The sequence below is a fragment of the Neorhizobium huautlense genome, from assembly GCF_002968575.1.
GTDB lineage: Bacteria > Pseudomonadota > Alphaproteobacteria > Rhizobiales > Rhizobiaceae > Neorhizobium > Neorhizobium huautlense.
The window spans coordinates 1-53,794 of the sequence record NZ_PVBM01000025.1 but is presented as its reverse complement, the minus strand read 5'-3'; the positions used below and the strand labels follow the sequence as shown (position 1 = coordinate 53,794).

The following is a 53,794-nucleotide window of genomic DNA, read 5'->3' as shown; positions in this document are numbered from 1 at the left end:
GCCTTCGAGCTTCAGCCATTCATGTTCGGCGGTAAATTTCAGCATGGTTCTCTCCGGAGGGTTTTTTAGCGTTTGTAGGTGGGGGCGATGAAAGGGAGTTTGGCGACGGTAACGGGCAGGAACCTGCCACGGACCTCGGCAAAGATCTGGGTGCCAGGCTCGGCATATTGGGTCGGGACATAACCCATAGCGACCGGGCCTTCGACCGAAGGGCCGAAGGTGCCGGAGGTGACCTCGCCGAGTTCGATCTTGCCTTCGGCGTCCGCAAAAAGCTTGGCGTGCGAGCGGACGGGGGCTTTGCCTTCCGGCTTCAGGCCGACGCGGCGGCGCGAGGTGCCGTTCGTCAGTTCATCCAGGATGCGACCGGCGCCAGGGAAGCCCCCGGCGCGTTCGCCGCCCGGACGGCGGGCCTTCTGGATCGCCCATTCGAGCGAGGCCTCGATCGGAGAGGTCGTCGTGTCGATGTCGTTGCCATAGAGGCAGAGCCCGGCTTCGAGCCGCAGCGAATCGCGGGCGCCGAGGCCGATCGGCATGCAATGCAGATCCTCGAGCAGCGCCTTGGCGAGTTGTTCGGCGTCTTTAGCGGGGACGGAGATCTCGAACCCGTCCTCGCCGGAATAACCGGAGCGGGAGACGATGCAGGCGGCATCGTGAAGGCTGGCGTCGCAGACATCCATGAACTTCATGTCAACGACATCCGGCCAGAGTTCGGCGAGCACTGCCTCGGCCCTGGGGCCTTGTAGCGCGAGAAGCGCCCGGTCCTCAACGAGCGTCACGTCGCAATCCGAAAGATGCGCCTTCATATGGGCGACATCGGCCTCCTTGCAGGCGGCGTTGACGACGACCAAGAGGTGATCGCCGCGATTGGTGATCATCAGGTCGTCGAGGATACATCCGTTCTCGTCGGTGAAGAACCCGTAGCGCTGGCGGCCTCCCTTCAGGCCGAGGATATCCACCGGAACCAGGCTTTCCAGCGCCCTTGCCGCATCCTCATAGACACCGGATCTTGCTCTCACGAGAACCTGTCCCATGTGGGAGACGTCGAAAAGCCCGGCGGCCGTGCGGGTGTGCAGGTGCTCCTTGAGAACGCCCGCGGGATATTGCACCGGCATGTCATACCCGGCGAACGGCACCATCTTCGCTCCGAGCGACAGATGAAGGGCGTGAAGGGGTGTTTTCTTCAGTACGGTCTGATCGTCCAAGGACGCCTCCAGGTCTTGGCGCTTGACGCACCGGCTCACGGTCAGGCGCGTTGCCGCGCCGGTTTTTGAGCCCCCTCTGTCCCTTTCGCCTGAGATTGTTATCCCTTCGGCGAGTCTCTCCCTAAGGAAAAACCTCTCTCCAGAGTCCTGTCGACGCTCGCTGGTCCTTTTGCCTGAGAGTTTCCGGGGCGGTTGCTCCTTCGGCACCGCATTGAAGCGGATTCTCCCAGCGAGTTCGGCGTCATTATCCGCCTCGACCGGGGTTTGACAAGAGGCCAATGTCGCTCCGGACATAATTTCTGTCGCAGCGCAATGAACGCTGCTTGACCTGGTGCAAACAGCCGTCGTGGCTGCGTGGTATAGAGAGGACCATGTTTTGCGCTTCCCGACGAATTGGGTTATGCCGAGTGCTATTCGAGCAGGTTATGCAATGACGACAGGTCCCCGCACAGTGACAAGCGTGCTGCGCATCTTTTGCGCCGTACTCCTGCTTTCGCTGGGGCTTGGCCATCAGCCTGGAAGCGCCGCTCCGCTCGAATCGTTCGGCGAAGAATATCGGCTTCCGGACGGCACTTTCGCCGACATCTGCGCCGAGGGCGAGCACAGGCGGGAGCCGGCGGCAAAGCCGCTTTGCGAAGTCTGCCTGCTTGCCGCCTCGGTCATCCTGCCGCCGCCCAATGATGAAACATGGCTGGCGGGCGGGCAGCGATCCCATGCGAAGGCGCTGCCGAGGCCCGTCGAGACTTTCGGTGCGAGCGCGGTCGAGCGGCCGAGATCCCGCGCTCCACCTGCCTCGATCTGATCTTTGCATTCATACAGATCAATCGTTCCCGGTCGGACAGCCAAAGCGTGCTGTCACCGGAAGAGGACATATCATGAAGACCATCGCAAAAATCATCCTTTCAGGCATGCTCGCAACCGCCGGTGCTGCTCACACCTTCGCGCAACCTGTTTTCCTCAATGCATCGAGGCCAACGAACGACGTGATCATGGCGGCCGGCACGGATCACATGCAGGGCATGATGGCGGGCGGCGCAACCGCGACCGGCGAGGCAATCAAAGTCGGCGATCTGGTGATCACCGGGGCGTTCTCCAAGGCCATGCTGCCGGGTCAGCCTGTCGGCGGCGGATACCTGACCATCACGAACAACGGCGAAGTTGACGATATGCTGGTGTCCGCCTCCTCGCCGGTGGCAGGCGCGGTGGAACTGCATGAAATGGCGATGCAGGGGCAGGTGATGAAAATGCGCAAGCTCGATGCCGGAATCGCGATCCCAGCCGGACAGACGATCGAGCTGAAACCGGGCGGGCTGCACATGATGTTCATGAAGGTGAAAGAGCCCTTCAAGGCCGGTGGCGAAGTGCCCGTGACGCTGACATTCGAAAAAGCCGGACCGATCGAAGTCAAACTGGCCGTGGGCGCGGCTGGTCCGGGCGGCCACAAGACCAACTGACACCCCTCGGGAGGCCGCCAAAGGCGCGGCCTCATCTCCCTCAGCGGAGAAGCCTGAGGCTGCCGGTCAGCGATCTGACCCATTTCGACGGGCCGGCGAGCCCCAGGCCGTCGATTATCTCCTGCGACAGATCGCAGTTCGGGAAAGCGGCCTCATAGTCTCTGTAGTCATGCAGCGACCGGGCGAAAGCCGGGAAGGGTACGACGGCGCGGTCCTCGGACCGGCCGAGCGCCCGCAGGAGAAGCGCGCCGATCGTTTCCGCGTCTGCTGCGAGAATCGGCACCGGTTCATTGGAACTGGTGTCGATCGCGCGACCATCTCGGTCGGCGAGGGTTTGCCCGGCAAGCTGCGGCAGGCGCGCGCCGAGACCTACGGAAATGGCACTGACCGTATTGGCGACGAGGCCGATCGGCAGGGCGGGATTGACGACGATGGCAAGGCGGATGTCTTCGCTCATGATTTTCCGGCGTGGTTGGAAGCCGCCGGATGATAGTGCAGCTCGCCGGGATGATCTTACCTTTCGCTTCTGGTTCCTCGCCGTTTTTGGTAAGACTTACCGGCAATCAGCGAAGGATGGGCAGAAATTTATGGATGGTGAGATCGAACCGGCAGATGTGCGAATCTTGAAAGCTTTACAGGAAGACGGCCGGCTGACGAATCAGGCATTGGCGGAGAAGGTCGGGCTTTCGACGTCGCCGAGCTGGCGGCGGGTCAGGCATCTGGAAGAGAGCGGCGTTATCCAGGGGTATCGGGCAATCCTGGACCGGCGGGCGATCGGCCTCGGCGTGCTTGCCTTCATCCGCGTCAAGATCGACAGCCATAGCGAAGCGGAAGCGGAGGCTTTCGCGGACGAGGTAAGCCGGCTGGAAGAGGTGGTGGCATGCTACAGTATTGCCGGTGACGCTGACTTCCTGCTGCAGGTCGTCTCGCCCGATCTCGACGCCTATGCCGATTTCGCCATGTCGACTCTCAGGCGGTTGCCGCGCATCAAGGAAATGCAGACAACGTTCGTGCTGAAGGAGATCAAAGGCTTTGAAGGATTTCCGCTGAAGTTCGCGGGCAAATCCCGCAGGCAGGCGCCGTGAGGCGGACGGTAGGCAACTAATCTTCCAGATCCCGATACGCAGACTGGACCTGATGATAGGAAACCTGCTGATGCGGTTGATGACCCGCGCTCAAAAGGTCGACGGAAACGGCGGTGGCGGGAATCATCAGTTCGATGTCGCCGGGCTCGCCGGCATTCTGGGCACGTCTCGCATTACGCTCGGCGTCGGCCTTGATGTCTGCTGCCTGATCCTTTGGCGACAGGCGCCGGCCGGGTTTTAGCGCCTCTATGGCCATGGCGGCGGTGTTTGCCGAGATGCTAAGCACTTGAGTCATATGATCTGCCACTTCTTCTCCAATCATAAAGAAGTAAGCGGAACCCGATTCGTTCCGGTTTAAGCAAAAGGCCGGCATTTTATCGATTTGACGATTTTTTGTTCCAGGTTACAGAGTATGCCCATGAATCATATGCTTCTTGTTGCCATCGGGGGAGCTCTCGGCTCCGTCTGCCGCTATCTCGTCGGACTCTGGGCCCTGCGCCAATTCGGCCCGAACTTCCCTTGGGGCACACTCACGGTGAACGTGGCGGGTTCCTTCGCGATCGGCTTGCTCGCCGAGCTCATCGTACGGCGGTATGATGCTTCGCCCGAGATGCGGCTCTTGCTGATCACCGGGGTGCTCGGCGGCTTCACGACCTTTTCGGCGTTTTCACTGGACGTCATCACGCTTTTCGAGCGGGGCGCAGCGCTGGCTGGCGCAACTTATGTCCTCGCCAGCGTGGCGATCTCGCTCGGCGCCGTCTTTGCCGGGCTGGCGCTCGGGCGGGCAATGCTCTAAAGACCGGGCTCAATCAGACGAGACACGAAAGAGCGTTGATGGCAGGCATCGAGCATATCCGCGTCGAGGCGGACGAGGCGGGGATGCGTCTCGACCGCTGGTTCAAGATCCATTACCCAGGGCTCGGCTTCGGGCCGCTGCAGAAGCTCTTGCGTTCCGGCCAGGTGCGCGTCGATGGTGGGCGCGTCAAATCCGACACCCGGGTTCAACCGGGCCAGACGGTGCGCATTCCGCCCATGGATATAGACGCCAAGAAGACCGGCCCGATCGCCTCGAAGGACCTGAAGCATTCCAGCGATTTCGAGCTGCTGTCGCGCATGGTGCTGCACGAGGACGAGAAGGTCATTGTCCTTAACAAACCTGCAGGGCTTGCCGTACAGGGCGGTTCCGGCGTCACGCGGCATATCGACCAGATGCTCGACGCCTGGGTCAGCCCGAAGGGCGAAAAGCCGCGGCTCGTCCACCGCCTCGACCGTGACACATCAGGCGTGCTGGTGATCGCCCGCACCCGCGGTGCGGCACAGAAGCTGACAGCAGCCTTTCGCGAGCGGGACACGACGAAGACCTATTGGTCGCTCGTCAAAGGCGTGCCGCGCAAACACGAGGACAAGATCTCCACCTGGCTGGTGAAAGAGCAGACGCCCGACGGAGACCGCATGCGGATCGCCAAACATGGCGAGGAGGGGGCCGACCACGCGGTGTCTTATTACCGCGTTCTGGAAACGGCGGCGCAGACGCTCGCCTGGCTGGAGATGGAGCCCTATACAGGCCGCACCCATCAGCTTCGCGTTCACGCGCTGCATATCGGCCATCCGATCATCGGCGATCCCAAATATTTCGACGACGACCCGAACTGGGCCTTTCCGGGCGGCGTGCAGAAGAAGCTGCACCTGCATGCGCGGCATATCGATATTCCGCACCCGAACGGCGGGCGGCTGAGAGTGACGGCGCCCTTGCCGCCGCATATGCTCCAGACCTGGAACTTGCTGGGCTTCGATATGGAAAATGGCGCAAGGGAAGACGAGTAGCAGAGGTCAGGCAGAATGTTTCAAATGAATCCGGGTATTCCCGTTATCGCCTTCGCGGTGATTTTCGGTGCGTTGTTTATCTTTTTATGCCGTAAGCCAAACCGGTACATTAAGGATGCGACCAAACAGTCCATCGATGCAGCCAGCGAAAATACCAAAGCAATCGTGGCGAACACGGCGGCGCTTCGCGAACACACCGAGATCTTGCGCCAGTATCTCTCTGCGAAATCAGCGGAAAGCAAATGAAACTCGTTCTCTTCGATTGCGACGGTACGCTGGTCGACAGCGCCGGTCTCATCCACGAAACCATGCGCCGAACCTTCGCGCAATTCGGCAAGCCCGAACCGCAGGTCGAGGATACGAAGGCGATCATTGGACTGACGCTCGACATCGCGATTTCCCGAATGCAGGGAAAGGAGCATGTGGACGACGAGGCGGTCGCGATGACGGCCTATTACAAATCGCTGTTTTCGGTCGTCCGGCAGGACCTCGACTTCAAGGAGCCGCTGTTCCCGGGAATCCGGGCGCTGATCGATGAAATCGGCCCGCGCGAGGATCTGCTGATCGGCGCCGTTACCGGCAAGTCGCGGCGCGGGCTCAATCTCATCATGGAAACGCATGGCTTCCACACATACTTCGTCGTGGGGCGGACGGCGGACGATTGTCCCTCCAAGCCGCATCCGGCGATGGTGACGGAATGCTGCGACGAAACCGGCATGAGAGCGGCCGATACTCTTGTCATAGGCGACGCCATTTACGATATGCAGATGGCAAAGGCTGCCGGCGCCATGGCGATCGGCGTTTCCTGGGGTTATGCCTCGGTGGAAGAGCTGACGAAAGCCGGAGCCGACGCGATCGTCCATCATCCAAGCGAGATTCTCGCCCATATCGGCTGAGGTTGTTTTTATGCGCGACATCTTTCCCGACCCTTCGGACGTGCTGAGCCATGCGGATCCGACCAAGCGGGCGCAGATCCAGATGCAGAAGCCGCTGCCGAAACGTTTCTACAAGGAGGTAGGTGTCGCCGAAGGCGAGGGCGGTCACGCTATCCATCTCGACGGCAAGCCGGTGAAAACCCCTGCCAGGAACAGCCTTGTCGTTCCGACCGCAAGGCTGGCGGAACTTGTACGTGACGAATGGGCGTCGCAGGTGGAGGTCATCGACCCCCGCACCATGCCGGTCACAAGGCTCGTCAACACCGCAATCGACGGGGTTGCCGCCGATCCCCAGGCCGTATTCGAGGATATTCTCAGATTTTCGTCGAGCGACATGCTCTGCTACCGGGCCGAGGGACCTGAAAATCTTGTTGTCAGGCAGAACGACAACTGGGATCCGATCATGGACTGGGCGGCGAACGAACTCGGTGCCCGCTTCATCCTGATCGAGGGCGTCATGCCTCGGGACCAACCCAAGGAGGCGATCGCCGCCTTTGCCGTGACGCTTCGCAAATACGATACCCCGATCGAACTGGCGGCATTGCATACGGTGACGTCGCTGACCGGATCGGCGATCCTGGCACTTGCCTTCGCGGAAGACCGCATCACGGATCAGGAAGCGTGGACGCTTGCCCATCTCGACGAGGACTGGACCAACGAGCTTTGGGGGGCCGACGCGGAAGCGGAGCATCGCCGCGCCAAGCGGTTCGAAGAAATGCAGGCGGCGGCGGCAGTTTTTCTCTCTCTGCGCCCCATCGCTTAAGCCTTCTCTAACCCTGTTTGGTGGAACATCCGGAAGTCTCGTCTTCCGGGTTTTTCATGTTCCGCCGCCTGTCCCGTTTTGCTCTTATCGTGCTCACGGCATTGCCGTTGACCGCATTTCGCATGCCCGCAGGGCACGAAAAGCGGGAGCAACTTCTTTATGACGTGCGCGGTGCGTTCGTGACGGCGCGCGGCAATGTTCCGCAGGGATTGGTGATCGCCACCGACATGCTTGTGGACGAGGCGATCCGCGGAACCACCCGTGCGTCCATGCTGCCGCGGACGATCATCGCCATCCGGATAGAGAAGGCCTCGCGCATCCCGCAATTGATCGGCAGCCGGCATGAGGCGAAAGTAACCGTCCAGGTGATTTCCGTCAGCAGCGGCGAGGCAATTGCCGAGGGAAGTTTCGAGACATCCGTCTTCCTACTGGAAGCAGGCGAGGCGGATAAGACGCTCGCCGAAAAGATCGCCGATCGGATCGCCTCAGAATTTCGCCTCAAGGGCGACGGGCGTCCGGCGATCGCGAGCGCGCTGTTTCCGTAAGGCTCATGCCAGCCGGTCCGCATGCCAGCGCAGATGGTCGTCCATGAAGGTGGAGATGAAGTAGTAGGAGTGGTCGTAGCGTTCGTGCATGCGCAGCGTCAGGCCGATATCGGTTCCCTCGGTCGCCTCCTCGAACAGCCACGGCCTGAGCCCGTTTTCCAGAAAGCCGTCCGCCTTGCCCTGGTCGATCAGGAACTCAGGAAAACGCGCGCCGTCTTCGACCAACGCGCAGGCATCGTATTGACGCCAGCTGGATTTGTCGGAGCCGAGATACTTTTCGAAAGCCGGCGCCGACCAGTCGGCCGTCGACGGCTGGACGATCGGCGCGAAGGCCGAGCAGCTTTTGAAGCGGCCCGGGTTTTTGAGCGCAATCGTCATGGCGCCGTGACCTCCCATGGAGTGACCGAAAATGCCCTGGCGGCTCATGTCCATGCGGAAGTGCTGGCTGACGAAGTTAGGCAGTTCCTCGGTGATGTAGGTGTACATCCGGTAGTGTTCCGACCAGGGCTTCTCGGTGGCGTCCAGGTAGAAACCGGCGCCCTTGCCCATCTGCCAATTGGTGAGTTCGTCCGGCACGTCGTTGCCGCGCGGGCTCGTATCCGGGCAGACGATGATGAGGCCCAGCTCCGAAGCCAACCGCCGGTATTCGCCCTTCTCCATGACGTTGGCATGGGTGCAGGTGAGGCCGGAGAGATACCAGAGGACGGGGCAGGGCTCTCGAATCGCTTTCGGCGGCACGAAGACCGCGAAGGTCATTTCGCAGCGGCAGGCTTCTGAATCATGGGCGAAGACGCCCTGCATGCCGCCGAAGGCGGTGTTCTGCGACAGAACTTTCATTATCGGTTTCCGGATTGCATTTCATTTTTGGAGCGGCGGCAGAGCCTGTCCAGCGTTTCGAGGAATTTGGATCGGTCACGCGGAGAGAAGGCGGCGTTGTAGCCCTTGCTTTCGCCGGTCTCGCGCAGATGCGCGCCGAGGTCGCGCATCGCGCTTGCCATTCCGATGTTCGCCTCGTCGAAAAGGCGGCCGGTCGGGCCTGTCACCAACGCGCCTCTGGAAACGCATCGAACGGCAAGCGGCACATCGGCGGTCACCACGATGTCGCCGGCATCTGCGTGCTCGGCGATCCAGTCGTCAGCCGCGTCGAATGCGCCCGAGACGATGACATTTCGAATCATGGGGTCCCTGGAAGGACGAAGGCCGGAATTGGCGACAAAGGTTACCTCAAGGCCGTGACGTTCCGCGACCTTGAGGATTTCCGGCTTTACCGGGCAGGCGTCGGCGTCGACATAGATCATGCTGCGTCATTCTCTGCAGGGGAACAATGCCGGCCGAGCCCGAACCGCGAGGACGAGGCCTCAGGCCATCGCCGTGGTCTGGTCGTCCGTGGTCGCCCCCGGCGCATTCTTCTTGATGGATTCAATGGCGGCAACGGCCGAAGCCTTTGCCGAATAGCCTTCGGACGAGAACAAGGTCTGGCCGTTCGATGCCTTGAAGCGGAAACGGAATTCGTCAGATTTGTCCTTGTAGATTTCGAACTTGTACATTCGGGAGTCCCCTCATTTGCAACACACAAGATGATAGAAGCGTTGTTCCCAAAGACAAGCCGGGCGTCTCAATAAACCACGACGCTTCGGATGCTTTCGCCGCCATGCATCAGTTCGAAGCCCTTGTTGATGTCTTCCAGCGGCATCGTGTGGGTGATCATCGGGTCGATCTCGATCTTACCCTGCATGTACCAGTCGACGATCTTCGGCACGTCGGTGCGGCCGCGGGCGCCGCCGAAGGCAGTGCCCATCCAGGTACGGCCGGTGACGAGCTGGAGGGGCCGGGTCGAAATTTCCTGACCGGCGCCTGCGACGCCGATGATGACTGACTTGCCCCAGCCGCGATGCGAACTTTCCAGCGCCTGGCGCATCACCTTCGTATTGCCGGTGCAGTCGAAGGTGTAGTCGGCGCCGCCGATCTGGTCGGCCCCGCGCTTGGTCATGTTGACGAGATAAGGGACGATGTCGTCGCCGACCTCCTTGGGGTTAACGAAATGGGTCATGCCGAAACGTTCGCCCCAGGCCTTCTTGTCGTTGTTCAAATCGACGCCGATGATCATGTCAGCGCCGGCAAGCCTGAGCCCTTGGATGACGTTCAGACCGATGCCGCCGAGGCCGAAGACGACCGCCGTCGATCCGACCTCCACCTTGGCCGTGTTGATGACCGCGCCGATGCCGGTCGTCACGCCGCAGCCGATATAACAGACCTTATCGAAGGGAGCGTCCGGATTGATTTTAGCAAGCGCGATCTCCGGCAGTACGGTGTAATTGGCAAAGGTCGAGCAGCCCATGTAGTGGTGGATCTTGTCCTTGCCGATCGAGAAGCGCGACGTCCCGTCCGGCATCAGACCCTGGCCCTGGGTGGAGCGGATCGCCGTGCAAAGATTGGTCTTGCGCGACAGACAGGACGGGCATTCGCGGCATTCCGGGGTATAAAGCGGGATGACATGATCGCCCTTCTTCACCGAGGTGACGCCGGGGCCGACATCAACGACGATGCCGGCGCCTTCATGGCCGAGGATTGCCGGGAAGAGGCCTTCGGGATCGGCACCCGACAGGGTGAAATCATCGGTATGGCAGATGCCGGTCGCCTTGATCTCCACCAGAACCTCGCCGGCCCGCGGGCCTTCGAGCTGCACGGTCATCACTTCCAGCGGTTTTCCAGCCTCTACGGCAACGGCGGCGCGGACATCCATGTCTCTCTCCCTTGGTGCATTCAAGAATCTTCGGCGGACCTTCGCACGGCCCGGCACATCGGCTCAAGCCGGAAGGAGCCATTTGCCGTCGCAATTGCTATGCTCTGCTACGATCCAAAAGCGGCACATGCGGCGAGGCGTTTTTCGGCGCCTGGCCGCAAAGGCGGGGGTCATCGAAAACTTCGACCATCAAGGCATAGGGGATGAAACCCGAGCGTCGGTAGAAGGGTAATGCGGCGGGCGAGTCGAAGTGGCAGGTATGGAGCCAGAAACGGCTTATCGGGCGAGCCCAGGCCTTTTCGATCGCGTGGTTCATAAGAAAGCGACCGGCGCCCTTGCCGATAGCGTCGCGGACGATCCCGAAGAAGACGAGCTCACATTCCCCATCCTGGCGAAAGTCGAGCTCGAGCAGGCCGATCTGACGTCCGCCGTCCTTAAGGACGTAGATCTCGACAAGCGGGTCGTGGAGAATTGCAGCAAGCGCTTGATCCTCCATGACAAGGCGTGAGACCCACATCCAATCTTCTCCGACCGCCCGGAAAAGAGAACGGTAGCCTTCAAGGTCCGGAGATTGCCACGCTTCCACAACAAGCGAACAATCGTTGCCGCGGGAGGGTGTTTCCGGCGGTGCCAGCATCTCCAGGCAAGTGACGACGGTCGCAAGTTTGCCCGGCGGAACGGCGGAATAGCCAGACGGCAGTGGAGGGTTCTCGGTCTTCATGCGCCCTTTGGAGCCATTCCGCCCATTATTGTCAAGGATCGCCGCTTCACCCGAACAGATGATCGCAGGCAAAGACCACGGCATAAGCATGGATAAAAAGCGCTGCATAGAGGCCAAGTCCCGCCATCAGCCGTTCGCCGGGATGCATCGGGTCAAGGCTCCTTCGCGGCTTGACGGCGCTGAAGCCCATGAGGCTGACGAGTGTGAAGACCGCCAGTGCGGCGATAAGTGCTGTTGCCGACATGCCGATGCTATAGCCGACCCACAACTGCAGCAGGGTCACTCCGAAACTGCCGGCGACAAGCAGGCGGCGGCTCGTGAAAATCTGGCGCAGAACCTGACCGCCGTCGAAGCGATACATAGGCAGCAGATTGAGGAGATTGAAGGCTCCGAGGATGAGGAGGAAAAGGAGTGCGAAGTCCCGGACGAGAGCTGGCAGGAAATTTGAGGCGGCGAGTTCGTAAGCGGAGACCAAAACCGGCACCAGGAAGGCAGACATGCCCGGCCCCATGAGCGCGCAAGTGGCGACCTCGAAGCGGCTGTTATAGGGGCGGCCGCCGATCGCAAGGCCGCCGAGCAGCGGCACGAAGATTATCCGCGCGCCCTGGTGGCCGAAGGCGCGATAGGCAAGCAAATGACCCATTTCGTGGAGCACGATAACCACGGTGAGCATGGTCGAGATCGTCAGGCCCGCCGCGCTGAGGCCGAAGAACGGCCAGAGCAGCAGCGTGGACAGGACGGCGAGACACACCTGAACGAGTGGGTGCTCGATTGCCAGGCCGCTCTTTTTATGACCGCCCTCCAGCCATCCGGTCAGAGACTGCAGGGTACGTCGAATCATGAAATAGCGAAACAGGTAGAGAGCCAAGCCACGATAAGTGTCTGTTTCGGCGAAGGTGACCGTTGCACCGCCGGGGGTGGCCGAAACGGATCTGTATTCCTCGAAATTCCGCCAGAAGGACACGTCTAGAGCACTGTCCTCGAGCACCCGGGCGCGGCTTTCGTAGCAGCCATGATCGGGGTCGAGGCGATCGTCGATCCGGAATATCCTGCGGATCGGATCGCCGTGGCGATCGGGGTGGGTGTAGGCGACCTCGATGCAGCCGGTCTGCGTTTTGTCCGCCTCGACCCAGAGGATCGCGGGATTCCAGCCTGTCGCTTCTCCGCCGGGTTTAACCGCCTGCCAGAGGCGTTCGGGAGCGATGGCGATGGAACGGCGCAACTCGATCCGGCGGCGGCCGAGCGGCGCCGCCATCAATAGCCAGATAAGGCCGAGATTGAGCGAAAGCAGCAGCGTGGCGGATAAAAGGGGCGGCATAGGCACCTCCGGCGCCGGCTCGGGTTTGGCCGGTCGTCCGAGGCAGCTTAACGGGATCCGTTTTCCGCGGGATTTAGCCAAATGCTAAAATCCGAGCGAGGCCGTGGGAATTGCGACGCAGGGCATGCGCTCAGGCGGCGAGTTCCTCGGAAGACGGATGTACGTCGTTGGTGACCAGCCAAGGAGCGGAACGGAGGGCGTGGCGCGGTCTGTCGAGGGTTACGATCGCGTCGATCATCTCGCGCCATGCAGGGTGATGGGCGGACGCACTTGCCAGCCCGTCGATCTCGCGCAGCACCACCACCTCGAGCGGCGAGAGCACCAGCCGGCCGCGCTCCACTGCGCTGCGCAGCACCCGCCAGATATAGGCAAGGTCGTGAGCCGCAATTCCCGGCGAGGCGGGGCGGATGGCATGATAGGCGCCGCGGGCATCTGCCTGCAGGGCGAGACGGATTTGGTCCAATGTGAAGGCCGACAGGCTTTCGGGAGCTTCGGGCGCGACCTCTATGACGTGAAGGAGAAGCTCCAGCTCGGCGGGTGAACGCACCACACAATCGTCAGCGATCGTGCGCATCAGCCAGCCGGCCTTGGCTTCGTCAACGACACCGCGCGGCACGCAGCCGTGAACGAGAAACATCGTCAGGCTCTCGACAAAATAGGCCACCCATTCGGGGCTGTGCTCGGGACAATGGTCGTTCAGCGCAAGAAGAGTGAGCGCATCATCAAACGAACCGATTCCTTCCGGGAACGTGTATCTGCGCAGCCTCAGAACGTCGTCGGCATCGATCCGACATTTCCCGGCGATCAGACATGCCGGAAAAGAAAAGCGGTACCCGCTCATCCCCCATCTCCGTTTCCTCATGAAACCAATCTGGGTCTTAGAGCGCGGAAGTTGAAGGTTCGAAAAGGAGTGGAGTTAATCGCTTCTCAAAGAGGCCTTCAAAGAGCTTCGGCCTGTTTCGATTTCGAACGCTCGCGCCAGATGATGAAAAGGCCGGAGGCGACGATGATCAGTATGCCAAGCCATTTGGACGCGGTCGGAAAATCGCCGAATAGGGCATAACCGAGCACGGTCGCCGAGATGATCTCGAAATACTGGAACGGCGCGAGCAGCGACAGCGGCGCCAGCCGGAAGGCCCGCACCACCAGCAGGTGCATGTAGCCGGAAATGGAGCCGAGCAGAATCAGCAGAAAAAGGCCCAGCCAGGAGGAGGGAAGTGAAGGGGTGAAATCGGCCGCGCCCATGCCGCTCCCCATCACCAGCGCCGCGCTCATGAACAAGGTGCCGCCGATGCCCGCCATGGTCTGCATGACGAGCGGCGAATCGGCATCGCCGATCGCACGGTTGAGGAACAGGTAGAGCGTAAAGAGAAAGGCGCAGGCTATCGGCAGCAGCGCCGTCCAGCCGAAGATCGCGTAACTCGGCTGGATGACGATCATGGCTCCACCGAAACCGACGAGGATCGCCAGCCACCGCCGCCAACCGACCTTCTCCCCCAAAAAGATCGCCGACATCATGGTGAGCATGAAGGGTTCGACGAAATAGATGGCGAACACGTCGGCGAGGGGCATGTATTTGACCGCGACGAAGAACATCAGGCTGGCACCAGCGTGCAGCACGCCGCGCAGCAGGTTCATCCATGGCCTTTGCGCCCTGAACACTGCGGCTCCTGTAAAGAAGACGAGCGGCAATACACAGAGGAGCTGGAACAAGAACCGATAGAAGGTCACCTGTCCCGGAGACATCGATTCGAACGTCGCCATGTATTTGGCGATCGCATCCATCAACGGCAGGATGAACATGCAGACGGCCATGATGGCCATGCCCTTCACGGGATTTTCAGATGCGGAGGAGGGCATGCCGGACGCTTTCGAAGAGGGAAAGTTCTTCAATCACAGCCATTCGGAGGGTTCAAGCCGGGGATGAGCCAGGCATGGGCCAGACAACAAAAAACCCGGCCGGAGCCGGGTTGATTTGGTGCGGTCGAGAAGACTCGAACTTCCACGTCTTGCGACACAGCGACCTCAACGCTGCGCGTCTACCAATTCCGCCACGACCGCATCGTGGTAGGTGCCGATTTGCGCCGGCGGGGCTGCATGTAGCAAAAGCATCTGGGGTGCACAAGTGCGCCGTGACAGATTTTTGAAGGATAAAAATCGCCTGTGGAAATGCCTATATGAAAACGGCCGAAAAGCCCCGCTTGCCGCATCCCTTCGATATTGTAAGAAGACTTTCATGTTGACCCGCACCGATCTCGATCTTTCCATGATGCCCCAGCCCGGTTCACCGCCGGTGCGCTGGCGCATCTCCGATGGCCTCGTGCCCTATGAAGAGGCGATCAGGCAGATGGAGGACGAGGTGGCGGCGATCGCCGACGGACGTGCCGACGAGCTTGTCTGGCTGCTCGAACACCCGCCGCTCTATACAGCCGGTACAAGCGCCGATTCCGCCGACCTGATCGAGCCTGATCGCTTTCCCGTCTTCGCGACGGGCCGGGGCGGCGAATATACCTATCACGGGCCCGGGCAGCGGGTCGCGTATGTGATGCTCGACCTCAAGCGGCGCCGACAGGATGTGCGCGCTTATGTGGGAGCGCTCGAAGAGGTGGTGATCCGCACGCTGGACCTGATGAACGTGCGCGGAGAGCGGCGCGAGGACAGGGTGGGGGTCTGGGTGCGGCGACCGGAAAAGCCGCCGTTGCCGGATGGAAGCATGGCCGAAGACAAGATCGCGGCTCTCGGCATCCGCCTGCGGCGCTGGGTCAGTTTCCACGGCCTGTCGCTCAACGTTGACCCCGATCTCTCCCACTTTACGGGAATCGTGCCCTGCGGAATCAGCACCTACGGCGTCACGAGCCTTGTCGATCTCGGTTTGCCGGTGATGATGGCGGATGTGGATATGCGCCTGCGAGAAGCTTTCGAAAGCATCTTTGGCCCGACGGTATCCGAAAACTGAAAGGGCAAGCATGGTAGACATCAAGGTCAAGGCCCGGCCGATCGGCGCCAAAGCAGTTCTCGGACGTATCGGTCACCCGCAGGTGACAAGCGAGACGGCGGGCGGGCTGGAGGTTGTCACCGGCGCCTCCGAACCCGGCTTCAATCCGCTGGACCTGATGTTTGCTTCGCTCGCCTCCTGCCTCGTCCTGAGCGGGCGGATCGCTGCAAGCAAGCTCGGCATCCTCGATAGGCTCGCCGAGGTCAGGGCGCATGTGACCGGCGAGAAAGCCCATGAAGGGCCTTCCCGTATCATCCGCTTCGCCGTGAGCCTGGAAGTTGACGGGGACCTGACGGACAGTCAGAAAGCCGAGATCGCCCATATGGCGGAGGAGATCTGCACGGTCAGCAATACGCTGAAAGGATCGCCCGAGTTCTCGATCGAAACCGCCTAATCGTCATCCGGAATCCGGCTGTCGACACCCGCGAGCCTGAGATTGTTCACAACCTGCCGAACGCCTGCGATTGTCTGGATGTGACGGCCGATCTTGCGGGACGTGGCCGCATCGTCCACCACGCCTTCAAGGGTCACCACACCGCCGTCCACATGAACGTCGACCGCCTCCATAGGCACGATGTCAAGGCTTTCGATTGAATCGGTAACCCGTTCTTCGAGATCATCCGACTCTTCCAGCCCTTCCGTACCTGGGGAGGTACTATCGACGACACGTTCCTCCAATCCGTCAAAATCAGCCTCGTCCACCCGATATCCGCGATTGCGGCCGCTATCGAAGTTGGCCTTCGGATCACCATAAGCGGCGTTGTCGACAGGACGTGCACCGGCACCGGCCGCATCGTCGTAGGGCCAGCCCTCATCGATATTGCGGTCGTCATAATCGCGAAAATCCTCTTCGCGGGAAATGTCATCGGCCTTCCTCTTGGATGGCATGGGGCTCTCCTGTCCGTTCAACATGGAACCCGGCGCACCAGCCGATGCGCCGGGTAGATTAGCCTCAATGGCTCGTGGATGTGCCATTCTTGTTACCCGTCAGGGTCAGATGGCTTTCGACATCATGCACGCCATCCACGGTTTCCGCGCTCAGCACCGCTTTGCGGGCTGAAAACACGGTATCGACAGAACCTTCGAGGACTATCTTCGTTCCCTCGGCATGCGGTTCTATCGCCGAGGCGTCGACATCCGGTAGACCAGCCAGACGTTCGGCGACCTTCCGCTCGAGTTCAACCCCACTTTTTACTTGAGATCCGTTCATCGTTGTCGCTCCTCATGGCTTGCGAGCGAAAAACGACCGAAGGGAGTTTTTGTTCGGCTTATCGGCTAAGTTCCTTTTTCCCACTTGCGGGTGAGGCGGTCGCGTTTTAGCCGGGAAAGGCGCTTCAGCCAGAAAATACCGTCGAGCTGATCAATTTCGTGCTGCATACAGATGGCGTAAAAATCTTCAGCGTCCTCCTCGTGGCGGGTGCCGTCGAGATCCTGATAGCGGAAACGGATTTTTCTCGGCCTCTCGACCTCATCAGTAGCGCCAGGCATGGAGACACTGCCTTCCATGTGGCGCATGGTTTCTGCGGAGAAGGAAAGAACCTCTGGGTTGACGTAGAAGCGTGGACCAAGCTCCCGGGATAGCTCCAACACCACGAGACGCGTCAACACCCCGACATGTGCGGCGGTTATGCCGACGCCGGGGGCCGCGCGCATGGTGTCGAGAAGATCGCGGGCGAGGGTTCGGAGCTGATCGTCAAAGACGGTGACCGGTGCACAGGGTTTCGAAAGGCCCGGATCCGGATATCTGAGAATGGGACGAAGGGTCATGATAATTCCTCTCGCCGGTAGAGCGACATTGCATGCGCCTTTGCGGTATCCTTTTGCCATGCAGACTGGACCCGGGCGACCATTTGTTCTAGCAGGAAAACGAGTGGCTGGGGCAGTGGCTCCGGATCGAGCTATCCGGTTGTTGACAATATGCTTTTAGCCGCCATTCTCCTTACGTCGATTACAGCAGCGAGGGCGGCAGATGAGCGATATCGGCGAAGATGACCGCCTGCGCACCAAGACCGACGAAGCAGGTGGCGACATCTATTCCGAGGACGGCTCCATCCGCGCCGATTTTCTGGCCATGGTCGGTGCCGCGATCGCCGATCGTGACGTACTTTTCCTGCGCCAGCACGTCGCACGGCTGCACGAATCGGAACTCGGCGACCTCCTTGAGGCCATACTGCCGGACCAGCGCCTTGCACTCGTCAAATTGCTCGGCGATCACTTCGACCTGACCGCACTGACCGAGGTTGACGAAGCGATCCGCATGGAGATCGTCGACCAGATGCCGAATGCGCAGATTGCCGCGGCGATCGGCGATCTCGATTCGGACGACGCGGTCTACATCCTTGAAGACCTCAACCAGGAGGACCGGGAAGAGATTCTCGCGCAGCTGCCGTTTACCGAACGGGTGAGGCTGCGCAGGGCACTGGACTATCCCGAACAATCGGCCGGCCGGCGCATGCAGACGGAATTCGTCGCCGTGCCGCCGTTCTGGACCGTGGGTCAGACGATCGACTACATGCGCGACGAGGAGGACCTGCCGGAGAGCTTCACGCAGATCTTCGTCATCGATCCGACGTTCAAACTGCTCGGCGTCGTCGACCTCGACAAGATCCTGCGCACCAAACGGCAGGTGAAGGTCGAGACGATCATGCGGGAGACGAATTATCCGATTCCCGCCGACATGGACCAGGAGGAGGCCGCCCAGCTCTTCGAACAGTACGACCTCCTGTCGGCAGCGGTGGTTGACGAGAACGGCCGGCTTGTCGGCGTGCTCACCATCGACGACGTGGTCGACGTGATCCAGGAGGAGGCGGAAGAAGACATCATGCGCCTCTCGGGCGTCGGCGATGAAGAACTCTCCGACTCGGTGACGCAAACTTCCCGGTCCCGCGTGCCGTGGCTGCTCATCAATCTCTTCACTGCCTTTATTTCGGCCTCCGTCATCTCGCTTTTCGAGGCAACCATCGAGGAAGTGGTGGCACTGGCGATCCTGATGCCGATCGTGGCCGGCATGGGGGGAAATGCGGGATCCCAGACGATGACCGTGACGGTGCGGGCTCTCGCCACCCGCAATCTCGACATCCACAACGCCTGGCGCGTTGCCCGCCGCGAGGCCGGCGTGGGGCTCATCAACGGCGTCGTAATCGGCTGCCTCGTCGGCATTGTAGCCGGCCTGTGGTTCCACGACGTCAATATCGGCGGGCTGATAGCCACCGCCATGTTGATCAACATGTTTGCGGCTGCCATGGCCGGCATCATGATTCCGCTGGTTCTCGACCGGGCAGGCGCCGACCCCGCGGTATCCTCGGCGGTCTTCGTCACGGCGATTACCGATACTACGGGCTTTTTCTCGTTTCTCGGCCTGGCAACGCTGTGGCTGCTCGGCTGAGCGCGGCAAAAATTGACTGTTACGTAAAAGTCAATTATTTTCGCCCGACGAGTAGCAGGATGGGATCGTGAACAAATATTATAGCATAACGGAGCTGACGCGCGAATTCGGGGTTTCTACCCGCACGCTTCGTTTCTACGAGGACGAGGGTCTTCTCCAGCCCGAACGGCGGGGCCGCACGCGGCTTTTCCGCGCGGCAGACCGAAGGCTGCTCCAAGAAATCCTGCGCGGGCGCCGGATCGGCTTCACGATCGCCGAGATCCGAGAGATCATCAAGGTCTACAAGGAGCCGCCGGGCGAACTTGGTCAGCTCAAGCTGATGATGAAGCGCATTGACGAGAAGCGCGAAGAGCTTCGCCAGAAACGCAAGGACATCGACGAGACCCTCGACGAGCTCAACAATGCGGAAGAAGCCTGCCTGACGCGGCTCGCCGAAATCGGTGTCGGGACCTGACCGATCATTGACCCTTTCGACCGCTATTGCGCCTCGATCGAGCATTGCTGCGCGAGCGACTGGACGCGGTCATCCTGGGGCGACACCTGGCCAGACTGCAGCGGGACGAGCAGCGATTGTGAGATCAGCCGGTGCGCGGTGCAACCGCAGAAGCGCTGGCAGAGACCGGGATCGTTGTTTTCGCCGCGGCATGCCGTCTCGCAGCTGAGCATATAACCGACGCGGGGATCCGGTGGCGGCGCGGGCTGCACCAGCGAGAACAGATAGACCGCGGAGATCAGCAGCGGCTGGTGTACCAGATAGACGACCAGGCTGTGCCGGCCGGCTTTCGAAAGAAGGTTCGGCGCGGCCTGTAGTGCGGCAAGGCGCGGTAGCCAATTTCTTGAAACGGCAAGCCGTGCCGTGGCAATGCCGGCCAGCAAGGCGGCGATCCAGGGAAACAGCGGCACGTAGTCATTCGAGCGCGGCGGTATTTCCGCAAAACCCAGCCAGGCGAGCAACCGGATGTTGAAAGCGCTGGAATCGAGTATTCCGGGCATCAGGCCGTAGTTGACGATCATTGCGGCGACGATCGCCACCACCGCACCGGCGGTGAAAAGGACGGGCAAGCGTAGGAAGGCAAGACCGATCAGGCTCGATAGAGCAATATTGTGCAGGATGCCGAAATAGATCCATCCATTCGCGAAGGCGATCCGTGTGGCAAGGCTGATGGCCAATGCCGCCCCGGCAACGACAGCAAAACGGTACCAGAACGAGCGCCAGCGGATCTGAGGGAAATGCGCAAGAACGAGACTGACGCCGGCCAGGAACAGGAAGGAGCTCGCGATCACGCGGGCATAGATGCGGAAGAACCCTTGCGTTGCGGTGCCGGGCTCCAGATAGCCGAAAAATTCTAGGTCCCAGCTGAAATGATAGGTCGCCATGGCGACGAGAGCGACGCCGCGCAGCGTATCGATAAGCGTAATGCGGGGTGCGCGCAGCCCGGGGCCGGGATTTTCTGCAACGGTCACTGACGGCCTTTCTCAGTTACTGCGGATCTCGTCCATGATCGCCAGCCGCGCTTCGGAGAAATATTGGCGACGAGCGAGCACGAAGATGACGAACAGGGTCATCGCCATGAACATATAGGGCCCGGCAAACCAACCGAGATAACCCACCGACAAAAACAGCGCCCTGAGCCCGGCATTGAAATGTTTCGCGGCGATGGTGTTCATGCGCACCACCTGATCGGCGGCACGTTCGGCAGCCGCCCGATCGATGTTGGTGTCGTGCATCATCGGCAGCGCGCCGAACAGGATGGTGCAGTAGTTGAAGAGCCGATACGACCAGCCGAACTTGAAAAAGGCGTAGCCGAACAGGAATGTCAGCCCTGCCACCTTAACCTCGAAAGCGGTGCGTCCGCCGTAAGCGACCAGCGGCAGGCTGCCGAATACGGCTTCGACCTGATCCGTCGCTCCCAGCAGCGCGAAACAGCCGCCGATCGCGAAGATCGAGGTCGAGGCGAAAAAGGCGGTGCCATTCTGCAGGCCGGCCATGATCTGAGTGTCGATCATCTTCAGGTCGCGGCGCAAGGAATTGTAGATCCAGCGTTTGCGTCGTTCGGCCATGGCGCGATTGAGGCTGGAGCGCGGGAAGAAGCGGGCGCCGGCACCGGCGGTGATCCAGGAATATAGGGCCCAGAGAAGAGCAAAGAGGGCAAGCGCGATGTAGTCAGCTGTCGTCATGGTGCTCACCGGATGGGGAATCAGTCCATGTTTCCGTCATGCGTTGTTTCCGGCCTATCGGCAAGAGCGGCGGAACCTGGGAAGGTTCTGTGGGTTAATTCCGATAAAGCTGTGACCGGCGCCATTTTTCCGCCATCTTCCTTATTGCGAAAGCGGGCGGAGTTTAATAAACGATTAGCCATGACGGTCCGCTGAGGACTTTAAAATGCGGCAATCCAACGGAGACCAAATGGAAGAAACTGTAGAGAAATCCTGCTGGGGCGTGACCATCAAGGCGCTGGCGGGGTTTGCGGGCGCTTTGGCTCTTGCCTACCTGTTCGGCGCTATCTGATCTTTCGCCCATAAATCCGATTTTCCATTCACTCGGCGTGGTATTCAAACCACGCCGTTTCTATTTGTGCTATGTCGCGGCCGTCAAAAGGGATGTCGGGCAGTCGCCGAAGAAGCCGCCACGCCTGACATAGACTCGGGCCATAACCGTATCAGTGCCGGGATCGCCATGTTTCTTTCTGTATTCGACGTCTTCAAGATCGGTATCGGCCCATCCAGCTCGCATACGATGGGGCCGATGTCGGCCGCAAACCGTTTCCTCGCTCTTATCCTTTCCAACGATTGGCCGAGGCCGATGGGAGCGCATGTCGGAGCGCTGAAAGTCAGTCTGCATGGTTCGCTGGCTTTTACCGGAATTGGTCACGGAACGGGCAGGGCGGTGATCCTCGGGCTGATGGGCGAAGAGCCGGCGAGCGTGGATCCGGACCGCATGGACGAGATCATCGCCGAGGTCGAACGGACCGGTCGCGTGACGCCGCCAGATCATCCGGCCTACGAGTTCCAGCCAAAGACTGACCTGATCTTCGACAAGAAGCAGCCGTTGCCCGGCCACGCCAACGGCATGAGCTTTTCGGCTTTCGATCGGGACGGGCGCCTGCTCCTCAAGCGCATCTATTATTCGATCGGCGGTGGCTTCGTGGTGACCGACACCGAACTGGAAGCGATGCGGACCTCTAAGAAGGCGTCCAGTGATGCCCGTGTCCCCTATCCCTTCTCCACGGCAAAACAGATGCTCGACATGGCGCGCGGCTCGGGCCTGACGATCGCTCAGATGAAGCGAGCCAATGAAGAGACCAAGATGAGCGCGGCTGAGCTCGACGCCGGCCTCGATGGCATATGGAATGCGATGAGCAGTTGCATCGACCGCGGCCTCAAGGTCGACGGCATCATGCCCGGCGGATTGAAGGTGAAGCGGCGGGCACGCGCCATCCACGACAAGCTGAACGAAGAATGGCGCAGCAACCGGCTGAATCCGGTGCTCGCGAACGATTGGCTGAGCGTCTATGCCATGGCCGTCAACGAGGAGAATGCCGGCGGTGGCCGCGTCGTCACGGCACCCACGAACGGCGCCGCGGGCGTCATCCCGGCGGCGGTTAGATATTATCTGCATTTCCACGAGGATGCGACGCAGGAGGATATCCGCAATTTCCTGCTGACGGCGGCGGCCGTCGGCGGCATCATCAAGCACAATGCCTCGATCTCGGGCGCCGAGGTCGGCTGTCAGGGCGAGGTGGGATCTGCCGCAGCCATGGCCGCGGCAGGGCTTGCCGCCGTCATGGGCGGATCGCCGGAGCAGATCGAAAACGCCGCGGAAATCGCCCTCGAACATCATCTCGGCATGACATGCGATCCCGTTGCGGGCCTCGTCCAGGTTCCCTGCATCGAGCGCAACGCTCTGGGAGCGGTAAAGGCCGTTACCGCCGCATCGCTGGCAATCAAGGGCGACGGCACCCATTTCGTGCCGCTCGATGCCTGTATCGAGACGATGCGCCAGACCGGAAACGACATGAGCGAAAAATATAAAGAGACGTCGACAGGCGGCCTCGCCGTCAACGTGGTGGAGTGCTGAGCCGTTTCGCCGCTGTGGAGTGATCGAGCAAACGCTTGACCCGGTGCCCGGATGGGTTTTCAACGAAACCATGGCTCTTCATCTCATCAAACTCTGCGTCGGCGCGGATTCGATCCAGGACCTTCGGGACTGGGTAGCGGAGCGTTCACTCAATGCGATTGCGGCCGGGCTCGAACCGCACAGCGTCCACACCACGCGAATGGTACCGAAGCGCGTCGAGGAGCTTCTGGAGGACGGTTCGCTCTATTGGGTGATCAAGGGGCAGGTGGCGGCCCGGCAGAAGCTTCTGGGGATAGAGACGTTTACCGGCGGCGATGGCATCCAGCGCTGTCACCTGGTTCTCGGCCCGGAAGTGATCGAAACCGTGCCGCAGCCGAAACGCCCATTCCAGGGCTGGCGGTACCTAAAAGCAGAAGAAGCGCCGCGTGACCTCGGCGGACTGGGCGAGGGCGTCGCGGCGCTTCCTGAAGACCTTCGGCGGGAACTCGCCGAACTCGGACTGCTCTAAATCAACGGATCTTGAGGCGGATCGGCGCCCGGCCGGACCGCATGCCAATATGAAGATGGATATTGGCTTCCGGTTGAGAGTGACGCCAGGCGCGGGCGCCGTGGCTCAATAGCATGGCAACCAGATCGCGGGTCTTTTCCTTGGAGCGGCTCAGGCCGACGCCTGCCAACCGCATGGCGGCTTCGTGGAGAGGGTTGAGGGCGACGCCCCTTGCTCTCGTCTTGGATGCGGGCTTGAAGACAAACTCCGCGCTGTTTTCATTCATTCCCATCGGAAACCCCGTTTACGCATTACTTTTCGAGATTCCACCGCGCCGATATCTCGGCGCGGCCACTTTCCTTTTTCGGTAGCCGCCGCTCACTGGAGCGACGCCCAGCAGCTGATGCCCTTCTTCTTCAGTACGTTGCAGGCATCGACGGCCTTCTTCTGGTCATCGAAGCCGCCGAAGCGGGCTCGGTAGATCTGTTCGCCGTTGTTGCTGTGGGCGACAGTGAAAGGTTTGGCGGAACGCAATACCTTGCCGCCTTTATCCTGCGCATTCTGCAGGAGATCCTGAGCCATCTTCTGATTGGGCGAAGCGCCAATCTGGATAACCCAACCGCTCGGCCCGGAGGACTGGCTTTCCTTCACGGAAGCCTTGGTCGACGAGGTCGTAACTTCATCGACGTTCGGCTTTGGCGACCGGAGCAGGGCGACCTCTTCCTTGCGCTCCGGAATGAATTCCGGGGCCGGAGTGGGTACGGCTGCGGCGCTCGCCATTGCGGTATTCATGGCCTGGGTGATGACTTTCTTCTCGGCCGGTTCCGCCGCATAGGCAACGGCAGACGGCGAAGCGGCTGTGGGCTGTTCGTTATAACGAGCGCCCGGCTTCGGACCGCTGTTCGGCAGGTCGAGGGCAGCCATCTGACGCGCATCGGACGGAGCTGCAGCCGGCGTCGACTTGACAGGAGCCGCCGGCGTCGGCGCAATGGGAGCGGCCTGGGCGATCAGCTTCGAATTGCCGCCGCGGGAAGCCTTCGGCAGGTATTCGGCAACCAGTTGGCGCATGGTTGCGTCACGGGCAGCGCTCGAGCGGCCACCGAGAACCACCGCGACGATCGAACGTCCGTCAAGCTGGGCGGATGTCGCGAGATTGCTGCCGGCGGCGCGAGTGTAGCCGGTCTTGATGCCGTCGACACCTCTCACATTACCAACGAGGCGGTTGTGATTGCCGATCACCTGCTTGCCGAAATTAAACGTGCGGATCGAGAAGTAGCCGTAATATTGCGGAAAGTGCTGACGGAGGGCCATGCCGAGGCGGGCCTGGTCGCGCGCGGTCGTCATCTGGGCCGTATTGGGCAGGCCATGAGCATTGCGGTAGGTCGTCCGCGTCATGCCGAGTGCGCGCGCCTTGCTGGTCATCATCTGAGCAAACCGGTCTTCGGATCCGCCAAGGAATTCGCCGAGCGCTGTTGCTATGTCGTTTGCCGAGCGTGTCACAAGAGCCCGGATAGCCTGGTCGACCGTCACGGAGCCACCGGCGCGGACGCCAAGCTTGGAGGGAGGCTCTGCGGCTGCGTTGGTCGAGACCGGCACGCTCGAGTCGAGGCTGATACGGCCGGCTTCGAGCGCTTCAAAGGTCAGATAAAGCGTCATCATCTTGGTCAGCGAGGCGGGATAGCGAAGACCATCGGGATCCTCGCCATAGAGAACCTTGCCGGTCTTTGCGTCGACGACGATGCCGGCATATTTCGGGGCCGCCTCTGCAGGCGCCGCAAAGATCGAAACCGCCAGGACCAAGGTGAATAAATATCCGAGAACCCGTCCCGGAACCGTAACGCCATCCTTGGGGAAGGATGCTGAAAACATTGCTTTCGACACTGCCGCACTCATCGCTTGCATCAACTTTGCCACGTCCGGACGCTCCCCCGTCGCAGCCGTTGCCGACACTCTAGGAGAACAGCGTTACCAAGAGGTTTATGATGAACAGCAGCTTGCCTCGATGTGCTGCATTTTAGACATCAACCCGTCCGTCCGTGGCGGCTATTTCGCCAGCCGGTTTTCGACAAAAAGCCGAACTGCGGCATCAATATGTTGCCAATCCTTCAAAAGCACGCTGGAGAAGCGATAAAGGACCGTCAGATCCTGGCCGATGTGGATATCCCGCTGACAGTCTCCGCTGGTTGGCTGCTCGCCGGCGCCGGGCAGGAGGCAGCGGACCACGTAGTCAGGCGAATCGGGGCGCTGCGCCGACAGGATGATTTCCTTTCCATAGCCGGAATCAGACCGCAGCCGGTGGAGCGTCAACCCGAACTTCGCAGGCTGCGGATCTCCGTCGAAGAGTTTCGAATAGATTGGCTCGAAGCGGCCGGACATGTCGCGCGACATGGTGCTTTGTGAAATCTGCAGGAAAATCAAATTTGAAGACTGGGCAATGTCATCGAAGCGGGCGCGCAGCGCGGAACTGTAACCTTGCTGTTCCGGCCAGGTGAAGTAGATGTCGACACGCTCGGTCACGCCGTTGCGGCGCTGGTCGCGGAAGCGGATCATATTGGCAGGAAGACGGAGTTTGTCCTGACCGATCTGGATCAGGAACTCCTCGGTACTATCGGTGTGACCAGCAAGCGCGATCCTTTCGCCGAACCAGCGGCCGCCAATGCTGACCGCCAATGTCAAAGCAGCGAGGAGCGCGACGATTGCCGTCAAGCGGTAGAGAAACCGGTTCGAGATCAGCGGCATTTCTTCAGTCGTAGCATCGGGGGCTGAACCTGCCATGACGTGCGCTCCATGTTCACGAAAGAAATTCGCCATGCACCGGAATGAGACGGAGACCAGGGATACGGAACGCGGTCCGGCGATTGCGCGTCAGTCTGGAATTTCATCCTTAATGTGGCGTTAACGGCTGGTCGGCGCCGGCAGGGAGGAACAGGTGCAGCTGTTTTTGCGGAATCAATGTCGTCTCGATTTCCGTTACCGATCTCGGCAGGGCGCGGCTCTTCTGCGGGAGCCCCGGCGGCAAATCTTGCCGTGACGCTGGCCGGGCCGGATTGGGAGCCGTCGACGGGGACGACGGTGGTTCTCAACGTGAGGGATTGCTACGCCGCAGTTGACGATTTGCGATGCCGCGGCATCGCCTGCGGGGAACCGGTCGTCTTCGACGGTCATGTGGTGTTTGCGAGCTTCCACGACCGTTCGGCGACCGCCTTCAGATGTGCAGCAATCTTCCCTAAGGCGCTTTTCACCCGATATTACTGGCCGACAGAGCCCACCGCGGTGGTGCGTCCATCCTGGAGCTTAACCCAACGGGACGGATCATCGGAGGCCTGACGCTTCAGAAAGGTATATTCCGTGTCGGACCAGAGCATGACCTTGTTGCGCATGTTGTCGAGCACGAAATCGCCGTGGTCGGTACGGACCGTAAGGACTGCATGTCCTTCGCCGTTCGGCTGAAGCACCACGGTGATCAGCAGGTCGGAGGGATCAACGCCCTTTTTGATCAGCATCTTGCGCTTCAGCAGAACGAAATCTTCGCAGTCGCCGACGGTACGGGGATAGGCCCAGCGTTCCTCGACCCCGTAGATGTCCTGGTCAGTCATCGGCGTAATCGAGGAGTTGACGGTGTAATTGACGTCCAGGATGGTCTTCCACTTGTCCTCAGTGAGCGTGAGAGGACCGGCATCCTGGTAAGTGGCCTCGCATTCGCTCGCATAGGTCTTGCAAAATTCATAGTGGCCAACCGGCGGGTTGGCCTGGCTGATGACGCGCATGGAGCCGGCGGAAATTGCGTGGCTGCTGCCGGCGGTAAAGATTGCTGCGAATGCGGTGATGGCGGCGAGGCCCAGTCCCTTGCTGAATTTCATTTTTATGTCTCCCCGTTGTGGGAAGAACACTGACACAGAGGGTTTGATCGACGGCAAAATACCGCAGTAAAATCAAACGCTTATTTGAATCGATTTCGCCTAAAATGCTGTTCGAATTTGATTCAAATTCTAACTATTCCGGCGACCAACTGGTGAGAGAGCTTAATGCGGAGCATCGCCGCGACAATCGGCGTCATGGGATAAGTTCTTTGACCGAAAGGCTTTTCGAGGCGATTGTGGGTAATCACCCGCCGGACCGAGTGAAGCGCGGGAACGGTTAAATTAACCAAGGAACGCCGGCGGTCTCACCGATGGACGAGCCGGAAGAGCTTCGAACTCCCAAATCCGGGGCCATGGGCCTCAGAAAAAAGTGCCAAAAGGGCACATTTTTTTTGATGAGGAGCGGATGGCGAGGGGGAAACGATCCCGCATCGCGCCATTGTCGCCGCTGTTGGCGAACGGGGGACGGCTCTTAGTGCGGGATTGGAAGGTAGAAAAGCGCCCTGCGGCTCAAAGAAATTCGGTTAGCGCTTCGCGGGACTGGACCGAATTGAATTCGATCGCGACGCCTTCCATGAAATGACGGACGACACGGCCGCGCATGCTCCCGAGGCGAACGGGCGTGCCGATCGACGGACGAACCTCGACGTCGACAGCCGCGCCCGAGAGCGAAAGGTCCATGATGCGGCAGTCATAACGGCGACCGTCATCGAGCGTGATTTCGGCACGGGTGTTGCGCGGTGCCAGACGATCATGGCGGCGATCTTCCGGCAAACCGAGTTCGTGCTTGTTGGCGATCCAGGTGAGCTGGGCGGCAAGTTTTTCGCGCTTGCGGTCGGTCGCGTTGATCGACATCGCAAAACCGTCGTCCGACACGCTGAGGACGGTGCCTTCCAATCGGCCGATATGGTCGAGATAGGCGATCACGCGCTCACCCACGAGAGGCCGACCGAAACAGGCAAAGGTCACATCGCCCGGGGACATATCCACAACGCTGCAGGGAAATTCCTCATGCGTCGCCAGCATCAGTCGCCCCGCGACATTGACCGACACGCGCTGAAACGTCCGCTGGGCGGGAACGGCCTGTTTGGCTGGGGTCGGGGCCGACTGAAATGAATACATCTGAAAGAGCTTTTCTCGTCGAGAGTGTACCTGAGATTGATAGCGCACCGCGGTTAACAGAATCTTTTATCCGAGAGGCTCGAATGTGCGAGAGCGTCAGAACTTGCGACCTTGAGCAGGCAGGCCAGAAGCGGGCTGTTGCGGAAAGGCGCGGAGCGGACCTTTTTGATCAACAGTGACCGGCACGCCGAAGTGCGATGCCCCGCCCGTGAGGAAGGTCCAGCTTTCCATCTCCAGTCCGTCGACCGGAAGGGCAACCGCCGGGAAAGGAGCGCCGCGCGGCAGGAGCGCTCCGAAAAGGCGATCGCTCTCCCTGCCGTCGGTCGAGCGGAGCGGCAGGAGAAGCATTTCATAGGCCTGACGGGCGTCGGCGGTCACGGCGACGAGATCGACCAGAGCCGGCTGTTCGTGTCGAATGACGTTTTGAGCGATGTACAGGGGCTGCGGCTGCTCGGCTCCAAACCAGATCTGGTTGAAAGCCATGCCGCGCAACTCGTAACCGAAGAGGTCACAGATCCGCGTTCCGGCCAGCCGGAAGGCCAGCACGCCCCGTTCATCCATCGCTGCGATGAAAAGGTGAGGAAGCAGGTGGCGCAGCGCCGTTGGATCGATTTCGGTCCGCAACGGAGCAGCGCGATCACCCTTTAGGTTGATCCAGTAGTCAAAGACCGCTCGGGTTGCCTGGTTACGCATCCGCCATTACCTATCGCATTTCGAGACAAATCGCGCCTCATGCACGACCTTCATCCTGCACGGAGCGAATTTCATGCCACGGCGCAGCCATTACGGTTAAGGAACCATCAACCTCGATGGTGCCGATTCCATCAACCCCGGAATGCTTTCCTTCGGCATGCCGCTCCTATAAGGCTGACAGGGGATTTGCATCGCTGGTTTGAAAGCAAGAGGACAGGAATGAGCGACGAGCCGGACATGGCGGAGGAACGGCGGGAGCCGAGCGAAGGTTCGCCGCCAATCTTCAACCTGCCACAAAGTCTGGTGGTGACATTGGCCCTGCTTGCCGGACTCTATGTTATTCAGGAATATCTGCTGGACGACGCAGCGCGGGCCGAGTTCATCTTCACGTTGGCCTTCATCCCGCTACGTTACGGTATCCCTTTGGGGGACCAGGATCTCGCCTGGTTATGGTCGCCGGTAACCTATTCGCTCCTCCACGGCGGCGTTGAACATATCCTCTTCAATGCGCTTTGGCTCATGGCGTTCGGGGCTCCGGTCGTCAGGCGCATCGGGACCTTCCGATATGTGGCGTTCTGGATTCTCTCCGCCGTAGCGGCCGCCTTTTTTCATGCGCTGCTCAACTGGAACAACGAAACCCTTCTGATCGGAGCATCGGGCGTCGTTTCAGCGCTTATGGGGGCTGCATGCCGGTTCGCTTTTCCAGGCGACCGGGGCTACGACAGGACCCACGGCCATCTCTACCCGCGGCAATCAATCCTCGGCTCCTTCAGAAACCGGACCGTCGTGATCTTTACCGCAATGTGGTTCGCCGGCAATCTTCTGATCGCCTTTGGAGTGCAATTGTTCGGCGCAGATCTGGGGCCGATTGCCTGGGACGCCCATATCGGCGGCTTCCTGTTCGGCTTCCTGCTCTTCGGATTGTTCGATCCCGTTCCTCCGAGCCGCGTGCCGATCACACAACCTTGATATGTTTTTGACTTAGCTCTAAAATTCGCCGCAGGCAGGGAGTCTTCACTGCGCATCTGCGCCGATCCTTGGGGGAGGGCGGCGTCTCAGCCATTCTGGTTTACGAGGAGAGAGCCATGGCAATAGTCGTCAAGAATATGCTCGATGCAAAAGGTCACGATGTCGTAACGGTGAGCCCGGATCGGACGCTGCTGGACGTCGCAGGCATGCTGCACGAAAAGAAGATCGGCGCGGTGGTGGTCATTGGCATGGAGGGCCGGATTGCCGGCATCTTTACCGAACGTGACCTCGTACGCTCGATCGCAACCAAGGGTCCCGGCGTGCTCGACCAACCGATCAAATCCGCCATGACCACCAACGTGCATCGGTGCAAGGAGGAAACGACCGTTGACGAATTGATGGGTATCATGACTGGCGGACGCTTCCGTCACGTGCCGGTCGAAAAGGACGGGAAACTCCTCGGCATCATTTCGATCGGGGACGTCGTCAAGTCGCGCATCCGGGAGATCGAGCTGGAGGCTGAACAGATCAAGGCCTACATCGCAGGTTGATCTTACCTTCGTGGCCCCGCCGCCGGGCGAGGTCACTTCTCCTCCTAGCGGGCAAACACTTCCTGCATCCGTTTGAGCGCAGAAATCTGCGCCATCGTCTCGGCATAGCCACGATCGATCGCCTCGCCAGCGCGATGAAATTCGGAAAGCCCTATATCGGCGAGGCGAGGATGTAACGCGAGATCGGGCGGATCACCGGCGAGCCTTGCGCGCGAAATCCGTTCCTGGATGATGTTGAACGCCTGAACCATCGTACCGGTAACTCCGACCCGCACGCCGTCCTTCTTTCGCTCGTCATCAACGGGCTGGACGCTGGCGCTGTGCTTGACCACCGCAGACCGGCCGAAGATTTCGTAGTTCAGGTTGACAGCGACCACGAGCGGCTGCTCGTAGGCTCGGCAGACGGAGGTCGGGACGGGATTTACGAGAGCGCCGTCGACCAGCGTCCGGTTGTTGCATTTCACCGGCTCAAAAATGCCAGGGAGTGCATATGAGGCCCGCAGGCCGGTAATCAGCGATCCGCTGGAAATCCAAACTTCGTGGCCCGTATGGAGTTCTGTCGCCACCGATACAAACGGGCGATCGAGATCTTCGATCGCGAGACCTTCAAGATGCTCTTGCATCCGCTTCGTCAGCCGCATACCGCCCAAGAGGCCGCCGCCGCCGATCGTCAAATCCAGCAGCCCCGCAATACGTCGCATGGTGAGCGAACGGGCAAAGGTTTCCAATTCGTCGAGCTTGCCGGCCAGATAACAGCCCCCGACGAGGGCACCGATCGATGTGCCGGCGATCATTCCGACTTCGATGCCGGTTTCGTCCAGCGCGCGCAGTACGCCGATATGAGCCCAGCCACGGGCAGCGCCTCCGCCAAGGGCGAGCGCAAGCTTTGCTTTTGGAGGAGGCTCGATGATCGGGGGACGTGGTGGCTCCATCGTCTGCGTGCCGCCGCCTTCGGCAGGCGCAGCTTGCGGATCGTGACGACTCCAACTCCAGTTCAGCATCGACTAAAACCCTCCAAGCTGAACAACCCCCGGTCTGGCGATTATAGCGCGCGGACAGGTTTCGAAATCGTTTACCCGACTTTTCCGTGTCGAAAAACGAGGCAGTTGCTTATTTGGTTCCCCCGTCCGAATAGACGGCTTCCGGATCGAAATGGCGCACGTCGTCGGCGATTTCAAGGACAGCGCTGCTGTCACTTTTTCTTACCGTCCGATAGAAACAGGAGCGACGACCTGTGTGGCATGCCGCGTCATGTCCGGCGACTGAAACCTTCAGCCAGACGGCATCCTGATCGCAGTCGGTTCTGAGCTCGTGCACCGTCTGGAGATTGCCGGATGTCTCGCCCTTCTTCCAGATCCTGCCGCGCGAACGGCTGTAGTAATGAGCGATGCCGGTCTCGATGGTCAGCGCCAGGGCCTCCGCGTTCATATGGGCGACCATCAGCAGTTCGCCGTCGCGGGTATCGGTCACGACTGCGGTGACGAGGCCATTGCCGTCGAATCGCGGTGTAAAGGCACCTGGACCCTCGATTTCGGCCTTGTCTGCCGAAGATTTTTCAAAAGAGATCGACATAGGGGATCTGGGCCCGTCAGCGGTTGCGGACGAACGTGAAGAATCTCGCCTGCTCGGCGGCATTCGTCTTGATCTCGCCGGTGAAGGTTGTCGTGATGGTTTGCGAACCCTGTTTCTGCACGCCGCGCATTTCCATGCACATATGCTCCGCCTCGATCATCACGGCAACGCCGCGAGGCTTCAGGGTTTCCTCGATCGCATGCGCGATCTGAGCAGTGAGATTTTCCTGCGTCTGCAGGCGCCGGCCAAAGATCTCCACCACCCGCGCAATCTTCGAAAGGCCAAGGACTCGGCCGTTCGGCAGATAGCCGACATGCGCCTTGCCCTTGATCGGCAGCATGTGGTGTTCGCAGTGGGAGAAGAACGGAATATCGCGCACGAGCACGATGTCGTCGTAACCGGAAACCTCCTCGAAGGTGCGGCCCAGAACTTCCTCCGCAGACTGTTCGTAGCCACCGAACAGCTCGCGATAGGCGGCAGCGACCCGCTTCGGCGTGTCGATCAGGCCTTCGCGCGCAGGATCGTCGCCTGCCCAACGAAGCAAAACCCGTACAGCTTCCTCAGCTTCCTGCTGGGATGGGCGGACCAGCTTCTCTTTCGAGGCCGGGAAATTCTTCACTATGGCATCCATCTATCGTCTCCCGATGCGGTTCAAGGCCGCATCCGACTGGCTTTACTCAAAGACTGAACAGTGTGAGGGCATCACGACTGATTTTTATGCAATCTGGTGCTATCTGATCGTTAGCAGTGGTTTTGACAAGGTATGCTATTCCCATTTCGGATGGATTTCGTGAAAACATCCTTCCTTGATGACGCCTTGCGAAAACCACATATAGTGGCACAAGCCCCTTTATGGTAGTCCGCGGCGAGCGAGACAATGTGTTCAACATGGCGATGGCCTTACAAGCGAGCCTGAAATGGACGAAATCTACAACAGCAAGATTCTCGAATTCGCCGGCAACATCACCCATGCGGGCAGCCTGCCGGATGCGGATGCGAGTTCGGAAAAACATTCCAAGCTCTGCGGCTCCAAGGTACGGGTCTATCTGAAGCTGGATCACGGCACAGTCACGGACTTTGCGCATGAAGTCCGGGCCTGCGCGCTGGGGCAGGCATCGTCATCGATCATGGCACGGCACGTCATCGGCGCGACGACCGATGAGATCCGCAAGGCCCGCGAGGACATGCTTGCCATGTTGAAGGAGGGCGGCGAGGGTCCCGAGGGCCGCTTCGAGGACATGCGCTACCTGAAGCCGGTCAAGGATTACAAAGCCCGCCATGCTTCCACGATGCTGACTTTTGAAGCCGTGGTCGACGCGATCAATCAGATCGAAGTGAAGGAACGGTCCGAGGCGGCCGCCATCTGACCATGTGCGACAGTCCGGATTGCCGACATCCCCAGCCACAGCAACGATCGCGCCGCTCCCGCAACTGGACGGGCCCGTTTCGCAAGACGCCGGGTAGACTTCTCGGCATGGGGCTGATCCGCCTCTACCAGCTGACGCTATCCGGATTCATCGGCAATTCCTGCCGCCATATTCCGACCTGTTCGGAATATGGCTACGAAGCGATCGCGCGCCACGGATTGTGGCCGGGAGGATGGCTTACCTTGTTCCGCGTCGCCCGTTGCGGGCCGGGCGGAAGCGGCGGACTGGATCCGGTGCCCGGCCTCCTTGACCAGCGCCTGCACTGGTGGACGCCCTGGCGCTACTGGCGAGGGTCTTCGCGCAAGGCATCGCAGCAGCAATGATCTACGTCGCCCTGCTTCACAGCATCGTTCTCGGGGCCGGCAGGCGGGTCGTCATGGCTGACCTGCGCAGGATGGCCGGAGACATCGGGTATACGGATTGCCGTACACTGGTCTCCACCGGCAACCTCGTTTTTCAAGCGGCTCAGTCGTCCGTTTCCGATATCGAAGCGGTGCTGGAAACCGCTTTCGCCAACCGCTTCGGCAAGCATGTCGACATCCTGGTGCGCTCGCGGGAAGACTGGCTCAGGCTTGCCGCGGCCAATCCGTTTCCCGGAAGGGACGGTTCCGAAGTCGGAGTGCGGATCATGCGCAGCCCGCTCGATGAAAGCATCAAGAACTTGCTCGAACGACATAGAGACAGAGAACAGATAGCGGTCATCGACGGCAATCTCTGGGTCGATTTCGGCGGAAAGGCGAGCGAGACGAGGCTTCTCTCCGCGATGACGACGAAGAAGCTCGGCATAGGCACGAGCCGCAATGCCAACACCGTCGCCCGCCTCGCCGAAATGGTCGCCTGACCCGCCGGCCGCCTTTACTAAATCGGCGAAACACACTATCACCGCGCCCGTTAGCAGCCGGGCAATCCGGCCATTTGCCACCACCCGCATTCGTTGGCGGGACTGGACAGGAGAAAGACATGTCCCAATCCGTTTCCCTTACATTTCCCGATGGCTCCGTCCGCGTTTTCGATGCCGGAACGACCGGCCGCGACGTTGCGGAATCCATTTCCAAGTCCCTCGCCAAGAAGGCGGTCGCGGTTGCCATCAACGGCACCTTGCAGGACCTTGCCGATCCGGTGACGGGCGGCGCGATCGAAATCGTGACCCGCACCGATCCCCGCGCGCTGGAACTGATCCGCCACGATGCGGCGCACGTGATGGCGGAAGCCGTGCAGGAACTCTGGCCGGGAACGCAGGTCACCATCGGCCCGGTGATCGAGAACGGATTCTACTACGACTTCAAGCGTGTTCACCCGGATACGCGCGAGGATTGGCCCTTCACACCCGATGATCTGCCGAAGATCGAGGCGAAGATGAAGGAGATCATCGCGCGCAACGATGCCTTCACCAAAGAAGTCTGGCCACGCGAGAAGGCCCGCAATATCTTTGCCGATATGGGCGAGGGCTACAAGGTCGAGCTCGTCGATGCGATCCCGGAAGATCAGGACCTCAAGATCTATCGCCAGGGCAAGTGGTTCGACCTCTGCCGCGGGCCGCACATGGCCTCAACCGGCCAGATCGGCACAGCGTTCAAGCTCATGAAGGTGGCCGGCGCCTACTGGCGCGGAGATTCCAACAACGCGATGCTGACCCGCATCTACGGGACAGCCTGGGCCAGCCAGGAAGATCTCGATCAATACCTGCATGTGCTGGCCGAAGCGGAAAAGCGCGACCACCGCAAGCTCGGCCGGGAAATGGATCTCTACCATTTTCAGGAAGAGGGACCGGGCGTCGTCTTCTGGCACGGCAAGGGCTGGCGTATGTTCCAGACGCTGACGGCCTATATGCGCCGCCGGCTTTCCGGCACCTATGAGGAAGTCAACGCGCCGCAGGTCCTCGATGCCTCGCTTTGGGAAACCTCGGGTCACTGGGGCTGGTACCAGGAAAACATGTTCGCCGTAAAATCGGCCTATGCCTTCACCCATCCGGACGACAAGGAAGCGGACAACCGCGTCTTCGCGCTGAAGCCGATGAACTGCCCGGGCCACGTGCAGATCTTCAAGCACGGTCTCAAGTCCTACCGCGAACTGCCTATACGGCTTGCAGAATTCGGCCTTGTCCATCGTTACGAAGCATCCGGCGCGCTTCACGGATTGATGCGCGTTCGCGGCTTCACCCAAGACGATGCGCATGTCTTCTGCACCGAAGAGCAGATGGCCGCCGAGTGCCTGCGCATCAATGATCTGATCCTTTCCGTCTATGAGGATTTCGGGTTCAAGGAAGTCGTGGTGAAACTCTCCACACGGCCGGAAAAGCGCGTCGGCTCCGACGAACTGTGGGACCGCGCAGAGAGCGTCATGACGGACGTCTTGAAGACGATCGAGGCGCAGTCCGGCGGGCGCATCAAGACCGGCATCCTGCCGGGCGAAGGTGCGTTCTACGGCCCCAAGTTCGAATATACACTGAAGGACGCCATCGGCCGCGAATGGCAGTGCGGCACGACGCAGGTGGACTTCAACCTCCCGGAACGGTTCGGCGCCTTCTATATCGACCAGAACTCGGAAAAGCGGCAGCCGGTGATGATCCATCGCGCCATCTGCGGCTCGATGGAACGGTTCCTCGGCATCCTGATCGAGAACTTCGCCGGGCATATGCCGCTCTGGTTCGCGCCGATGCAGGTCGTCGTGGCGACCATTACCTCGGACGCGGACGACTATGGCCGCGAAGTGGCCGAAGCGCTGCGCGATGCCGGGCTGGTGGTGGAAACCGATTTCCGCAACGAGAAGATCAATTACAAGATCCGCGAGCATTCGGTCACCAAGGTGCCGGTCATCATCGTCTGTGGCAAAAAGGAGGCGGAGGAACGCTCTGTCAACATCCGCCGTCTCGGATCTCAGGCCCAGACGTCAATGAAGCTCGAAGAGGCCATCGCTTCGCTCGGTGAGGAAGCAACACCTCCGGATCTGCTGCGTCGGATAGAGGCAAAGAAGGCCGCTGCGGCCTGATCACCAAGCCGACAGCACCTGCCATCCGCAGGCGCTGTCGGCTATCCTTTTCCGCACATTCGCGGCTCCAGACTGTCGGCGGTGTGAAAATTCAGCAAACCGGCAAAGGTCAATTCTGCTGGTTCGACGTATCGGCGACTTGCGCTGCATCGCGCATCAGTACTTCGACCTCGGTATTGCCGCCTGCCTTGACGGTGAAGGATCGCTGATAGATCTTGTTCTTGTTGCGAGCGACGGCGAGATATTCGCCTTCGGCCAGTACCATGGTCGAAAAGGCGCTGACGCTTTCGTTGACAACGTCGCCGGCAGCCGTCAGTACCGACCAGGCTGTGTCGGCTATGGCCTCGCCGCCGGGCTGCGATACAAGTTTCAAGGTGATCTGCGCTGCACGATGCTGCAGCACGGCCTGGGTAAGTTTGCCGGCCTCCACCTGGATATCAGCCCGTACCACAGCATTGACGTCACCGTATTCTGAGACGATGTGATAGGTCCCGGCGTTCAGCCGCACGACAGTGTTCGGCTTGACATCCGCCATGACAAGCGGACGGTCGCCGTTTTCCCGAACCTCCGACGAATAGACCGAGAAGCTGAGTTCGTTCGGCGGAATGCGCTGGTCGGCGCCTGCGACAGCGTTGAGGACAAAGCCGCCGGCATCAAGGACCAATGTCTGCTTCGACACGTCGCCGTCGGCGGGCACGTTCAATTTCTTGGTGACGCCGGCGCGACCGAAGGCGCAGTTGACGAAATAATCGCCCGGCATCAGCTGGAACGCGGCCGAGCCGCCCTCCGAGCTTGCCACGAGCGGCAACTTGCCGTCTTCGCCGGCAATCGGGCTGAAGACACGCCAGACGAGGCCTTCCTGCATGACGTCGCCGTCCGCCGTCAGCTTGGCGTCGAAAAGCACATCTTTCGCGGCGATGCCGGCGGTTCCGCCGGGCAGCGCCGAAAAAGCATTGAGCTTCGGCATTTTTGCGGTGCTGTCGAGCTGGCGGAAATTCCTGAAGGCATCGTCCTGGCCGAACGCACTGGCGGTGACGCCGAAAGCCATGCTTCCAGCGAGGATCCAGCGTGCCGCGAAGGAAGTGCCTGACATCTGTTGTGTACCGGTTGACTCTTCTTTTCCGAAACGTCACTTGAAGACCAATGCCAAGGCAATTTCAAGACCTTCCCACCGCATTCCGTTCCCAGTGAAAGTTTTGACCATGCAAAATGACATAAAGCTCATCGACTTCCTGCGCGACAGGCATTCCACACCCGTGGCCCAGATCAGGGAGCCCGGCCCATCGCAAGAAGAACTGGAAGCGATCCTCACATTTGCCACGCGCGTTCCAGATCACGGCAAGCTGGCGCCGTGGCGTCTGGTCGTTTACCGCGGAGATGTGCGCAAGAAGCTCGGAGAGGTCTTCCTTGCCATCGCCCTGAAGAATACGCCCGACATGACGGATGCCGCCAAGCAGGCCGAACTTACCCGCTTTAGCCGGGCACCGCTCGTGGTCGGCGTCGTCAGCACGGCCGCGCCGCATGTCAAGATTCCGGAATGGGAACAGCAGCTTTCTGCCGGAGCCCTGTGCCTCAATATGCTGATAGCAGCAAATGCACATGGCTACGTCGCCAACTGGCGCACCGAGTGGATTGCCTATGACGAGGAGGCGCTTGCGCTTCTCGGCATCAAGCCGCGCGAGAAAGTCGCCGGATTCATCCATATCGGCTCCAGCGATTTCCAGACGCCCGATCGTCCGCGGCCGGAACTTTCGCAAGTCGTCACCTATGCAGGCGAAGGCGAGCCCTGATGTTTTATGCGACCAATACCAATCAGCATGGCCTGAAGCACGATCCTTTCAAGGCAATCGTGGCGCCTCGCCCGATTGGCTGGATCGGCACGAAGGGCAGGGACGGCTCTCTGAACCTCTCGCCCTATTCCTTCTTCAACATCGTTTCCGACCACCCGAAATTGGTGATGTTTTCCTCCAGCGGCCGCAAGCACAGCCTGCAGAACGCCGAAGAGACGGGTGTTTTCACCGCAAGCCTCGCAAGCCGGCATCTTGCCGAGCACGTGAATGCTTCATCGGCACCTGTCGCTTATGGAATCAGCGAGTTTGAAGTGGCGGGGCTGACGCCGAAGATGGCGGAATTGGTCGATGCTCCCTATGTCGCCGAAGCCTATACGGTGCTGGAGTGCCGAGTGACGGAGATCATCCAGCCCAAAGGCCTGGACGGAAAAGGTGCCGAAGCCTTCATGGTCTTCGGGCAGGTGGTCGGCATCCATATCAGCGAGGATATTGTACGGGACGGTCGGATCGACATGAGTCTGGCAAGGCCGATCGCACGCATGGGCTATCGGGACTACGCAGACGGCGGGTCGGATGTCTTCGAAATGACCCGGCCAGGCAGTTGATCCGAAAAAATCTGATTAATTATCGGTATTTCCGATGTTAGCCGGCTAATTTTCCCATGAAAACCGCTATTGCGCGCCGCGATGCACGTGGATGTTAGACCAGCTTCATCGGCTTCATCCGAGATGGTATCCACCGCCATGATGCCTGCCGCCGCAGCCGCAAGCCCGATGGTGCCGCGGGCAAGCGAAGCGATGTCTGAAGAAGGGGAAGAGACGCCTTCCACATGCCAGCCAAGGCCGCTGACGCGCCTGCTACAGCGCTGGAAGCTCTTCGCGGCGAGTATCCCGGCAGCATCTGCAAGCGCGACGATGCTGGTGTCAGAACCGGAGCGGCCGGCCTTCGCCTCTGCGACCCGCAGAAGTACGTCGAGATGCTGGATGTCCGCGCCGCTGCGTGCACCGGCGAGAAGCACCGAATCGACCTCCGTCCGCACCGCCAGTTCGACGGCGGCCTCAGTGCGGCCGGAAGAGATTGGCGGCAGCAGGACGCAGAGCGGAGTTGGCGCCTGGGTCCAAAATCCATGGAGATCTTCCAGAGCCTGCCACGACTCAGGAGGCCTAGTCAGATCGACGACGATCCTGTCTGCGCCGCTGCCAAGTATCTCCGCCGGATCGGCAGACGGATGAACCAAGAGCCATGAGCGGATTTTCCAAGGGTTTTCCATGGTTAACAAAGATGGTGAACCAATCTTAAACTTTTTGCCCGTAGCGTATTTTCAACCAGCCAGGCGCGCGTTCTGGCATTAGTTATCGGGGCTGGGCGTGATCGTACAGGCATTTCTTCGTTGGGCGGAAACGGCAAGGGCGGCAGACAGGGCGAAGGCGGCCAGCGCTCTTGGCCGGGCTTATCTGCGCTCGGCGCTGACCCCGGAACACCGGCGTGCCGCAGCGTTCGCGTTGACGCATCTTCTCGATGATCCGTCACCGCTGGTGCGGCTGGCACTGGCGGAGGCTCTCGCCGATGCCGTCGAGGCACCCCGGGCAATCATTCTTTCGCTTGCAGAAGATCAGCCTGAAATCGCCTGCACGGTGATAGCCCGCTCGCCCGTGCTCGCCGAAGGCGATCTCGTCGATCTCATTGGGCGAGGCGACAGCCTGACCCGAGGAATGATTGCGGCAAGGCGCACGCTTTCGCGCGGGGCCGCCGCGGCAATTGCCGAAATCGGGTCCGAAAACGAGGTGACAATCCTGCTCGAGAACGAAACCGCCTCGGTCACCCGAATTTCGCTGCGGCGTATTGCAGAACGGTTCGGGCATTGCAGCGAGATCCGTAACCTGCTGCTCGACCGGGAAGGCCTGCCGGCGGACGCACGGCATATGCTGGTGAACCAGATTTCTACAGCTCTCGCCAATTCAGGCCTGATGCGCGCTGTCCTTACGCCGGCTCGCATAAGCCAGGTCACGCGGGAAGCGGGAGAGGCGGCGGCAGTCACGATTGCCGGATTTGTAGGAGTGCTGGAGATTCCCGGTCTCGTCGAGCATTTGCGGGCGGCAGCGTGTTTGACGCCTGCATTCCTCATTCACACGCTCTGCAGCGGCAAGGTGGATTTTTTTGCCGGCGCGATAGTAGCCCTTTCCGGTCTGGACGACCGGCGTGTTCGGGCCATCCTCGCGACCGGGCGGATGCATGCGGTCCGTGCACTTTTTGAATCCTGCGGGCTGCAACGGGATATCGCGGTCGTGTTTGTGGAGGCCGTCTTTCTCTGGCGCGATGCCGCGGCAACGGGCGCGGCCGAAAGCATATCCGCTCAACTGCTGAAGAGGTTCCAGCGGGCGGAGATGCAGATCTCGCCGGTCACCGAGCTTCTGAGCATGATCGAAAAGCTTCATCACCTCGAGATCCGGCTCAATGCGCGCTCCTATGCAAGTGAAGTAGCGCTGGCTGCCTGACGGTTCAGCGCTGGAATTTCTTCGCAACCCAGGAATATCCGTCTTCGACCAGCCGCACCGGCTTTGTCATCAGCGTCGCCACGCCTTCGGTCGTCGGCAAGACGTTCCTGACCCGCTGGATGGCACGACCGGCGAGCGTCTCCTTTTCCTGCTCCGTTACCTCCGGAGTTGGTTGCGCCGGCTCGGATGTCGCCACGGCGGGTTTGTCCTGCGGCAAAGGAACATTGGCGACTTCGGACGCCTCCGGCTTCTGGCATACGGCGATAATCATCGGATAGGGCTGGTTGGCATAGCCGGCGAGCTGCTGTTCCGACACCGCATCGCACATCTCGATGGTCGGCCAGCGGTTTTCCACCGTAGCGACGTAACGGCAGTCGGTTCCGGCGTCGTTGCAGCCGAGGATGGTCATAACGATGAGTGCGGCGTTCATGTCGTTTCCCTGTGGTGATCAACGTCACTAAGTCACCAATCTTGACGCGACCAAGGCAGTCTTCATAGATGCGTTGCCAAGATGACCGAATCCGGCAGGAACGAAAGCCAATGACCGTCACAATCGCTCTCGAACCGCCTCGACAGGCAGAGGTCTTGAGGCTTCTGGAGCTCTCCGACGCTTTTGCTGCCTCCCTTTACCCCGCAGAGAGCAACCACATGGTGGACATTTCCAGCCTCGAAGGGCCTGGCGTTTCATTCTTCGTGGCGCGCAACGGTGACAGGGCGGTCGGCTGTTGTGCACTCGTAGAGGCAGGCGACGGCACTGCCGAAATAAAACGTATGTTCGTGGACGAGGCTGCCCGCGGCCTGAAGCTGGGGCGCCGGCTGATGGAAATTGTCCTCGAACGGGCCAAAGCGCTCCACCTCTCGGCCATCCGACTGGAAACGGGAATTTACCAGCCGGAAGCGATCGGGCTCTATCGTGCCTACGGCTTCCTCGAGATCGACGCCTTCGGCGACTACATGCCCGATCCCTTGAGCATCTTCATGGAGAAGAGGCTTTCCTGACCGGCAGTTCGGGAGGAAACTCCTCGACGGTTGCCGCGGAGGCAACGCGATCGACAGGTTCCGATTCCGGCCCTTCGGCCATCCGCGCTTCACGGATCCATTCACGCCAGATGGAGACCAGCAGCGCCATCAGCACCGGACCGATGAACAGGCCAAGGAAACCCATGGTGCTGACGCCGCCGACAAGGCCGAAGAAGGTCGGAAGGAACGGCAGCTTGATGGGGCCGCCGACGAGCCGGGGCCGCAACGTCTTGTCCACAATGAAAAGCTCGACCGTTCCCCACAGGAAAAGACTGCCGCCGGCGACATAGGAACCATTCGCCACCAGATAAAACGAGATGAGGGTGAAGGAGAGGGGGGCGCCGCCCGGGATAAGCGCCATGATGCCGGTAATGACGCCGAGGGTGACGGGCGAGGGGACGCCCGCGATAAAATAGGCGACGCCGAGAACGATACCTTCTCCAATTGCGATCAGCGTCTGGCCGGTGACCGTGGAGCTGATGGTTGCAGGGACCACGCGCGATATACGCTCCCAGCGCGACGGGAAGATGCGCTCGCCGAGCAGGTCGATCTGTTGGGAAAAGGAGGCGCCGTCGCGATAGACGAAAAAAAGCGCGATCAGCATGAAAAGCAGCATCAGCAGCAGATGGAAAGCACCGCCGCCGGCAGCCACCACCGCGCGATAGATGTTGCCGATGTTGGCGCCGCTGACGAGCTGGATCAGCTCGCCGATCGCGCCGGGAGAGCCGATATGTTGGACCCACTGCACGCCCATCCATTCGCCTGCCCAGGGCAAACCGATAATCCAGGCCGGCGGAGGAGCCCCGAAGCGATTGACCTCGGCAGCCCAGACGATCCATTGCCGAACCTCGTCGATCGTATAGGAGACGGCGATTCCGATCGGAACGATGAGAAAGGTCAGAATGAAGATAATGGCAAGGGTGGCACCAAGCGTGGTGCTACCGCCGATGCGGGCGAGAAGCTTGCGGTAAAGGGGCCAGCTTGCGAAACCAATCACCAAGGCGGCAAGAACAGGGACGACAAAACCGTGGAAGAAATAGATGCCAGCCGCGGCGACCAGCACCAGGAGCCAACGTGCGGCCGAGATTGGCGGGATCAGAGCCACCCTCGGCGCGGCTGGCCCCAGCCACCGCGGCTCCTTCGGTCCATTGCGATCGTTGTTCAGACTCACCCGTTGTCCTTCCTGGTTTCGCGTCATATGGCGTTTGCTGCGCCAGGCTACAAGACTATGCTCTTCGCCGTTAAAAGGAAGCTTACTTACTTGCCCTAGACGCCAGATGCGATAGAAATATGAAATCAGCCTCCGGTTACGGTCGGAATTGCAAATCAACCTTCTTGATGGGGCTTCTCTGAGCCTCGACGGAATGCGGAGGTGTCCGCCGCTGTTTTGCGGCCTGGCGGGACCCACCTCAGGGACTTCAAATATGCCTTCCATGCATACGGTCGACCTAACGAACTGCGACCGAGAGCCTATCCATATCCCCGGCAGCATTCAGCCTCACGGATGCCTTTTGGCTTGCGATGCCGCTGGGGCAGTCGTCGTTCAGCATTCGGAAAACGCTTCGGGAATGCTTTCCGTGCCGGGCGATCTCAATGGACAACGGCTGGAGGAGGTTGTCGGTGGGGAGGCCGCGCACGCGTTGCGCAATGCGCTTGCGACCTGCGACGACCCGGCGCGGCCGGCGCTGAGGCACGGCCTGCGGCTTGCCTCCGGCGCAATCTTTGACGTTTCCATCCACACGCTAAACTCCAAGGTGATCCTGGAGTTCGAACCGGCATCAACCGATTCCGACCAGCCACTCGAAGTTGCCCGAATGCTGATCAGCCGCGTCCGCAACATGACGAGCCTAGATCGATTGATCGAAAACGGCGCACGGCTGATGTATGCCATGCTCGGATATGATCGGGTCATGATCTACCGCTTCGAGGAAGACGGGGCCGGAAAGGTCATCAGCGAATACAAACGCAGGGATCTGGAAAGCTTCAAGGGCCAGTATTTTCCCGCGGGCGACATTCCGAAACAGGCTCGAGCTCTCTATGTTAAGAACACGATCCGGGTCATCTCGGACGCCACCAATCCGCGCGTATCGATAGTACCGGAAGTGGATGATGCGGGAGAGGCACTCGATCTTTCCTACGCTCATCTTCGCAGCGTCTCGCCCATCCACTGCGAATATCTCCGCAACATGGGCGTCGCCGCGTCAATGTCGATCTCGATCGTGATCGATGACGAGTTGTGGGGCTTGATCGCCTGTCACCACTATTCGCCGAAGGTTCTTTCCATGCCGCAGCGCGTGGCCGCCGAAACCTTCGGGGAATTCTTTTCCCTGCATCTCGGTACTCTCAAGCAGCGGCAGCTCATGAACGCTGCGGACAGCGCCCGGCGATCCCTGGACCGTTTCCTGCAAGCCGCCTCCCATCATGCCGATGTCAGCGCTCTGCTGCGCAACTCACTTTCCGATTTCGGCAAGATGCTGCCATGCGATGGCGTCGGGTTGTGGTTGGACGGTGGCTGGACCACTGATGGAGCAGCACCGCTTCGTCATTCTGCAGAGGACCTGGCAACCCAGATCGGCGAGCTCTCGGGTGGAAAGATCTGGGCGAGCCATCAGATTTCCAGGGACTTGTCCGGGGTGGTCGCTCTGCCCGAGGACATCTGCGGCGTGCTGGCGATCCCTCTCTCCCAAAGGGCGCGGGACTACCTGTTTTTCTTCCGTCGAGAGATGGTTCAGGCGCTGAACTGGGCGGGCAACCCTGAAAAGTCCTATGATACGGGTCCGCTCGGAGACCGGCTGACGCCTCGAAAAAGTTTTTCCATCTGGAAGGAAACGGTGCGGCAGCAGGCTGCGCCGTGGACTTTGAGCGATCGAGAAATCGCGGATGCCATCCGTGCCGTTCTGGTCGAGATCGTTCTGCATCAAAAGGAGCTTCTGGCGGATGAGCGCGGCAAGGCGGACCTTCGCCAGCGCATGCTCAACGAGGAACTGAACCACCGCGTCAAGAACATACTATCGGTGATCAGGGCGCTTGTGGGCCATTCGATCGAGGCCGATGTCAGCCTGAAAGACTATATCGGTTCGTTGAAAGGCCGCATTCAGGCACTGGCTTTCGCCCACGACCAGGTGGTGCGCGGCGGGGATGGCGGGGTTTTGTCGGATCTCCTGGAAGCCGAACTGAAACCTTATAGCGAAGGCACTCGCAAGCTTAACCTCAAAGGACCGCGCGTTTGGCTCGATAGCCGAGCCTTCTCCGTAATGGCGCTTGTATTTCATGAAATGTCCACCAACGCTGCGAAATACGGCTCTCTTTCGGTGCCCAACGGACAGCTCGATATCGAATGGTCAAAGCTGGCGAATGGCGATTGTGAGCTTTTCTGGACCGAAAGCGCAGGCCCGCCAGTCAATCCTCCCAGCCGCAGCGGCTTCGGCAGCGTTCTGATCACCCGTAGCGTCCCGTACGAGCTGGAAGGGGCGTCGAAGGTTGAATACAGAAAAGAAGGCGTCACGGCTCGCTTCCTGGTTCCATCCAAACACATTCACGGTGACGATGAACCGATGGAGATCGAAGAGCCGGAAGCAATCCCGGAACCTCCCGGAAAGGCGGGGCTTTCCAAGCTGAACGATTTGGAACTCCTTCTCGTCGAGGACCAGATGCTGATCGCCGCCGATGTGGAAGCAATGCTCGCCGACTACGGAATCGCCAAGGTAACGACCACGCCTTCTACGGCCGACGCCTTCCGCAAGCTCAAGAATTTCACCCCTGACGTCGCCATCCTGGACGTCAACCTCGGTTCGGATACGTCTCTGCCGATAGCCGAGGAACTGATCCGGCGCGATGTGCCGTTCATCTTCGCAACCGGCTACAGCGACAAATCGATTATTCCCTCGACCTTTACAGCCCCCGTAGTCCGAAAGCCTTACGAGGCGGCGGCGTTGATCGGCGCCGTTACCAAGGTGCTTGGCGACAGGTATTGATCAGATATCGAGATTGTCGGCGAAGGCAGCGCGCTCCTGGATGAACCGGAAGCGAGCGTCCGCCTTGGTCCCCATCAGGTTGTCGACCGCCTCGCGGGTGCCCTCAAAATCCACGTCATCGATGGCCACGCGCAAGAGCGTGCGGTGGGCCGGATCCATCGTGGTTTCCTTGAGCTGCGCCGGCATCATCTCGCCGAGGCCTTTGAAGCGCCCGATTTCCACCTTCTTGCCCTTGAACACCGTTTCCATAAGCTCGGCGCGATGCGCATCGTCGCGGGCGTAGACGGTTTTTGCGCCCTGGCGCAGCACGTAGAGCGGCGGCACGGCGAGGTAGAGATGGTTGCCGCGGATCAGCTCCGGCATTTCCTGGTAGAAGAAGGTAATCAGAAGTGACGCGATATGAGCGCCGTCGACATCGGCGTCGGTCATGATGATGACGCGCTCGTAGCGAAGATCTTCCTCGCGGTATTTCGTGCGTGTGCCACAGCCGAGCGCCTGGATGAGATCGGCGATCTGCTGGTTGGCGGAAAGCTTCTCACGGCTGGCGCTGCCGACGTTCAAAATTTTACCGCGGAGCGGCAGAATCGCCTGATTGGCGCGATTGCGGCCCTGCTTTGCCGAACCGCCTGCCGAATCGCCTTCGACGATGAAGAGTTCGGCACCCTCGGCCGTGTTCTGCGAGCAGTCGGCAAGCTTGCCGGGGAGGCGCAACTTGCGGACCGCCGTCTTTCTGTTGACTTCCTTTTCCTTGCGCCGCCGCAGGCGCTCCTCGGCGCGTTCGATCACCCAGTCGAGGAGTTTCGCCGCTTCGTTCGGATTGCCGGCGAGATAGTGGTCGAAGGGATCGCGAAGCACGTTTTCAACAAGACGCTGCGCTTCGACCGTCGCAAGCTTATCCTTCGTCTGGCCGACGAATTCCGGTTCGCGGATGAAGACGGAGAGCATGCCAACGGCTGAGATCATCACGTCGTCGGTCGTGATCTGCGCAGCCCGCTTGTTCTGGGTCAGCTCCGCATAGTTCTTCAATCCCTTGGTCAGCGCGATGCGCAAACCGGCTTCGTGCGTGCCGCCTTCAGGCGTCGGGATGGTATTGCAATAGGAATGGACCTGCGGGTCGCCACCATACCAGGTGATCGCCCACTCCATGGCGCCGTGTCCGCCGGTCTTTTCGGTCCGGCCGGCAAAGATTTCCCGGGTGACGGTAAAATCCTTGCCAAGGGTGGCAGATAGATAATCTTTCAATCCGCCCGGAAAGTGAAAAACGGCCTTTTCAGGAATTTCGCCGCCGGCAATCACGACGCCCGGATCGCAGCTCCAGCGGATTTCCACGCCTCCGAAGAGATATGCCTTCGAACGGGCCATGCGGAAGATCCGGCCGGCGTCGAACCGCGCGTGCTCGCCGAAGATCTGCGGATCGGGGTGGAACCGCACCCGGGTGCCGCGGCGGTTGTGGACGTCGCCCAACTCTTCCAGGCCGCCCTGCGGTACGCCACGCGAAAAGCGCTGGCGATAGAGTTTGCGGTTGCGGGCGACTTCGACCTCGAGCGAATCCGACAAGGCGTTGACGACCGAAACACCGACCCCATGCAGACCGCCGGAGGTTTCGTAGGCCTTGCCATCGAACTTACCACCCGCATGAAGCTTGGTCATGATCACTTCGAGGGTCGACTTGCCCGGCACCTGCGGATGGTTCTCGACCGGAATGCCGCGACCGTTGTCGGTGACCGTGAGGAATCCTTCCGAATCCAGATGCACTTCGATGAAATTCGCATGGCCGGCAACGGCCTCGTCCATCGAGTTGTCGATGACTTCTGCAAAAAGGTGATGGAGGGCCTTCTCATCCGTGCCGCCGATATACATGCCCGGACGCATCCGCACCGGTTCCAGACCTTCGAGCACCCGGATCGACGATGCGCCATAGTCGTCACCGGAGGATTGCGCCGGGGCAGGGCGCGGTGTCGAGGGCTCGGCCTTTATGGCGGGCGTAGGTTCGGCGGCGACTGGCTTTGACGTCAAAGGCAGTTCGGCGAAAAGGTCGTTATTGTCATCCATCGGCTGTGTCGGTACTACCTGTCGGGGTGCGGAGGAAGAAGCCATACCCATCTCGTGCTGTTTCGAATCACTCGCGATTCTGCCAGAAACCCGGCCTTTTCGCGATGTCGCGAGGAAACGTCTATGCGAGGAATGCGTTGCGCGGCCGCGAATGGCAAGGCGCTACGGATGCAGTAAACAGGTGATGCCGACCATGTCCACAATTCATTTCGTCTCAGGCACGGTTTTTGCTGGTCTGCTCGCTTTTGTCGGCCCGTCCGCTGCGGCAGCAGACGGCCCGATCAAACCGTTCAAGGACGATCTTTTTTCAAATCAGACAGTGCTGCGGACCGAGGATGGCGGCGCTTACGAGGTGATCGACTACCAGGAAATGCGCGACATCAACGGCCGCGATCGGGAGCCGGAACGCCGCGTCAAGGACGCCTATGTCTCAGTGGGGGTGCGGCGCCACCAGGAGAACGAGACGCTGGCAATCGAAAACCGAGCGATTGATGTCACCAGGGTGGGACAGGCCAAGGGTGCGACCTTTACGGTCATCTTCATTCACGGGCGGGGAGGCGACAGACGGCTCGGGGCGAACGACTATACATTCGGCGGCAACTTCAACCGCCTGAAGAACCTCGCCGTGAACAATGGCGGAACCTATTATGCGCCGAGCGTCACCTCCTTCGATGACAAGGGTATCGCCGACATCGCCGCATTGATCCGCCATTCCTTCCAGCAATCCTCCGGCCGGCCGGTGATTCTTGCCTGCGCGTCGATGGGAGGCTTCATCTGCCAGGGGATCAGTAGCGACCCGGAGGCTGCGCGTCACCTAAAAGGCATGGTGTTGCTCGGCGGACCTTCGGACTCGAAGCTGCCAACAAGTCCTCTCGCAGAGGCGAAGGTACCCATCTACTTCGCCCATGGAAGTGCCGACAGCGTCTATAAAGCGGAGGAGCAGACAGCGATCTATCGCAAGCTCAAGCGCGCCGATTATCCGGTCCGCTTCGCCTTGTTTCAAACGGGCAGCCACGGCACGCCGATCCGAATGGTGGATTGGCGCAAGGCCTTGAACTTCGTGCTGGGTGCCCGCTGAACTGGACACAACAACCGAAGTCTTTGAACAAACCTCGTCTTTTGCGTACCAATTTTCGCAGGAAGCGTCTAAACACTTGCCATATCCGCGGAGGTTTCGGTCTTGGCCGACAGGATCGTAAGAAAGAGGAATAGCTGCCTATGACGCCAGATGTGCGCCCGCTCGTTGCCGGAAACTGGAAAATGAACGGCACTCGTGAGTCCTTAAACGAGATCAAGGCTATGGCCGAAGGTGTCCAGGGCGCCTTGTCGGAAAAAGTCGACGCGCTGATCTGCCCTCCGGCGACGCTGCTCTATGTGGCGACGGCGCTGTGCACCGACAGCCCGCTGGCGATCGGCGCGCAGGACTGCCACCAGAAAGGCAACGGCGCCCACACGGGCGATATTTCCGCGGAGATGATCGCCGACTGCTTTGGGACCTATGCCATCGTCGGCCACTCCGAACGGCGCACGGACCACGCAGAAAGTGACGAGCTCGTGCGCGCCAAGGCGGAAGCCGCATATGGCGCCGGCCTCACGGCCATCGTCTGCATTGGCGAAACAGCCGATGAACGCAAATCCGGCCAGACGCTCGATATCTTGAAGCGTCAGCTCGCGGGCTCCGTTCCGGCCGCCGCCACGGCAAGCAACACCGTCATTGCATATGAGCCCGTATGGGCGATCGGCACGGGGCTTACACCGACGACAGAGGACGTGAAGGCCGCCCATGCCTTCATGCGCTCCGAACTTGCCGCTCGCTTCGGCGAGGAAGGCAGGCGGATGCGGATCCTCTATGGCGGATCCGTGAAGCCTGCCAACGCCAAGGAACTGATGAGCGTCGACAATGTCGACGGGGCGCTGATCGGCGGCGCCAGCTTGAAAGCGGCCGACTTCCTCGCCATCTATCGCGTCTATGACGGGCTGAGCGCCTAAAGCTCTTCAAGGGGCTTGGAATGCGCGCGGCTCTCATGTAAAGAGCCGCCAACCTCTTAAGTTGCCTCCGCTCCGGAGGCATGGATTTTGATATGCAGACCGTTCTGATCGTCATTCACCTCATGATCGTGCTCGCGTTGGTGGGCGTTGTGCTGATCCAGCGCTCCGAAGGCGGCGGGCTCGGCGTCGGCGGCGGCTCCGGCTTCATGTCGGCACGCGGCACAGCCAATGCGTTGACCCGCACGACGGCCATTCTTGCGACGCTCTTCTTCATCACGTCGCTGGCTCTTGGCATCCTGGCGCGCTACGAAAGCCGTCCGAGCGATATCCTGAACCGCATTCCCCAGAGCCAGCAGGGCCAGGGCGGCGGCATTCTCGATCAGCTTGGCCCGGCGCCGACCCAGGCTCCAGCGCAATCGGGCAACGGCGTTCCTTCGGGTTCCGGCGCTGCGGCACCGGCGCCTGCAGCACCCGCAACGGGCGCTGCTCCGGCTCCCGCAGCCCCGGCCGCGCCAGCGGCACCGACGGGTGTACCGACCGGTCAATAAGACACGGTCGACGCTTCAAGCTCCGGCGGGCCAAAAGCCTGCCGGTTTTATTTTGTGAAGATTCCACAGGCGTTTTCGTCGAACGGACGATTTGGACTGGCGGAATCACCAATGAAAAGGTATCCGGTGACTCCCATGGCGCGATATGTATTCATCACTGGCGGCGTGGTTTCCTCCCTCGGAAAGGGAATTGCGGCCGCAGCACTTGGAGCACTGCTGCAAGCCCGGGGTTACCGGGTGCGGCTCAGAAAACTCGACCCCTATCTCAATGTCGATCCCGGCACGATGAGCCCGACCCAACACGGCGAGGTCTTCGTGACGGATGACGGAGCGGAGACCGACCTCGATCTTGGGCACTACGAGCGCTTTACGGGGCGTTCGGCGACCAAGACCGACAACATCACCACGGGTCGCATCTACAAGAACATCATCGACAAGGAACGGCGCGGCGACTATCTCGGCGCGACAGTGCAGGTCATTCCTCACGTCACCAACGAGATCAAGGATTTCGTCGTCGAGGGCAATGGCGACTACGACTTCGTCATCTGCGAGATCGGCGGCACGGTCGGCGACATCGAGGCGATGCCTTTCATGGAAGCGATCCGCCAGCTCGGCAACGATCTGCCGCGCGGAACCGCGATCTATGTCCACCTGACCCTGATGCCCTTCATTCCGGCCGCCGGCGAGCTGAAAACCAAGCCCACCCAGCATTCGGTCAAAGAACTGCAGGCACTCGGCATTGCACCCGACATTCTTCTCGTGCGCGCCGACCGGGAAATCCCCGAAGCCGAACGCCGCAAGCTGTCGCTGTTCTGCAACGTGCGGCCGTCTGCGGTCATACAGGCGCTCGACGTCGCCAATATCTACGACGTGCCGATGGCCTATCACAAGGAAGGCCTGGACAACGAAGTTCTCGCCGCTTTCGGCATCGAGCCGGCCCCGAAGCCGCGCCTGGAGCCTTGGGAAGAAGTCTGCAACCGCATCCGAACGCCGGAAGGCGAAGTGACGATCGCCATCGTCGGCAAATATACCGGCCTCAAGGATGCCTATAAATCGCTGATCGAGGCACTGCATCACGGCGGCATCGCCAACCACGTCAAGGTCAAGCTCGAGTGGATCGAATCGGAGGTCTTCGAGAAGGAAGACCCGGCGCCGTGGCTGGAAAAAGTCCATGGGATCCTGGTGCCGGGCGGCTTCGGCGAGCGTGGCGCACAGGGCAAGATCAATGCGGCCCGTTTTGCGCGTGAACGCAAGGTGCCGTATTTCGGCATCTGCTTCGGCATGCAGATGGCCGTTATCGAGGCCGCCCGCAACCTTGCGGGCATCGAAAAGGCATCGTCGACGGAATTCGGTCCCTCAAAGGAGCCTGTGGTCGGTCTGATGACCGAGTGGGTGAAGGGCAACGAGCTCGAAATCCGCTCGGCTGCCGGCGACCTCGGCGGCACGATGCGGCTTGGCGCCTACAAGGCGGCCCTCAAGAAGGAAACCAAGATCGCCGACATCTACGGTTCGACGGATATCTCCGAACGCCACCGTCACCGCTATGAGGTGAACGTGGATTACAAGGAGCGGCTGGAGAATTGCGGGCTGGTCTTTTCAGGCATGTCTCCGGACGGCCTCCTGCCGGAGACGATCGAGTATCCCGATCACCCGTGGTTCATCGGCGTTCAGTATCATCCGGAGCTGAAGAGCAGGCCGCTCGATCCGCACCCGCTCTTTGCGAGCTTCATCGAAGCGGCCCTGGAACAGAGCCGCCTCGTTTGATGCAATCAAGAAAACCCGGTGCTCAGGCCCGGGTTTTCTTTCAGGCGGCCTGCGGTACCGGTCCGATATAGGCCGACCGCGGACGGATCAACCGTCCTTCGAGCGCTTGCTCGCGAGCATGCGCGATCCAGCCGATCGTGCGACCGATCGAAAAGACACCCGTAAATGCCTTACGCGGAAACTTCAGCGCGTCGAGTAGCAGGGCGGTGTAGAACTCCACGTTGACATCATGCGTGCGGTCGGTCTTGCGTTCTCTCAAGATTGCAAGGGCTGCCTGTTCGACCGCTTCGGCGAGCCGGATGCGGTCGGCATCAACCTGGCCCGTGGCGACCAGGGGAACGAGCGCTCCCTTCAACGCGTCGGCGCGCGGATCCCTCACGCGATAGATGCGGTGGCCAAAACCCATCAGACGTTCACCGCGATCGAGCGCCTGTCCGAGCCATTTCCTTGCATTCTCTTCGGTACCGATGGCGTCAAGCATATCCAGCACCGGCCCCGGCGCTCCGCCATGCAAAGGTCCTTTGAGGGCGCTGATGGCGGCCAGTACCGAAGAGGTGAGGCCGGCCTTGGTGGAGGCTATCACGCGAGCGGCAAAGGTCGACGCATTGAGGCCGTGGTCCGAAATCGTCACCAGATAGGCATCCAGCGCCGATACCTGCTCGGCAGTCGGCAGGCTTCCCGTCAACATTGCAAGAATGTCGGCGGACTGGGACAGCGACGGGGTGGGAGCGACCGGCGCCTTACCCTCCCGAATCCTCAGGATCGCCGGCAGGAAGACGGCGGGGGCGGCAAGCAAAAGGAGCGCGGTCCCGAAGTCGTCACCGTCCGGAAGGCGTGCGATTAGGGCGCGCACGGCATCGACAGGCGGAAGGTCCGTCAGCGTGCCATCCATCGCCTGCACATGAACAAAAACTTCGCCACGCGCCCGCCCCAGAGAAGCCCGCAGTTCTGCGGCTCCGATCGGGCGTTCCAGCAGTTCATCGAGCAACAAGGCGGCGACGTCCTCGTAGCTAGAATCTTCAACGAGCTCTTCCAGCGATATGCCGCGTATGATCAGCCGGCCCGCATCTCCATCGACGTCAGAGAGCCGGGTTTCTGCGGCAATGACGTCTTCAAGTCCGTTCTTCATGGGTGTTTCTCCAATGAAAGAACACAAGGGCAAGAACGCTTATTTTCGCGGCTTTTCCTTGGGTTCGGTTATGTTTTGACCGGCGTTTGGGCCCGATCAGTTAAAGCTTCTCGGTTCGCAGAACGGGTTTTTGCCCGCCTGCGGTTCTGAACCATTCTCCAATTCGTGACCCTAACGCCGGTCTGTTTCCCGGCTTCGGTCACAGAGTGGCGTTCGGCTCCCGGCTTCCCATTCTCCTTTAAGAGCGCAACCCAGGCCTGCCGGGCTCGCTAGCTTCCCATCAGGACAACCGGGATATCGTCGACGACATGCCTTC

The 53,794-nt window shown here is 60.4% G+C and carries 62 protein-coding genes, 1 tRNA gene and 1 riboswitch (1 of these 64 cut by a window edge); of the genes, 30 read left to right on the top strand and 33 right to left on the bottom strand.

From position 1 onward, the window contains the following. Both gcvH and gcvT read right to left on the bottom strand, forming a co-directional pair. Positions 1–45, bottom strand: partial view of a glycine cleavage system protein GcvH gene (gene gcvH, locus C5L12_RS22515; RefSeq protein WP_105374303.1) — the start only. It extends 318 nt beyond the left edge of the window; the window shows 45 of its 363 coding nt (coding positions 1–45); its start codon is at positions 43–45; its stop codon lies off the left edge, out of view. A gap of 20 nt (positions 46–65) precedes the next feature. Further along, the gene (gene gcvT / locus C5L12_RS22510; RefSeq protein ID WP_105374302.1) at positions 66–1,202 is read right to left on the bottom strand and encodes a glycine cleavage system aminomethyltransferase GcvT; all 1,137 of its coding nucleotides are present in this window, start codon (positions 1,200–1,202) and stop codon (positions 66–68) included. 151 nt (positions 1,203–1,353) lie between these two features. Further along, a riboswitch (glycine riboswitch) is annotated at positions 1,354–1,441 on the bottom strand. Positions 1,442–1,632: 191 nt separating this feature from the next. Between gcvT and C5L12_RS22505 the strand changes: the two genes are divergently transcribed. Then, entirely contained in the window at positions 1,633–2,004 is a 372-nt protein-coding gene (locus C5L12_RS22505) for a hypothetical protein (protein WP_105374301.1), read from the top strand. A gap of 73 nt (positions 2,005–2,077) precedes the next feature. Next, positions 2,078–2,656 (top strand): copper chaperone PCu(A)C, encoded by a 579-nt coding sequence (locus C5L12_RS22500; protein ID WP_165924267.1) that lies wholly within the window; start codon positions 2,078–2,080, stop codon positions 2,654–2,656. 40 nt (positions 2,657–2,696) lie between these two features. Here C5L12_RS22500 and C5L12_RS22495 read toward each other — a convergent pair whose 3' ends face one another. Continuing rightward, on the bottom strand, positions 2,697–3,113 hold the full coding sequence (locus tag C5L12_RS22495) for a DUF2000 domain-containing protein (RefSeq protein ID WP_105374299.1): 417 nt from the start codon (positions 3,111–3,113) through the stop codon (positions 2,697–2,699). 130 nt (positions 3,114–3,243) lie between these two features. On the opposite strand from C5L12_RS22495, the gene C5L12_RS22490 reads away from it, so the two are divergent. Continuing rightward, complete coding sequence (locus C5L12_RS22490; protein ID WP_105374319.1) at positions 3,244–3,741, top strand: Lrp/AsnC family transcriptional regulator; 498 nt, start codon at positions 3,244–3,246, stop codon at positions 3,739–3,741. A gap of 16 nt (positions 3,742–3,757) precedes the next feature. Here the strand turns inward: C5L12_RS22490 and C5L12_RS22485 are convergent, their stop codons facing one another. Continuing rightward, a complete protein-coding gene (locus C5L12_RS22485) occupies positions 3,758–4,036 on the bottom strand; it encodes a hypothetical protein (RefSeq protein ID WP_132413184.1) in 279 nt (92 codons plus the stop codon). 123 nt (positions 4,037–4,159) lie between these two features. Between C5L12_RS22485 and crcB the strand changes: the two genes are divergently transcribed. The 6 genes from crcB to C5L12_RS22455 are packed head-to-tail and all read left to right on the top strand — an operon-like array spanning position 4,160 to position 7,808. Further along, positions 4,160–4,537 (top strand): fluoride efflux transporter CrcB, encoded by a 378-nt coding sequence (gene crcB / locus C5L12_RS22480; protein ID WP_105374297.1) that lies wholly within the window; start codon positions 4,160–4,162, stop codon positions 4,535–4,537. A 38-nt stretch (positions 4,538–4,575) separates the two neighbouring features. Beyond that, positions 4,576–5,565 carry an RluA family pseudouridine synthase gene (locus C5L12_RS22475; protein WP_105374296.1) on the top strand — a complete coding sequence of 330 codons (990 nt, stop codon included), beginning with the start codon at positions 4,576–4,578 and terminating at the stop codon, positions 5,563–5,565. A gap of 15 nt (positions 5,566–5,580) precedes the next feature. After that, entirely contained in the window at positions 5,581–5,811 is a 231-nt protein-coding gene (locus tag C5L12_RS22470; protein ID WP_105374295.1) for a hypothetical protein, read from the top strand. Beyond that, on the top strand, positions 5,808–6,461 hold the full coding sequence (locus tag C5L12_RS22465; RefSeq protein WP_105374294.1) for an HAD family hydrolase: 654 nt from the start codon (positions 5,808–5,810) through the stop codon (positions 6,459–6,461). The genes C5L12_RS22470 and C5L12_RS22465 overlap by 4 nt, the downstream gene beginning before the upstream one ends. A 10-nt stretch (positions 6,462–6,471) precedes the next feature. Next, positions 6,472–7,263, top strand: coding sequence for an ATP12 family chaperone protein (locus C5L12_RS22460; RefSeq protein ID WP_105374293.1), 792 nt, complete (start codon positions 6,472–6,474; stop codon positions 7,261–7,263). 56 nt (positions 7,264–7,319) lie between these two features. Further along, positions 7,320–7,808 carry a hypothetical protein gene (locus C5L12_RS22455; protein ID WP_105374292.1) on the top strand — a complete coding sequence of 163 codons (489 nt, stop codon included), beginning with the start codon at positions 7,320–7,322 and terminating at the stop codon, positions 7,806–7,808. Positions 7,809–7,811: 3 nt separating this feature from the next. On the opposite strand, the gene fghA is transcribed toward C5L12_RS22455, so the two are convergent. From fghA to C5L12_RS22410, 9 genes are all read right to left on the bottom strand, one after another. Beyond that, positions 7,812–8,645 carry an S-formylglutathione hydrolase gene (gene fghA / locus C5L12_RS22450; protein ID WP_105374291.1) on the bottom strand — a complete coding sequence of 278 codons (834 nt, stop codon included), beginning with the start codon at positions 8,643–8,645 and terminating at the stop codon, positions 7,812–7,814. Continuing rightward, entirely contained in the window at positions 8,645–9,106 is a 462-nt protein-coding gene (locus tag C5L12_RS22445) for a YaiI/YqxD family protein (protein ID WP_105374290.1), read from the bottom strand. The genes fghA and C5L12_RS22445 overlap by 1 nt, the downstream gene beginning before the upstream one ends. Before the next feature lie 60 nt (positions 9,107–9,166). Continuing rightward, positions 9,167–9,355, bottom strand: a complete 189-nt coding sequence (locus C5L12_RS22440; protein WP_105374289.1) for a YegP family protein — start codon at positions 9,353–9,355, stop codon at positions 9,167–9,169. A gap of 68 nt (positions 9,356–9,423) precedes the next feature. After that, the gene (locus C5L12_RS22435) at positions 9,424–10,551 is read right to left on the bottom strand and encodes an S-(hydroxymethyl)glutathione dehydrogenase/class III alcohol dehydrogenase (RefSeq protein WP_105374288.1); all 1,128 of its coding nucleotides are present in this window, start codon (positions 10,549–10,551) and stop codon (positions 9,424–9,426) included. 97 nt (positions 10,552–10,648) lie between these two features. Further along, the gene (locus tag C5L12_RS22430) at positions 10,649–11,272 is read right to left on the bottom strand and encodes a GNAT family N-acetyltransferase (RefSeq protein WP_105374287.1); all 624 of its coding nucleotides are present in this window, start codon (positions 11,270–11,272) and stop codon (positions 10,649–10,651) included. Positions 11,273–11,318: 46 nt separating this feature from the next. Further along, positions 11,319–12,590 carry a zinc metalloprotease gene (locus C5L12_RS22425; protein WP_105374286.1) on the bottom strand — a complete coding sequence of 424 codons (1,272 nt, stop codon included), beginning with the start codon at positions 12,588–12,590 and terminating at the stop codon, positions 11,319–11,321. A gap of 130 nt (positions 12,591–12,720) precedes the next feature. Continuing rightward, positions 12,721–13,431 carry a hypothetical protein gene (locus tag C5L12_RS22420; protein WP_105374285.1) on the bottom strand — a complete coding sequence of 237 codons (711 nt, stop codon included), beginning with the start codon at positions 13,429–13,431 and terminating at the stop codon, positions 12,721–12,723. 98 nt (positions 13,432–13,529) lie between these two features. Further along, positions 13,530–14,450, bottom strand: a complete 921-nt coding sequence (locus C5L12_RS22415; RefSeq protein ID WP_105374284.1) for a DMT family transporter — start codon at positions 14,448–14,450, stop codon at positions 13,530–13,532. Positions 14,451–14,566: 116 nt separating this feature from the next. Continuing rightward, positions 14,567–14,651 (bottom strand) — tRNA-Leu (locus tag C5L12_RS22410). Between the two features lie 175 nt (positions 14,652–14,826). Here C5L12_RS22410 and lipB point away from each other — a divergent pair. Together lipB and C5L12_RS22400 are read left to right on the top strand one after the other, a co-directional pair. Beyond that, positions 14,827–15,546: a lipoyl(octanoyl) transferase LipB gene (gene lipB / locus C5L12_RS22405; protein ID WP_105374283.1), complete on the top strand. Its 720-nt coding sequence runs from the start codon at positions 14,827–14,829 to the stop codon at positions 15,544–15,546. Positions 15,547–15,556: 10 nt separating this feature from the next. Next, a complete protein-coding gene (locus C5L12_RS22400; protein ID WP_105374282.1) occupies positions 15,557–15,979 on the top strand; it encodes an OsmC family protein in 423 nt (140 codons plus the stop codon). Here C5L12_RS22400 and C5L12_RS22395 read toward each other — a convergent pair. The 3 genes from C5L12_RS22395 to C5L12_RS22385 form a co-directional block, all read right to left on the bottom strand. Next, positions 15,976–16,473, bottom strand: coding sequence for a BON domain-containing protein (locus C5L12_RS22395; RefSeq protein WP_157949101.1), 498 nt, complete (start codon positions 16,471–16,473; stop codon positions 15,976–15,978). The two genes, C5L12_RS22400 and C5L12_RS22395, sit on opposite strands and share 4 nt — an antisense overlap. Before the next feature lie 64 nt (positions 16,474–16,537). Beyond that, a complete protein-coding gene (locus C5L12_RS22390; RefSeq protein ID WP_105374280.1) occupies positions 16,538–16,795 on the bottom strand; it encodes a BON domain-containing protein in 258 nt (85 codons plus the stop codon). Between the two features lie 65 nt (positions 16,796–16,860). Next, positions 16,861–17,352, bottom strand: coding sequence for a peptide deformylase (locus tag C5L12_RS22385; protein WP_105374279.1), 492 nt, complete (start codon positions 17,350–17,352; stop codon positions 16,861–16,863). Positions 17,353–17,554: 202 nt separating this feature from the next. On the opposite strand from C5L12_RS22385, the gene mgtE reads away from it, so the two are divergent. Further along, positions 17,555–18,970: a magnesium transporter gene (mgtE, locus tag C5L12_RS22380; RefSeq protein ID WP_105374278.1), complete on the top strand. Its 1,416-nt coding sequence runs from the start codon at positions 17,555–17,557 to the stop codon at positions 18,968–18,970. A 67-nt stretch (positions 18,971–19,037) separates the two neighbouring features. Then, positions 19,038–19,424: a MerR family transcriptional regulator gene (locus tag C5L12_RS22375; RefSeq protein WP_105374277.1), complete on the top strand. Its 387-nt coding sequence runs from the start codon at positions 19,038–19,040 to the stop codon at positions 19,422–19,424. 23 nt (positions 19,425–19,447) lie between these two features. Here the strand turns inward: C5L12_RS22375 and C5L12_RS22370 are convergent, their stop codons facing one another. Both C5L12_RS22370 and C5L12_RS22365 read right to left on the bottom strand, forming a co-directional pair. After that, positions 19,448–20,434 (bottom strand): heparan-alpha-glucosaminide N-acetyltransferase, encoded by a 987-nt coding sequence (locus C5L12_RS22370; RefSeq protein WP_245422997.1) that lies wholly within the window; start codon positions 20,432–20,434, stop codon positions 19,448–19,450. 12 nt (positions 20,435–20,446) lie between these two features. Next, positions 20,447–21,148: a DUF599 domain-containing protein gene (locus tag C5L12_RS22365; RefSeq protein WP_105374276.1), complete on the bottom strand. Its 702-nt coding sequence runs from the start codon at positions 21,146–21,148 to the stop codon at positions 20,447–20,449. Between the two features lie 499 nt (positions 21,149–21,647). On the opposite strand from C5L12_RS22365, the gene C5L12_RS22360 reads away from it, so the two are divergent. Further along, positions 21,648–23,048: an L-serine ammonia-lyase gene (locus C5L12_RS22360; protein WP_105374275.1), complete on the top strand. Its 1,401-nt coding sequence runs from the start codon at positions 21,648–21,650 to the stop codon at positions 23,046–23,048. A gap of 70 nt (positions 23,049–23,118) precedes the next feature. Then, entirely contained in the window at positions 23,119–23,556 is a 438-nt protein-coding gene (locus C5L12_RS22355; protein ID WP_105374317.1) for a DUF1489 family protein, read from the top strand. A gap of 1 nt (position 23,557) precedes the next feature. On the opposite strand, the gene C5L12_RS22350 is transcribed toward C5L12_RS22355, so the two are convergent. The 6 genes from C5L12_RS22350 to C5L12_RS22320 all read right to left on the bottom strand — a co-directional run bounded on the left by C5L12_RS22350 (position 23,558) and on the right by C5L12_RS22320 (position 29,210). Further along, a complete protein-coding gene (locus C5L12_RS22350; RefSeq protein ID WP_105374274.1) occupies positions 23,558–23,827 on the bottom strand; it encodes a hypothetical protein in 270 nt (89 codons plus the stop codon). Between the two features lie 86 nt (positions 23,828–23,913). Next, the gene (locus C5L12_RS22345; protein WP_105374273.1) at positions 23,914–25,437 is read right to left on the bottom strand and encodes a D-alanyl-D-alanine carboxypeptidase; all 1,524 of its coding nucleotides are present in this window, start codon (positions 25,435–25,437) and stop codon (positions 23,914–23,916) included. 141 nt (positions 25,438–25,578) lie between these two features. Next, a complete protein-coding gene (locus C5L12_RS22340) occupies positions 25,579–26,310 on the bottom strand; it encodes a hypothetical protein (protein WP_105374272.1) in 732 nt (243 codons plus the stop codon). Between the two features lie 473 nt (positions 26,311–26,783). Next, positions 26,784–27,395 (bottom strand): transglutaminase-like cysteine peptidase, encoded by a 612-nt coding sequence (locus tag C5L12_RS22330; protein ID WP_105374271.1) that lies wholly within the window; start codon positions 27,393–27,395, stop codon positions 26,784–26,786. A 510-nt stretch (positions 27,396–27,905) separates the two neighbouring features. Next, the gene (locus C5L12_RS22325; protein WP_105374270.1) at positions 27,906–28,517 is read right to left on the bottom strand and encodes a PilZ domain-containing protein; all 612 of its coding nucleotides are present in this window, start codon (positions 28,515–28,517) and stop codon (positions 27,906–27,908) included. A 96-nt stretch (positions 28,518–28,613) separates the two neighbouring features. Further along, complete coding sequence (locus tag C5L12_RS22320) at positions 28,614–29,210, bottom strand: PAS domain-containing protein (protein ID WP_105374269.1); 597 nt, start codon at positions 29,208–29,210, stop codon at positions 28,614–28,616. Between the two features lie 219 nt (positions 29,211–29,429). Here C5L12_RS22320 and C5L12_RS22315 point away from each other — a divergent pair, with 219 nt between their 5' ends. Together C5L12_RS22315 and C5L12_RS22310 are read left to right on the top strand one after the other, a co-directional pair. Further along, positions 29,430–30,179, top strand: coding sequence for a rhomboid family intramembrane serine protease (locus C5L12_RS22315; protein ID WP_105374268.1), 750 nt, complete (start codon positions 29,430–29,432; stop codon positions 30,177–30,179). Between the two features lie 116 nt (positions 30,180–30,295). Then, on the top strand, positions 30,296–30,730 hold the full coding sequence (locus C5L12_RS22310; protein ID WP_105374267.1) for a CBS domain-containing protein: 435 nt from the start codon (positions 30,296–30,298) through the stop codon (positions 30,728–30,730). A 44-nt stretch (positions 30,731–30,774) separates the two neighbouring features. Here the strand turns inward: C5L12_RS22310 and C5L12_RS22305 are convergent, their stop codons facing one another. The 3 genes from C5L12_RS22305 to folE all read right to left on the bottom strand — a co-directional run bounded on the left by C5L12_RS22305 (position 30,775) and on the right by folE (position 32,933). Continuing rightward, positions 30,775–31,731, bottom strand: coding sequence for a patatin-like phospholipase family protein (locus C5L12_RS22305; RefSeq protein WP_105374266.1), 957 nt, complete (start codon positions 31,729–31,731; stop codon positions 30,775–30,777). Between the two features lie 109 nt (positions 31,732–31,840). Beyond that, the gene (gene hisI / locus C5L12_RS22300; protein ID WP_105374265.1) at positions 31,841–32,302 is read right to left on the bottom strand and encodes a phosphoribosyl-AMP cyclohydrolase; all 462 of its coding nucleotides are present in this window, start codon (positions 32,300–32,302) and stop codon (positions 31,841–31,843) included. A 16-nt stretch (positions 32,303–32,318) separates the two neighbouring features. Then, positions 32,319–32,933: a GTP cyclohydrolase I FolE gene (gene folE, locus C5L12_RS22295; protein WP_105374264.1), complete on the bottom strand. Its 615-nt coding sequence runs from the start codon at positions 32,931–32,933 to the stop codon at positions 32,319–32,321. Between the two features lie 286 nt (positions 32,934–33,219). On the opposite strand from folE, the gene C5L12_RS22290 reads away from it, so the two are divergent. The 4 genes from C5L12_RS22290 (at position 33,220) to thrS (ending at position 36,717) form a co-directional block, all read left to right on the top strand. Beyond that, the gene (locus tag C5L12_RS22290; protein ID WP_105374263.1) at positions 33,220–33,669 is read left to right on the top strand and encodes an iron-sulfur cluster assembly scaffold protein; all 450 of its coding nucleotides are present in this window, start codon (positions 33,220–33,222) and stop codon (positions 33,667–33,669) included. 2 nt (positions 33,670–33,671) lie between these two features. Next, entirely contained in the window at positions 33,672–34,052 is a 381-nt protein-coding gene (gene yidD, locus C5L12_RS22285) for a membrane protein insertion efficiency factor YidD (RefSeq protein WP_105374262.1), read from the top strand. Beyond that, positions 34,049–34,570 (top strand): DUF1697 domain-containing protein, encoded by a 522-nt coding sequence (locus C5L12_RS22280; protein ID WP_105374261.1) that lies wholly within the window; start codon positions 34,049–34,051, stop codon positions 34,568–34,570. Before yidD ends, C5L12_RS22280 begins: the two co-directional genes overlap by 4 nt. A gap of 119 nt (positions 34,571–34,689) precedes the next feature. Further along, positions 34,690–36,717 (top strand): threonine--tRNA ligase, encoded by a 2,028-nt coding sequence (gene thrS, locus C5L12_RS22275; protein ID WP_105374260.1) that lies wholly within the window; start codon positions 34,690–34,692, stop codon positions 36,715–36,717. A gap of 109 nt (positions 36,718–36,826) precedes the next feature. Here thrS and C5L12_RS22270 read toward each other — a convergent pair whose 3' ends face one another. Continuing rightward, the gene (locus C5L12_RS22270; protein WP_105374259.1) at positions 36,827–37,810 is read right to left on the bottom strand and encodes a hypothetical protein; all 984 of its coding nucleotides are present in this window, start codon (positions 37,808–37,810) and stop codon (positions 36,827–36,829) included. Positions 37,811–37,919: 109 nt separating this feature from the next. On the opposite strand from C5L12_RS22270, the gene C5L12_RS22265 reads away from it, so the two are divergent. Beyond that, positions 37,920–38,507 carry a nitroreductase family protein gene (locus C5L12_RS22265; RefSeq protein ID WP_105374258.1) on the top strand — a complete coding sequence of 196 codons (588 nt, stop codon included), beginning with the start codon at positions 37,920–37,922 and terminating at the stop codon, positions 38,505–38,507. After that, the gene (locus C5L12_RS22260) at positions 38,507–39,112 is read left to right on the top strand and encodes a flavin reductase family protein (protein WP_105374257.1); all 606 of its coding nucleotides are present in this window, start codon (positions 38,507–38,509) and stop codon (positions 39,110–39,112) included. The genes C5L12_RS22265 and C5L12_RS22260 overlap by 1 nt, the downstream gene beginning before the upstream one ends. Here the strand turns inward: C5L12_RS22260 and C5L12_RS22255 are convergent. Continuing rightward, entirely contained in the window at positions 39,061–39,786 is a 726-nt protein-coding gene (locus tag C5L12_RS22255) for a hypothetical protein (RefSeq protein WP_157949100.1), read from the bottom strand. The two genes, C5L12_RS22260 and C5L12_RS22255, sit on opposite strands and share 52 nt — an antisense overlap. An 88-nt stretch (positions 39,787–39,874) precedes the next feature. On the opposite strand from C5L12_RS22255, the gene C5L12_RS22250 reads away from it, so the two are divergent. Next, positions 39,875–41,002: a DUF2336 domain-containing protein gene (locus C5L12_RS22250; RefSeq protein WP_105374255.1), complete on the top strand. Its 1,128-nt coding sequence runs from the start codon at positions 39,875–39,877 to the stop codon at positions 41,000–41,002. A gap of 4 nt (positions 41,003–41,006) precedes the next feature. Here C5L12_RS22250 and C5L12_RS22245 read toward each other — a convergent pair whose 3' ends face one another. Further along, a complete protein-coding gene (locus tag C5L12_RS22245) occupies positions 41,007–41,432 on the bottom strand; it encodes a hypothetical protein (protein WP_105374254.1) in 426 nt (141 codons plus the stop codon). A 110-nt stretch (positions 41,433–41,542) separates the two neighbouring features. Here C5L12_RS22245 and C5L12_RS22240 point away from each other — a divergent pair, with 110 nt between their 5' ends. After that, entirely contained in the window at positions 41,543–42,001 is a 459-nt protein-coding gene (locus C5L12_RS22240) for a GNAT family N-acetyltransferase (RefSeq protein WP_105374253.1), read from the top strand. On the opposite strand, the gene C5L12_RS22235 is transcribed toward C5L12_RS22240, so the two are convergent. Continuing rightward, positions 41,979–43,220: an AI-2E family transporter gene (locus C5L12_RS22235; RefSeq protein ID WP_105374252.1), complete on the bottom strand. Its 1,242-nt coding sequence runs from the start codon at positions 43,218–43,220 to the stop codon at positions 41,979–41,981. The genes C5L12_RS22240 and C5L12_RS22235 overlap by 23 nt on opposite strands. A 226-nt stretch (positions 43,221–43,446) precedes the next feature. Here C5L12_RS22235 and C5L12_RS22230 point away from each other — a divergent pair, with 226 nt between their 5' ends. Beyond that, on the top strand, positions 43,447–45,996 hold the full coding sequence (locus C5L12_RS22230; protein WP_105374251.1) for an HWE histidine kinase domain-containing protein: 2,550 nt from the start codon (positions 43,447–43,449) through the stop codon (positions 45,994–45,996). Here the strand turns inward: C5L12_RS22230 and parE are convergent, their stop codons facing one another. Further along, positions 45,997–48,048, bottom strand: coding sequence for a DNA topoisomerase IV subunit B (parE, locus tag C5L12_RS22225; protein WP_105374250.1), 2,052 nt, complete (start codon positions 48,046–48,048; stop codon positions 45,997–45,999). It abuts the gene before it with no gap. A 193-nt stretch (positions 48,049–48,241) separates the two neighbouring features. On the opposite strand from parE, the gene C5L12_RS22220 reads away from it, so the two are divergent. The 4 genes from C5L12_RS22220 to C5L12_RS22205 all read left to right on the top strand — a co-directional run bounded on the left by C5L12_RS22220 (position 48,242) and on the right by C5L12_RS22205 (position 52,349). After that, positions 48,242–49,126 carry an alpha/beta hydrolase gene (locus C5L12_RS22220; RefSeq protein WP_105374316.1) on the top strand — a complete coding sequence of 295 codons (885 nt, stop codon included), beginning with the start codon at positions 48,242–48,244 and terminating at the stop codon, positions 49,124–49,126. 140 nt (positions 49,127–49,266) lie between these two features. Beyond that, the gene (gene tpiA, locus C5L12_RS22215) at positions 49,267–50,037 is read left to right on the top strand and encodes a triose-phosphate isomerase (RefSeq protein WP_105374249.1); all 771 of its coding nucleotides are present in this window, start codon (positions 49,267–49,269) and stop codon (positions 50,035–50,037) included. Positions 50,038–50,129: 92 nt separating this feature from the next. Continuing rightward, positions 50,130–50,585 carry a preprotein translocase subunit SecG gene (gene secG / locus C5L12_RS22210; protein ID WP_105374315.1) on the top strand — a complete coding sequence of 152 codons (456 nt, stop codon included), beginning with the start codon at positions 50,130–50,132 and terminating at the stop codon, positions 50,583–50,585. Between the two features lie 135 nt (positions 50,586–50,720). Further along, positions 50,721–52,349, top strand: a complete 1,629-nt coding sequence (locus C5L12_RS22205) for a CTP synthase (RefSeq protein ID WP_170109124.1) — start codon at positions 50,721–50,723, stop codon at positions 52,347–52,349. A 40-nt stretch (positions 52,350–52,389) separates the two neighbouring features. On the opposite strand, the gene C5L12_RS22200 is transcribed toward C5L12_RS22205, so the two are convergent. Further along, entirely contained in the window at positions 52,390–53,478 is a 1,089-nt protein-coding gene (locus C5L12_RS22200; protein WP_105374247.1) for a citrate synthase/methylcitrate synthase, read from the bottom strand. Between the last annotated feature and the right edge of the window lie 316 nt (positions 53,479–53,794).

What these genes read in the sequence shown, in the direction of transcription:
- C5L12_RS22505 (WP_105374301.1), top strand. Translation starts at nt 1,633, where the DNA reads ATGACGACAGGTCCCCGCACAGTGACAAGCGTGCTGCGCATCTTTTGC.
- C5L12_RS22500 (WP_165924267.1), top strand. Translation starts at nt 2,078, where the DNA reads ATGAAGACCATCGCAAAAATCATCCTTTCAGGCATGCTCGCAACCGCC.
- C5L12_RS22495 (WP_105374299.1), bottom strand. Translation starts at nt 3,113, where the DNA reads ATGAGCGAAGACATCCGCCTTGCCATCGTCGTCAATCCCGCCCTGCCG.
- C5L12_RS22490 (WP_105374319.1), top strand. Translation starts at nt 3,244, where the DNA reads ATGGATGGTGAGATCGAACCGGCAGATGTGCGAATCTTGAAAGCTTTA.
- C5L12_RS22485 (WP_132413184.1), bottom strand. Translation starts at nt 4,036, where the DNA reads ATGACTCAAGTGCTTAGCATCTCGGCAAACACCGCCGCCATGGCCATA.
- crcB (WP_105374297.1), top strand. Translation starts at nt 4,160, where the DNA reads ATGAATCATATGCTTCTTGTTGCCATCGGGGGAGCTCTCGGCTCCGTC.
- C5L12_RS22475 (WP_105374296.1), top strand. Translation starts at nt 4,576, where the DNA reads ATGGCAGGCATCGAGCATATCCGCGTCGAGGCGGACGAGGCGGGGATG.
- C5L12_RS22470 (WP_105374295.1), top strand. Translation starts at nt 5,581, where the DNA reads ATGTTTCAAATGAATCCGGGTATTCCCGTTATCGCCTTCGCGGTGATT.
- C5L12_RS22465 (WP_105374294.1), top strand. Translation starts at nt 5,808, where the DNA reads ATGAAACTCGTTCTCTTCGATTGCGACGGTACGCTGGTCGACAGCGCC.
- C5L12_RS22460 (WP_105374293.1), top strand. Translation starts at nt 6,472, where the DNA reads ATGCGCGACATCTTTCCCGACCCTTCGGACGTGCTGAGCCATGCGGAT.
- C5L12_RS22455 (WP_105374292.1), top strand. Translation starts at nt 7,320, where the DNA reads ATGTTCCGCCGCCTGTCCCGTTTTGCTCTTATCGTGCTCACGGCATTG.
- fghA (WP_105374291.1), bottom strand. Translation starts at nt 8,645, where the DNA reads ATGAAAGTTCTGTCGCAGAACACCGCCTTCGGCGGCATGCAGGGCGTC.
- C5L12_RS22445 (WP_105374290.1), bottom strand. Translation starts at nt 9,106, where the DNA reads ATGATCTATGTCGACGCCGACGCCTGCCCGGTAAAGCCGGAAATCCTC.
- C5L12_RS22440 (WP_105374289.1), bottom strand. Translation starts at nt 9,355, where the DNA reads ATGTACAAGTTCGAAATCTACAAGGACAAATCTGACGAATTCCGTTTC.
- C5L12_RS22435 (WP_105374288.1), bottom strand. Translation starts at nt 10,551, where the DNA reads ATGGATGTCCGCGCCGCCGTTGCCGTAGAGGCTGGAAAACCGCTGGAA.
- C5L12_RS22430 (WP_105374287.1), bottom strand. Translation starts at nt 11,272, where the DNA reads ATGAAGACCGAGAACCCTCCACTGCCGTCTGGCTATTCCGCCGTTCCG.
- C5L12_RS22425 (WP_105374286.1), bottom strand. Translation starts at nt 12,590, where the DNA reads ATGCCGCCCCTTTTATCCGCCACGCTGCTGCTTTCGCTCAATCTCGGC.
- C5L12_RS22420 (WP_105374285.1), bottom strand. Translation starts at nt 13,431, where the DNA reads ATGAGCGGGTACCGCTTTTCTTTTCCGGCATGTCTGATCGCCGGGAAA.
- C5L12_RS22415 (WP_105374284.1), bottom strand. Translation starts at nt 14,450, where the DNA reads ATGCCCTCCTCCGCATCTGAAAATCCCGTGAAGGGCATGGCCATCATG.
- lipB (WP_105374283.1), top strand. Translation starts at nt 14,827, where the DNA reads ATGTTGACCCGCACCGATCTCGATCTTTCCATGATGCCCCAGCCCGGT.
- C5L12_RS22400 (WP_105374282.1), top strand. Translation starts at nt 15,557, where the DNA reads ATGGTAGACATCAAGGTCAAGGCCCGGCCGATCGGCGCCAAAGCAGTT.
- C5L12_RS22395 (WP_157949101.1), bottom strand. Translation starts at nt 16,473, where the DNA reads ATGCCATCCAAGAGGAAGGCCGATGACATTTCCCGCGAAGAGGATTTT.
- C5L12_RS22390 (WP_105374280.1), bottom strand. Translation starts at nt 16,795, where the DNA reads ATGAACGGATCTCAAGTAAAAAGTGGGGTTGAACTCGAGCGGAAGGTC.
- C5L12_RS22385 (WP_105374279.1), bottom strand. Translation starts at nt 17,352, where the DNA reads ATGACCCTTCGTCCCATTCTCAGATATCCGGATCCGGGCCTTTCGAAA.
- mgtE (WP_105374278.1), top strand. Translation starts at nt 17,555, where the DNA reads ATGAGCGATATCGGCGAAGATGACCGCCTGCGCACCAAGACCGACGAA.
- C5L12_RS22365 (WP_105374276.1), bottom strand. Translation starts at nt 21,148, where the DNA reads ATGACGACAGCTGACTACATCGCGCTTGCCCTCTTTGCTCTTCTCTGG.
- C5L12_RS22360 (WP_105374275.1), top strand. Translation starts at nt 21,648, where the DNA reads ATGTTTCTTTCTGTATTCGACGTCTTCAAGATCGGTATCGGCCCATCC.
- C5L12_RS22355 (WP_105374317.1), top strand. Translation starts at nt 23,119, where the DNA reads ATGGCTCTTCATCTCATCAAACTCTGCGTCGGCGCGGATTCGATCCAG.
- C5L12_RS22350 (WP_105374274.1), bottom strand. Translation starts at nt 23,827, where the DNA reads ATGGGAATGAATGAAAACAGCGCGGAGTTTGTCTTCAAGCCCGCATCC.
- C5L12_RS22345 (WP_105374273.1), bottom strand. Translation starts at nt 25,437, where the DNA reads ATGCAAGCGATGAGTGCGGCAGTGTCGAAAGCAATGTTTTCAGCATCC.
- C5L12_RS22340 (WP_105374272.1), bottom strand. Translation starts at nt 26,310, where the DNA reads ATGGCAGGTTCAGCCCCCGATGCTACGACTGAAGAAATGCCGCTGATC.
- C5L12_RS22330 (WP_105374271.1), bottom strand. Translation starts at nt 27,395, where the DNA reads ATGAAATTCAGCAAGGGACTGGGCCTCGCCGCCATCACCGCATTCGCA.
- C5L12_RS22325 (WP_105374270.1), bottom strand. Translation starts at nt 28,517, where the DNA reads ATGTATTCATTTCAGTCGGCCCCGACCCCAGCCAAACAGGCCGTTCCC.
- C5L12_RS22320 (WP_105374269.1), bottom strand. Translation starts at nt 29,210, where the DNA reads ATGCGTAACCAGGCAACCCGAGCGGTCTTTGACTACTGGATCAACCTA.
- C5L12_RS22315 (WP_105374268.1), top strand. Translation starts at nt 29,430, where the DNA reads ATGAGCGACGAGCCGGACATGGCGGAGGAACGGCGGGAGCCGAGCGAA.
- C5L12_RS22310 (WP_105374267.1), top strand. Translation starts at nt 30,296, where the DNA reads ATGGCAATAGTCGTCAAGAATATGCTCGATGCAAAAGGTCACGATGTC.
- C5L12_RS22305 (WP_105374266.1), bottom strand. Translation starts at nt 31,731, where the DNA reads ATGCTGAACTGGAGTTGGAGTCGTCACGATCCGCAAGCTGCGCCTGCC.
- hisI (WP_105374265.1), bottom strand. Translation starts at nt 32,302, where the DNA reads ATGTCGATCTCTTTTGAAAAATCTTCGGCAGACAAGGCCGAAATCGAG.
- folE (WP_105374264.1), bottom strand. Translation starts at nt 32,933, where the DNA reads ATGGATGCCATAGTGAAGAATTTCCCGGCCTCGAAAGAGAAGCTGGTC.
- C5L12_RS22290 (WP_105374263.1), top strand. Translation starts at nt 33,220, where the DNA reads ATGGACGAAATCTACAACAGCAAGATTCTCGAATTCGCCGGCAACATC.
- yidD (WP_105374262.1), top strand. Translation starts at nt 33,672, where the DNA reads ATGTGCGACAGTCCGGATTGCCGACATCCCCAGCCACAGCAACGATCG.
- C5L12_RS22280 (WP_105374261.1), top strand. Translation starts at nt 34,049, where the DNA reads ATGATCTACGTCGCCCTGCTTCACAGCATCGTTCTCGGGGCCGGCAGG.
- thrS (WP_105374260.1), top strand. Translation starts at nt 34,690, where the DNA reads ATGTCCCAATCCGTTTCCCTTACATTTCCCGATGGCTCCGTCCGCGTT.
- C5L12_RS22270 (WP_105374259.1), bottom strand. Translation starts at nt 37,810, where the DNA reads ATGTCAGGCACTTCCTTCGCGGCACGCTGGATCCTCGCTGGAAGCATG.
- C5L12_RS22265 (WP_105374258.1), top strand. Translation starts at nt 37,920, where the DNA reads ATGCAAAATGACATAAAGCTCATCGACTTCCTGCGCGACAGGCATTCC.
- C5L12_RS22260 (WP_105374257.1), top strand. Translation starts at nt 38,507, where the DNA reads ATGTTTTATGCGACCAATACCAATCAGCATGGCCTGAAGCACGATCCT.
- C5L12_RS22245 (WP_105374254.1), bottom strand. Translation starts at nt 41,432, where the DNA reads ATGAACGCCGCACTCATCGTTATGACCATCCTCGGCTGCAACGACGCC.
- C5L12_RS22240 (WP_105374253.1), top strand. Translation starts at nt 41,543, where the DNA reads ATGACCGTCACAATCGCTCTCGAACCGCCTCGACAGGCAGAGGTCTTG.
- C5L12_RS22235 (WP_105374252.1), bottom strand. Translation starts at nt 43,220, where the DNA reads ATGACGCGAAACCAGGAAGGACAACGGGTGAGTCTGAACAACGATCGC.
- C5L12_RS22230 (WP_105374251.1), top strand. Translation starts at nt 43,447, where the DNA reads ATGCCTTCCATGCATACGGTCGACCTAACGAACTGCGACCGAGAGCCT.
- parE (WP_105374250.1), bottom strand. Translation starts at nt 48,048, where the DNA reads ATGGATGACAATAACGACCTTTTCGCCGAACTGCCTTTGACGTCAAAG.
- C5L12_RS22220 (WP_105374316.1), top strand. Translation starts at nt 48,242, where the DNA reads ATGTCCACAATTCATTTCGTCTCAGGCACGGTTTTTGCTGGTCTGCTC.
- tpiA (WP_105374249.1), top strand. Translation starts at nt 49,267, where the DNA reads ATGACGCCAGATGTGCGCCCGCTCGTTGCCGGAAACTGGAAAATGAAC.
- secG (WP_105374315.1), top strand. Translation starts at nt 50,130, where the DNA reads ATGCAGACCGTTCTGATCGTCATTCACCTCATGATCGTGCTCGCGTTG.
- C5L12_RS22205 (WP_170109124.1), top strand. Translation starts at nt 50,721, where the DNA reads ATGGCGCGATATGTATTCATCACTGGCGGCGTGGTTTCCTCCCTCGGA.
- C5L12_RS22200 (WP_105374247.1), bottom strand. Translation starts at nt 53,478, where the DNA reads ATGAAGAACGGACTTGAAGACGTCATTGCCGCAGAAACCCGGCTCTCT.